The sequence below is a fragment of the Streptomyces sp. NPDC107517 genome (genome assembly GCF_055582645.1).
On sequence record NZ_JBVJPM010000028.1, the window covers coordinates 1 to 57,671 of the forward strand.

Here is a 57,671-nt window from a genome sequence, read left to right on the forward strand (position 1 = left end):
TGGACCGAAGCCCGCCGCTACATGGGACTCGACCTACTCGCCAAGACCCGCCTCCACCCGATCGAGTCAGAAACCGACGAGACCGACCTGCCCACGGAACTCACCGCATAGCCTCAAAACGAGATCACCGAGTGGCCGTCGATACACCACTCCAGCGGACGTGACCGGCGAACGGGATGGGTGCTGGGGCTGGTGGGGCAGATCAAAGGCGCGTGATGTGTAGTTGGCGGCCGATGGATCGGCGGCTGTGGCCGGCTTCCAGTAACGCGTGAACGGTGGCGTGTCCGGCCCAGACGCGGTTGGCGAACTGGTGACTGAACAAACGGCCTGACCTGCAGCAGGGTAGTGCGCCTCAGATGGAACGAATGTTGCGTGTCTCCGTCGGGCCCATGGCGTGGGGCCGACGATCCTGCTGACGCTCCGAGACTCCAACTCCCCTTGACTCCGCTGTGGGCACGGTTCCCTGCGGCTTGAGACTGCGGCTGGGGGTCGCCGCCGCGCGGCCTTTTGGGGTCGGCCGGCCGGAGGGGCGAGACGGGCGTGTCTGGGTGGAGCTGTGCGCCCTCTACGAGTGGTTCCGAGTCCTGGTGTGCTCAGGGGCCTGCTCATGCCCGGGGCAGTCCGGGTTTTCGCAGGGACCCGGGCCCCATACCGGTACGTAGATCCCGAGCGACTTGTGCCGTCCTTTGATGATTCTGTCCACGCGGTTTTTGCAGACCGGGCATTGCAGTGAGCCTTGCTGTCCGGCCTCGTGCTCTTTTTTACCCATCCTTTAACAATAGTCGTTCATCGGCGGATCGGCACTGGACGACATCGCCCTGGTGCGCTCACCGGAGGAACTGGCTGGTCTGGGCCGTCCACACTCGGGCTACCTGGAGCCGATCGTCCGCCACTTCTTCGGGCGCCGCTGAGGAAGTCGCGTCCGCGTTCGTCGAGCTCGGCGACAAATTGTCTTCACGGCGCCGAGGCCTCGGCTTCAGCGCTCTCCGGTGGTTGCTATGTGGGCTCGCGGATTGCCCGAGACCCCCTTACCGGTTCGGCTCCGGCTCGGCCGAACGGCGACGGGGGCGTTGAAGGGGTCGCAGGACTTGGAGCGGCCCGAGTACGGGGGAGGGGCACTGCGCACTTCGGCCGCTTCGCAGCGCCCGAAGTGCGCAGTGCCCCTCGCCTCTCCCTCATGCCAGGACCGGCGACACCCGTTTTACTGACCGGCACGGACCCGGGACCTTCGGCTGGCGCAATGTTCCAGGGCTCACACGCGGCCCGACGGGTCCGGACTGAGTTCCGCGTCCACATCTGATGCCGACGGTTTCCTGGCGGTGGCGAATCGGCTGTTGTGGCGACCCCACAGGAAGTAGATGGCCAGACCGGCGGCCATCCAGGCCAGGAACCGGGCCCAGGTGATGGTCGGAAGGCTGAGGATCAGCACCACACACAGAACGGTGCCCAGGATGGGGACGAGTGGTACCCAGGGGGTGCGGAAGCCTCGGGGCAAGGAGGGCTGGGTGCGTCGGAGCCGCAGGACGCCGAGGCAGACGATGATGAAAGAGAAGAGCATCCCGATGTTGCCCAGTTCGGCGAGGTCGTTGATGGGCAGCAGCGCGGTCATGAGCGCCACCGCGATACCGAGGGGCCAGACGATCCGGCGAGGGCTGCGGGTGATCGGGTGCACGTGCGCGAACCATTCCGGAAGCAGTCGGTCGCGGCTCATGGCCAGGAAGACCCGGGACTGCCCCAGCATCATGATCATGATGACGGTGGTCAGTCCGCAGATCGCACCCAGCCCGATGATCCGGGTCGCCCACTGGGCGCCCACGGCCTGCAGCGCACCGGTGATGGGTGCGGCGTTGTCGAGCTTGGTGTAGTGCTCCATCCCCGTGACGACCAGGGCGACTGCCACGTAGAGCAGGGCGCACACGGCGACCGTGGCGCTCAGCGCGCGGGGCATGGTGCGGCGTGGGTCGCGGGCCTCTTCCGCGCCGGACGCCATGATGTCGAAGCCGGAGTAGGCGCCGAAGATGATGGCCCCGCCCGTGAGCACACCCGCGGCACCGAAGGTGGCGTTCAGCCCCAGGCCCAGCTTGCTCAGGATCGGCTCCTGCCAGAATCCTCCGCTCGCGGCGGCGGACTTGGCTTCCGGAATGAACGGTGACCAGTTCGCGGCATGCAGGTGCTGCACTCCGATGACCAGGAACAGGGCCACGGCGGCCAGTTTCACAAGGGTCATGGCCATGTTGATCCGCGCGGTGGTGCGGATACCCGAGGACAGGATCGCGGTGAGGACGAGTATGACGACCACTGCGGGAACGTTCACGGCCGCGGTCGGCCCGGCGATGGCCGATGGCAGGTGCACTCCGAAGGTGCCCAGGAAGTCGGTGAAGTACTGGGACCAGCCGGTGGCCACCGCTCCGGCGCCCATGGTCATGTCCAGGATCAGGTCCCAGCCGATGATCCAGGCGACGAGTTCGCCGAGCGAGACGTAGGCATAGGTGTAGGCGCTGCCCGCGACCGGGACCGTACTGGCGAACTCGGTGTAGCACAGCGCGACCAGAAAGGTGGTCACGGCGCCGAGGACGTAGGACAGCACGATGCCCGGCCCGGCGAACCGGGCTGCGGCGGTGCCGGTGAGGACGAAGATTCCGGCTCCCACGGTGACGCCGATACCCATGAGCGTCATCTGGAGCGGTCCGAGTGCGCGGGTGAGCCGGGTGGTGTCGGTGCCGGCTTCGGCGATGGTGGCTTCGATCGTCTTTCTGCGCGTCATGGCGTCCCTGTGGGGGGTGAAGTGGTGCACGGTCGGCGGGCGTCAGGGGTGGAGCACGTCGAAGCGGTCGGCGAAGTCCTGGTAGTCGGCGGGCGTGTTGTACAGGTGGGCCGACAGGCGCAGGAACCCGCGGCCGCGCCAGGTGGTGACGGACGTGGCGCAGGCGTGCCGGTCGGCGATGGTGTGCTGCAGGGCGTGCGCGGCGGCCTGGTCGGCGGCGATGCCGTCGGGGAGGGGGACCAGCCGCATGGCGGGAGCTGGTTCAGGGGGAAGCCCGTCGAGGCGGACACCCCAGCGCTCGGCGACGTACTGCTGGGCGTAGTCGGCCAGAGTGGACATATGTGTCCGGGCGGCATCCCAGCCGTAGCGGTCCTCGATGAAGTCCAGCGCATGGGGGGTCGCCAGCCAGCCGGCCAGATCCAGTGTGCCTTGCTGGTCGAAGCGCTGAGGATAGTCGTCCGGGGCGCCCCAGGAGTCGATCGGTGGGAACAGCCGCTGCCGATCGGCAGGATCGGCCGGCTGGGCGACCACGGCTGCGGTACCGCGCGGGGCACATGGCCACTTGTGCAGGTTTCCGACCCAGTACGTGCCCTGAAGGCCGATCAGCGGCTCGGCGAGCATGCCTGGTGCGTGTGCGCCGTCGATCAGCAGCGCGACGCCGCGCTCGCGGCAGTCCTCGGCGATCTGTTGAACCGGCATCAGCCGGGCGGTGGCGGAGGTGATGTGGTCCACCACGACGAGGGCTGTTCGGTCGTGTGCGTCCACCGCCGCGCGGATCAGCGCCGCGCTCTGCTCGGCGTCCGCGGCCAGCGGGATGTGCACGGTGTCGACCTGGGCGCCGGCCCGTGCCGCATGTCGCTGCACCGCCATGTCGACGGCGCCGTAGGCGTGGTCGGTGACCACGATTCGTTCACCGGCGCGCAGCGGCAGGGAGGAGAGCACGGTCGTGACGCCCGCACTCGCGTTGGGGACCAGCGCCGTCGCCTCCCGGGGTGCGTGCAGCCAGTCGGCGATGGCGCACCGGGCCTGTGCCACGCGCGCCGGAAGGTGGCGGAACCACGCGACCGGATCGTGTTCGGCCTCATCGCGCAGTGTCTGCTGCAACGCCCCGGTCGCCGATGGCACCGCGCCGAAGGATCCGTGGTTCAGGTGTCGCACCGCTGGGTCGAGTGACCAGTCGTCCCGTGCGGGGAGGCCGTCCGGCCGGAGCACCGGATTCGGTGCAAGGGGACGGAGGTCGGCCTGAGGCATAGCAAGGCTCCCTCAAAGTTGTCCGATGAGTTCATGGGGTAGTGGGAAACTAGCAGCACGGATAGGCGCGATGGAACGGGTAGAGCACAGAGTCATACGATGACTTCGAGAGCGATAGGATCATGGCGCAGGGAAACGGGGGAGCGGATGACTGCCAAACAGGACGTAGTGGCCAAACTCCGGGCTCTGATCGCCTCCGGCGAGCTCACGCCCGGTCAGAAGCTGCCCGCGGAGCCCGCGCTCTGCGATCAGCTCGGAGCCTCCCGCGGCTCGCTGCGCGAGGCTGTCCGCGAACTCGAGGCGCTCGGCGTGCTCCAGGCCCGGCATGGATCCGGCACCTATGTCTCCCAATTGCGCCCGGCCGAGATGATGCGAGGCTTCTCGGCCACCGTGGACCTGATCCCGCTGGACGGCCTCCTCGAACTCGTCGAGATCCGCCGCGTCCTGGAGTCGCACGCCGCCGGGCAGGCCGCAGCCCGTGCCACTGCCGAACTCGACACCGAGCTGTCCGAGTTGCTCACGTCCATGGAGCGCGAGACCGACCACACCGCGCTGAGCCACCTGGACGCCCGTTTCCACCAGCGGATCTGCGACGCGGGCGGGAACGAGTCGCTGGCCGCTCTGGTCGATGTGTTCCGCTCACGCGGCAGTCACTACGACATCTACTCGATCGAGGAAGTCCGCCGGGGCAGCGACGCCGGCCACCGGGCGATCGCGGCGGCGATCACGGCACGCGACCCCATGGCCGCCGCGCTCGCCGCGGGGGCGCACATCACCCACACCGAGGAATGGCTACGCCGCTTCCGCCCCAGTCCGCACTGACCCCTCTCCGGAACGGCCGGCCCCCCAGCAGCCGCGGTGAGGTCCGGCCCGCCGTCCCGTGCGTCGGCGCTGCCGCGATTGCGCGTACCGGTCGGGCGCGCCGCGATCACGAGGAGATCTGGTCCGCCGCGCTGGAGCAGGGGCCGACGGCGCACGGCTGGGTGGGGGACCGGGCGTGGACCGCGGCGAGGATGGCCGCGCTGATCGGCCGGAAGGTCCGGGTGACGTCGGCGCACCTCGTGCAGTCCGTCAGGTGCTCAACTCATGGTGTGCGCACCCGAGTCGGGTAGTGGTCGGCGACCACCCGGCTCATCGCGCCGAGCGGATCAGCGGCGACCTGCGTGGCCGAGAAGTAGACGTTGCCGCGCACCTGTGGGTAGTGCGTGTCGAAGTCGAGGTGACGGGAGAGCTCGGCCTGGTCCTGCCACGCGGCGGGCTGTCCGGCGACACCGACCTTGTACAACGCCTCGCCTACGTAGAGCTGGACACGGGTGCCGGAGACGACGTTGGACCACCAGGGCACCAGCACGCCGTAGTCGGCGGCGGCGAACCCTATGTTCCAGTACACCTGCGGAACGATGTAGTCGATCCACTCCTCCTGAACCCACTTGCGGGTGTCGGCGTGCAGATCGTCGTAGGTCTGCACGCCGGCAGTGGTTGCCGAGCCCAGCGGGTCGGTGCCCGCGTTGCGCCACACGCCGAACGGGCTGATGCCGAACCGCGTCTGTGGCCGGATCCGCTTGATGCGCTCGGCCATCTCACGCACCAGCAGGTCGGTGTTGTTGCGGCGCCAGGCGTCGCGGTCGGGAAAGCCTGTGCCGTAGCGGGCGTATGCGTCGTCGTCCTGGAACGTCTGCCCGGCGACGGGATACGGGTAGAAGTAGTCGTCCCAGTGGACCGCGTCGATCGGGTAGCGGCGGACCGCGTCGAGCATGGCGTCCTCGACGAAGCGGCGCACCTCGGGCAAGCCCGGGTTGTAGTAGAGCTTGCCGCCGAACGGCACGATCCACTCCGGGTGGAGGCGGGCCGGGTGAGTGGGCGTCAGCGCGGTGACATCGGTCGTGAGCGAGACGCGGTAGGGGTTGAACCAGGCGTGCAGCTCCAGGCCGCGGCGGTGCGCCTCGTGCACGGCCGTCCCCAGCGGGTCCCAGCCCGGGTCGCGCCCCTGGACGCCGGTGAGGTACTTCGACCACGGCTCGTAGGGCGAGGGCCACAGGGCATCGGCGGTCGGCCGTACCTGGAACATCACGGCGTTCAGGCGCCGTTCGACCGCCACGTCCAGCAGGTCGCACAGCTCCTGCCGCTGCTCCTCGGGCGAAAGGCCCGGCGCCGAAGGCCAGTCGGTGTTGGCCACGGTGGCAATCCACATGCCACGCAGTTGCCTGTGCCCGGCGCCGTGGCCGCCGGCTACCGACGCGTGCTCCGTCCCGGCACCCGCAGCCGGTGTGTCCGCCGCCTGTGCGTTGGCCGGCAGTGTCACGGCAGCGAGCGTGCCCGCGGCCGCGGCGGTGAAGGTTCTACGCGAGATTCTCTCCATGTGTGCCTCCTGATCCTCCATCACGGTCCGCCGATAATGGGCCCGTTCACGCTTTGGCGGCAACCACAAAATGGTCTAGTCCACTGTCGGAATCCTGCGGTTCTCCGCCCAGTGAGGGCTTGGCTGCGCAGTCGCCGGATCAGCTCGGCGGCGACAGGGCTGTTGCCGGAGAAACTCATGAACTACGCCTGGTGGGAGTGCCGTTCGCCGCATATTCTCCGACGGGTCGCCCCCTCGACCCTGGTCTTTCCACTTACTTCGGAGTCCCCATGGTGATGCACGAGCACGAAGTCGATCGCCGCACCCTGTTCCGGGTCGGCCTCGGCACGGCAGTCGCCGCTGTCGTCGGCACGGAGGTGGCGTTCCCCGCCGCTGCCGGTGCGACCCCCTTGCCACAGTTCCCCTGGATCATCGACTGCGACACCTGGGGTGCGCGGCCGCCGGCCAGCCCGACCCAGATCACCGGCAACACCACCAACAAGATCATCCTGCATCACATGGATTTCCCCAACGTCACGGACTACTCCCGTGAGCACGCCATGCAGTTGGCGCGTGACTGCCAGGACCTGCACATGGACACGAACGGCTGGGCGGACACCGGCCAGCACTTCACCGTCAGCCGCGGTGGTTACGTCCTGGAGGGCCGCCACCGCAGCCTGGAGACCCTTGCCGCCGGCGAGCACCAAGTGACGGCCGCCCACTGTCCCGGGGAGAACGGCAACGCCATCGGGATCGAGAACGAGGGCACATACATAACCGAGACCCCGCCCGCGGCACTGCTGCACTCGCTGGTGAAGTTGTGCACCACGGTGTGCCAGCAGTTCCACCTGAACGCGTGGGACATCTTCGGTCACTGGGACTTCCGCCTGGGCACCGACTGCCCCGGCATCGCCTTCTACCGACTCTTCCCCCAGATCCGCAAGGGGGTACTGCATTCCATGGGCGTGTCGCCGGCCGCGGCACCGGCACGTCGCTGGCCGGACATCTGGCGGTTCGTCAACAGCCAGGTGGTACAGGTCGCCCAGTACCTGCTGGTGAACGCCGGCTACAGCGACCTTTCCATCGACGGCGTGTTCAGCACCGAGATGAACACCGTCGTCGCCGACTTCCAGACCAGCCACGGTCTCGCCGTCACCCCCGACGCCACATTCGACACGGCCACCTGGGAAGCACTCGCGCCCTCCCTGGACAAGGATGCCTCCGGGCTGCCTGTCGAGGCCGTGCAGTATCTGCTCACCATCAAGGGCTACGCCGACACCGTCAGCATCACCGGCACCTATGACCACAACACCATGAAGGCGGTCCAGGACATGCAGCGCCTGCACAGCCTCCACCCCGACGGCAAGGTCGACCTCAGCACGTGGTGTGCGCTGACCGGCGGCACCGTCCGTGAGTCTCTCAGCCGCTGAGCCATCTCCAGCCGACGGCCGACAACCGCACCCTCCATGAGCGGCCGCAAGGCCGCCCGCTCCAACCTTCGCTTCCACGGCCTCCACGGCTGTCACAGCGTCGACCTCGAAGCTGAGAGCGGGGCACCTGAAAACCCCGTGGGGAATTCCGCTCAGTCCGGTCCGGTGACCAGGGGAAACCCGTGGCCACCGGGCCGCGATGGTGTCCCGCCGAGTGGTGTGACAGCGATCTCCGCGTAGCCCCAGCCCCTGGTCATGGGGTGGCCACCGCGCAACTCTGTGGTGGCGCGTCGAGCCGATCGTCGCGGACAGCGTGCCCAGGCCCGCCGACCGCCAGGATCTGAGCTCCGCGCGGTATCGCCGCACGCTCGAGGAGCCGGCGGGCGGATTCGGGCGAGCGCAGGAAGTGCTGCCTCAGGTCCCCAGCGCCTTCGGAGAGCTCCACCATCGCGACAGGGCTGGTGAGTTCAAGAAGCTTCCGAGCCATCGGGCGTCGTCTGCGCAGAATCCAGCACCGCCCCACCTGATTGACGGGTGCCTCCAGAGCACCACACTCAGCCTCACACCAACCAGACCAACCCACCCGACAACCCATCGAAAAGCTCAGTAGGTGCACGCCAGCCGGATACGGGTGTTGGCCATCGGGTCCGGCCGCGCGCGCCGCCTCTACTTGGTTGTGTGGGTGGGGTAGACCTGAACGTCGGTGTAGGCGCCCTTGATGTCGCCCGCGCCCGCGGGCCAGTTCAGGGTCACGGTGTGAGTCTCGTTCGGGGGCGTCACCAGGATCTTGGTCGGGGACGCGAGGCTGTTGCCACTGGTGTCGATGGTGTACGCGAGATTGAAGACAGCCGCGTCGCCAGGCTTCAGGGTGGTGATACGCGGCTGGGCGGGGCCGCGCTCGATCGGGCTTGTGGTGTGGTCGGCGTCCTTGATGTCGACGCCCGCGAAGCCCGTCGCCGAGCAGGTGGTCGAACCCCGGTTGATCATGGTGATGTTGATCCTGCCGGAGCTCGCGTCGGGCGCGGCGTCCGTGGCGTCGATGGCCAGGTCCTCCGTCTTGCAGAACGTCACCTTGCCGCCGGTCTTCGCCGCGCCGTTCCCGGTTGCCACTGTCTCGGCGTCCTTCCCGGAGCCCGAGTTCGCATTGCCGGCCTGCGTACCACCGGAGCCCGAACTGTCCTCGGACGTCGCACCGTCCTCCGGCTTCGAGCCATCGTCCGAGGATGAAGAAGACGAAGAAGGCGAGGACGAGGAGCCCTTGGCGGACGAGCCTGTCGCGGAGCCGTCGCCGCCACAAGCGGTGAGCGACAGGGTCGCGGCGACGCCGACGGCAGCCAGAGCAGCGATGCGGGTGTACTTCACGGTGATCCCCCAGGTGGAGCGCGGTGCATGCGGTCGGAGATATTTGTATCTCGCACCGAGTCACAGGTGGTTGCCCGCGCCGTCTTCGTTCTGTCACAGGCGTATCGGCCTCACGGTCGCCAAGGCGTCACCGTGCGGCCCGAATTCGACTCCGTCCTGTCACTCTCCGAAAGGCGTGCACTGCCGAAACCGGGAACGTCCCGTGCAGAGTGGTGAATTCGACGCGCTGGGCAGCTCCGCGGGCTCCGTGTGGCGGGCTTGCACCGCCACGATGATGCGGGTCGATCCCCTGACCGGCAGTGGTCCCAGGTGATCTGGTCCCCTGATGACGGACGCTCGAAGCGCGCCGGAAATGCGGTGGAGCCGTCGGAGCATGAGTCCGTACCGTCCGTGGGATGACCTATCTGAGCCCCTTGGGATATCTGCTGGGCATCGAGGGCGCTGCTTTGCTGCGCGGCATCAGCGAGGGGAGGGCCGACCGGGCGTTCGTCGAGGCCCGGATCGCCGAGATCCGCGCCCTGCTGGATGTGCCTGCCCTCGCGCATGCCGAGGGAGTCACGGCGAGTCCGGGCACGATCAGCGCGGCCGACGTCTACCAGGATTGGGCGCCGCACTATGACGCACCCGGCAACCAGATGATCGACGTCGAGCAGCCCGTTGTCCGGCGCATCCTGGACAGCCTGCCCGTCGGCTCGGCGTTGGACGCGGCCTGCGGGACCGGCCGCCACACCGTCTACCTGCATGAACTCGGCCACGATGTGATTGGCGTCGACGCCTCGCCCGAAATGCTTGCCCAGGCCCGCAAGGGCCTGCCAGATGCCGACTTTCACGAGGCCGAGTTGCACCGGTTGCCGCTTCCCGACAACGCGGTCGACACCGTCGTCTGCGCGCTCGCCCTGACTCACGTCCCCGACCTGGACGCCGTGCTGGCCGAGTTCGCTCGTGTTCTGCGCCCGGGCGGGAACCTGGTGATCTCAGATGCCCACTTGCTGGTGTCTTACCTGCGGCCGACCCTGGCCCGCCGTCCCGGCCCGGACGGCCGCCCGACCCTCCTCGCCGAATACCACCGCCCGCTCAGCGCCTACCTCGCCGCAGCCCTCCCACTGGGCTTCCAGGTCCGGCACTGCGAGGAACCCCGCCGCCCACGCCACTCCCTCGACCCCCTCACCGCCCCGGAGCCACTCCCGACCTACATGTCCTGGGACCTGTTGCACTGGTGCTCGGAGGCGTCGGCCGCGGCCTTGGACGATTCCCCGATCGTGGTCATCTGGCACTTCCAACTCAACGGCACCGAGAAGGGGTGAGCTCCTTCGAAGCAGCGGCGATCTGCGAGGGCGACTTCGTCACGGTCCGCCGCCAGGATTCCGCTGATCACGGCGACATAGTCGCCGCGCTGCTGGACAGCGAGGCAACCATCAAACGCCTGCGTCGCAAAGCCGGCCAGGAGCCGGCCTCAAACCTGAGTGTCTCTTAGTAAGAGCCAGGAAATCCTTGCGCAATTGCCAGGCGGCACCCCTTGTTACCGCACTGAACTGGTGATCTACTCGGCATTCGCCGGGCGGCGGCGCGCACGCTGATCCGCGGATCCTTGAACCGTCGCGTGTGGCAAGGGAGCCCGACATGCGTCAACTCGCACCACCAATACCGAACATATCGCCCCAATCTGGAGTCGGTCTTGTTCGTATAGGGGCGGCCCTCACCGTCACCCAGACCGCGGCGTATGTGGCGCTCAACGCGGTGCTCTCCGTCATGCTGCCTGCGCAGATCGTCATGATGGTCGGCGAGGGCCGTAAGGAGAGCTGGCTCGGAGTGATCACCACCGTGGCGTCCGTGGCGGGCGCGGTCCTCGGCCCGCTCATCGGCCGGGCCTCGGACCGCACCCGGCACCGCCTCGGGCGCCGCGCGCCCTGGCTGATCGCGGGCGGCGCAGGCGCCTGCGTCGCGATGCCGTTCCTGGCTCTGGCGCCAGGGCCATACGCCCTCACCGCGGTGTGGACCGTGATTCAGGTGTCATACGTGGCGATGAGCCTGCCCACCGCGTCCGTCCTGCCGGAACGGGTGCCGCTGAAGCGACGCGGCATGCTCTCCGGAGTCACCGGACTCGCCACTACCGTCGCCGCCGCCATGGCCGGGTTCCTCGGCGCGGCCCTGCTGCCGCACCCGCTCGCCGGATTCACCTTCTTCGGCGTCCTTGTCCTGATCGGCGCCGTGCTTTTCCCCCTCATCGCCCCCGACCGGTCGAGTCCGCCCGAGGAGGACACCAGCTCGCGCGGCGTCGCCCCGCGTTCGATGTTCACGGCGTTCCGCGCCCACAACTTCCGCTGGATGTGGATCGGCCGCTTCCTGATGATGCTCAGCTACCAGTTGCTCCTGGTACGGATGCTGTACTTCGCGCAGGACCGGTTCGGTCAGAACGTCCACCAGGCCGCCGAGACCGTCGCCTCCGTGACCGCTGCCGCGGGCATCTTCACGGTCCTCGGCCTGGTGATCTCGGGACCGCTGTCCGACCGCTTCGGCCGGCGTCCCTTCGTCTACTTCGGTGGTGTCGTCGCAGGGCTAGGGCTGCTGCTCACGTCCCAGGTCACCAGCGCCACTCAGCTTTCGCTCGCCTGGGGCGTCGTGTCGCTGGCCTTCGGCACCTTCGTCGGCGTGGACAGTGCACTCGCCTCCGACGTGCTGCCCGAATCGTCGACCACGGGCCGGGACATGGGCTTGATCCAACTGGCTTCCACGCTGCCACAGACCCTCGCGCCTGCCGTGGGAACAGTGCTCCTCGCGCTCGGCGGAGCCGACTACACAGTGGTCCTCTGGGTGGCCGCGCTCGCCGCGTTCGCCTCGGTCGCCTGCACCACGGTGCTGCGGGGGGTGCGATGAACGACAGCGTCCCCGAACAGAGCAAGCGCGGCCCGTACGCCCGCGGCCGCAAGCGCCGTGAACAGATCGCCCAGGCCGTCCTTGAGCTGATCGACGAGGAAGGGCACACCGCCGTCACGACCGCACGCGTGGCCCGTCTCAGCGGCACCGCCGAGCCGACCGTCCTGTACCACTACCCGACCAAGGACCACCTCCTCGTGGCCGCCGCCGAGCGCGCCGACGACCTCGACGCGCAGGCATTCGATGTCGAGTCGAGCGAGATCGAGCTCGACCTGGACGCCCTGCGCTCCGGCGCAGCCGCGGCCGACGCCCGGACCCGCCTGATGCAACTGCTGCGCGGGCAGGCAGCCACCCCCGGCCACCCGGCCGCCGACTACTACGAGCAGCGCGCGCGGCGCCAGACGGCGATCTACACGCGCATGGTGAGGCGCCGGCAGGAGGCGGGCCTGGCCCACCCGGGCCTGGACCCCGAGGAGGCCGCCGTACAGATCCTCGCGCTCTGGGAGGGCCTGACCCTGCTCGCGCTGAGCCGCCCCGACCTGGACACCGGCCCGCTCCTCGCGGACGGCATCCGCCGCCTGACCGGCGAAAACTTCATGCAGGTACGGGCGTTGCTGGACGCGCCCACCGTGGGCCTGTAGCCCCGCACACGCACATGTACAACGGAAGGAATCCGATGCCCGACGCGTCCGACCACGACCCGATGTTCGACAAGCCGTACGTCGACATCGACGAGTGGCGTGACACCCCGGTCCGCCACCGCTATGTGCACGGCGGCTTCGAGGGCACGGACACTCGCTTCTCCGTCTACTTCCCGCCTGCTGACTGCTACGAGGGCCGGTTCTTCCAGCACGTGACCCCCGTACCGCAGAGCGAGCACCTCGCGCAGAGTGCGCAGGGCGCCGAGGACCGCATCGGTTTCGCGGCCGCCAGCGGCGCGTACTTCGTCGAGACGAACGGCGGCGGCCCGGCGTACGGCAGCCCCGGCAGCGAGGCGGACCCGACCGTTGCCGCCTACCGTGCCAACGCCGCCGCCGCCCGCCACTCCCGCGTCCTCGCCGTCGAGGTCTACGGCCGTGACCACCGCCCGTACGGCTACCTCTACGGCGGCAGCGGAGGCGGCTACCGGACGATCGCCGCGGCGGAGCACACCAGGGATGTGTGGGACGGATTCGTCCCGTACGTCATCGGCAGCCCGATGGCCATCCCGAACGTGTTCAGCGTCCGCATGCACGCCCAACGCGTGTTGCGCGACCGCCTCGACGGCATCGTCGACGCCCTGGAACCGGGCGGTAGCGGCGACCCGTACGCCATCCTGAACGCGGAGGAGCGGGAGGCCCTGGAGGAGGCGACCGGACTCGGCTTCCCGCCGCGCGCGTGGTTCGGCCACCGTACGATGGGCACGCAGGCGTTCTCAGTCGTCTACCCGGGTGTGGTGGCGATGGATCCCGGCTACTTCGAGGACTTCTGGACGAAGGACGGCTACCTGGGCGCCGATGCGGACGCATCCGTCCACCGCGACCGGGTTCGCCACGAGTCCACGGTGGCCGACGTACTCACTCGTGACAGCGCTACGGAAACCGCGCGCGGCGGCGTCGACAACTCCTTCGCCGGGCTCGGCGGCGCCGTCGTCCGGCTAGCGCAGCCCGTACCCACGGACACGTATGGAGCCGAACTTAGCGTCCTAGATGGTGAGTTGGAGGGCACCAGGTACGCGCTGGCCCACGTCCGCGGCGACCTGGCCGTGCTCGACCAGCTGGACGCGGGCGGGCTGCCCGACGGCCTGCGCGCGGGCGACCGGGTCCGTGTCGACAACAGCAACTTCCTCGCTGCGCAGACCTTCCACCGCCACCAGGTACCGGGCCGCGCGTACGGCGCGTACGACAGGTTCCGCGACGCCCACGGCGACCCGGTGACACCGCAGCGCCCGCAGCTCCTCGGCCCGCTCTTCGGCGCGGCCGCGGCCGGAGCGATCCAGACCGGGCGTGTCACGGGGAAGGTGATCGTGGTCTGCGGCCTGCTCGACCGCGAGGCGTTCCCCTGGCAGGGCGACTGGTTCCGTGAACGTGTCCGCGAGCATCTCGGTGTGGCCACCGACGACCACTTCCGCCTCTGGTACGTCGACAACGCCCTGCACGGCGACGAGGAACGCCAGGAACACCCCACCCGCACCGTTTCCTACCTCGGCGTCCTCCATCGGGCGCTACGCGACCTCGCCGCCTGGGTGGAGAACGGTCGTGTGCCCCCCGCCACCACGGCGTACGAGGTGCGCGGCGGCCAGGTCGAGGTGCCGGCCGGGGCGACGGATCGGCTCGGCGTGCAGCCCGTCGTACGGCTGAGCGCGGACGGCGGTGCGAGGGCCGACGTCCGGCCGGGCGCCGAGGTGCTGCTGCGTGTGGAAGCCGAGACGCCGCCCGGCGCGGGCCTGATCACCGAACTGGCCTGGGACTTCGACGGCAGCGGCGATTTCGGCCAGGCGGAGCTGGTGCAGAGTGCGGAACAGCTGACGCTGGAGCACCGCCACGCCGTCACGGAACCCGGCACACACTTCGTCACCGTACGGGTGTCATCCAGGCGCCCCGAGGAAGGCGGCGACGCACCGTACGCCCGGCTCGACAACCTCGCGCGGGTCCGTATCGTGGTCGACTCCTGAGGCCGGTTCAGCCCCGCAGCAGCTCCCGGGCCACCTCGACATCGGTGATCAGGACATTGACCGCCCTGAACACCGGCGAGACCTGGACTCTCGGTGACAGCCCGCTGGTGCTCGTCACCGCCCTGACCGGCTGGATACCGACAGGGGTGCGACCGTTCACGTACGAGAAGACGGATTCGAGCTCGTACGACCTGATCCACGCGCCGAACCTCAATCGTGACGGGACGTATGCCGCGCGCACCGACGGCCGGAAGATCCGTGCCTACACAGGAATCGACACCCGGATGATGTTCCATGACTTCTTCGCCAAACTGCGCGCGACGTACGGCACCGGCGGCCGTTGACCCTTGACGTGCTTGTGGGGGGCTCCATACGCTCATGTGTAGAACGTTGCACAAAATGAGCCTGTCAGGCCACCACGGCGTGACGGGCCCGAGAGCGTGGCCCGGCGTGTCCCGACGGACGGTCCGTAGCAGGCGTCAGAGGGTTGTGCCCCGCGCAGCCTTCTGCCCCGCCTGACCGCCCGTCTCCGAAGGAACACGATGACTGCCACGGAACCCGTCCAGCAGCCCCGTCTCTCCGGCCTGCGCGTCGACCACCTCGTCGAACCGCTCGCCCTCGACCGAACCTCACCGGGCTTCAGCTGGCAGATCACCGGGGCACCGGGCGGCATCAACGGCCTGCGGCAGACCCACTTCAGAATCGTGGTGACCTCGTGCGACGGCAGCACCGTGGCCGACACAGGCCACGTGCCGTCACACGAGTGCATCGCTGTGTCCGTGCCCGGCTTCGTGGGGACGCCAGGCGCGGACTACATCTGGCAACTCGAAGTCCGGACGACTGCGACGCTGTCCGAACCGCTCACGGCACGATCCACCTTCGGGATCGCCAGGACCGAGTGGAGCGCACCGTGGATCGAGCCGGAGCAGACCCCGGTCATGGCCGACGGCCCGGAGGAGATCGGCCCCGACATCTTCACGGCCGTCACGACACCACCGAGGGAGCGCCTGCACCCGCCCCGGCTGCTGAGGCACGTCTTCCACCTCGACCACGCCCCCGTACGGGCGCGGTTGCGCATCACCAGCCAGGGCGTGCACCAGCCGTACGTCAACGGGGAAGAGATCGGCCCCGACCTGCTCGCCCCCGGTTACGAGAGTTACCACCTGGGCACATCTGTCGTCACCCACGACATCACCGGGCTCCTGCGCGAAGGTGAGAACGCCCTGGGTGTCGTCCTCGCCGACGGCTGGTACGCGGGCCGCATCTCGATGCTGGGCCGCAGCGCACAGTACGGCGACATCCTGCGCGTCACCTGGGAGATCGAGGGACTCGGCCCGGAGGGCGAGACCTGGACCGTTCACCCGGACGCGACAGTGACCAGCCGGCGCGGCCCCATCGACTACGCGGACCTCTTCATCGGCGAACGCCACGACGCGCGCGCCGAAGTCCCGGGCTGGGCCTCCCCGGGCGGCGGGCGGGACGGGGGCTGGACCGCGTGCCGGACGCGGCCCGTCACGGAGCCGCTGCAGGCGTTTGTCGGCGAGCCGGTACGGCGCACCGAACTTCTGCCCGTGAGAGAAGTCCTCATCACCCCGGCCGGGGACACCGTCCTCGACTTCGGGCAGGTCATCGCCGGTCGGGTGCGTATGCGGGTATGCGGAACCGCCGGCACCGTCGTGCGCCTCGAACACGCCGAAGTGATCGACGCGGACGGCAATTTCATGCACAACATCATCGGTGTCAACAAGGACCAGACCGACGAGTACGTACTCAAGGGCGCCACCGACGGCGAGACCTGGGAGCCGCTCTTCACCTTCCACGGCTTCCGCTACGTCAAGGTGTCCGGCCACCCGGGACCGATCACCCCTGACGACTTCACCGCCGTCGTCATCGGCAGTGACATCGAGCGGACCGCCGCGTTCCGCTGCTCCGACGCACGCCTCACCCGCCTGTTCGAGAACGCAGTGTGGTCGCAGCGAGGCAACTTCCTCGCCGTGCCCACCGACTGCCCCCAGCGCGAACGGGCGGGCTGGACTGGTGACATCCAGATCTTCGCCCCCGCGGCGGCCACACTGATGAACGTCGCGGCGTTCATGGAGCGCTGGCTGCGCAACGTACGGGCGGACCAGGCGGCACATGAGGGTCGCGTGCCCAACATCGTGCCTATGCCGCCGGCGCTCGACCGGCCGACCGCGGAAGACGAGATCCCCAACTCCGGGGCGGCCGGCTGGGCAGACGTGATCACGGTCCTGCCGGTCGAGCTCCACCGGCGGACCGGCGACAGGCGCTTCCTCAGCGACAACATCGACGCCATGCGCACCTGGGTGGCGAACCAGCGTGCCGAAGCGCGGGCGGTGCAGCCGCCGCACGCCCGGCCGGACGACCTGGCCGACCACCGCGTCCTGTGGAACGGGCGCCGCAACTTCGGCGACTGGCTCGCCCCCTCCACGCTCTTCGACTCCGAGGACAACCTCCTCGAATCGATCCAACGGGCCTCACGGCTGACGGCGGAAGTCATCGGCCCGATGTTCCAGGCCCGCTCGCTGGATCTGCTGGCCGACGCCGAGGCGGCGCTCGCGCAGGAGCCGAGGGCCGACGCGCTGCGTGAGGAAGCCGAGCACGTCCGTGCCGCCTTCACCCGCCAGTACCTCGCGGCCGACGGCTCGCTCCCCGGTGACCTGCAGGGGGTCTACGTCCTGGCGCTCGCCTTCGACATGGTGCCCGAGGAGCGGCGCCCTCTGCTGGTGCAGCGGCTCGTGGCCCTCATCGAGAAGGCCGACACGCATCTCGACACGGGTTTCCTCTCGGTGGCCCATCTGCTCGACGTCCTGTGGAACCACGGTGAGCGCGACCTTGCCCTGGCCCTGTTGACCCAGAACACCGTCCCGTCCTGGCTCTACCAGGTCGAGCAGGGCGCCACGACCATCTGGGAGGGCTGGTCGGCGGTGCGACCGGATGGTTCGGTCGAGAAGACCTCCATGAACCACTACGCGTTCGGCTGCGTCGTCGACTGGATGATGCGCCGCGTCGCCGGACTCGACGTCGTACGGTCCGGATACCGAGGGCTGCGCGTCGAGCCCGACCTCAACGGCCCGCTCGACTGGGCGAGCGCGCACATCGACACCCCGCTCGGCCGCGCGGCCGTCGACTGGCGTAGCACCGGACGGGAGGCCCACGTCACCGTGGACGTGCCGGTCGGTGCCGAGTGCCGGTTCGAGGCGCCCACCGGCTGGCAGGTGCGGCATGGCGCCGACCTGCTGGCCGCGGGACGCCACGGCCTCACCCTTGTACGAACCGGCACGTCCGGCCTCACCGCACAGAAGTGACGCGGCGTATCACCACGAGTCCACCGACGACGGCGAACGCGGCGGCGGCGTACAGGAGTGTGTAGTCAAGGACCGCTACGCCCGCGGCATTGCGAAGGCGACCGAGTCGTTCGGCCGCCTCCACCACCAGGGCGTCCTGCGCGCCGACGCCGACGCAGCCGCCCTCGCTCGTACGCTCATCGCCCTGCTCGACGGGCTGCAGTTGCAGTGGCTGCTCGGCGGGACCCCCGTCGACATCCGCCACGAACTGCGCCGCTTCATCGACGTGTGGACGGTGTGACCACGGGGCCGCGCCACTCCGCTACTCCACCACGCTCAACCGCACAGCGACATACGGCCGCCCCGGCAGCGCCACCGTGAACGTGCCCTCCTGTGTTCCGGGCACCTCCTCGATCGTCATGTTCCAGGTGTCGATGACCTCGGCGCGCCAGCGCGTGCCCTCTGGTGCGAAGAAGGTGCGCTGCCGGGGCTGACTCACTCCGAAGTACGTGAGCCGCCAGCGGCCCACGACGCCGCCCGTCGGGAAGTCGAAGTCCGAGGGCAGTGGGTCGACTCCGGAGGCGTCGGGCGGGAGGTCATCCAGGACCGTCCGCAGGAAGGCGAGACGCGTCGTGCTGTCACCCTTCAGCGCACCGCCCTTCGACCACCACAGCACATCGCCATCGGGGTCGACGAAGCACTCGCCGTGCGTGACGTACGCGCCGCGCACCGCGCCCTCCCAGGCACGACGGACCATCTCCTGGGCCGTCAGGTTGCCCCAGCCCCACTCGATGTCGCCCTCGTAGCCCATCTCGTCGAGCGTGACCGGCTTGCCCCACTGCTCGCGCCACTGCGGGGTGCGCTCCGGCGGGCGCTGGATGCTGGAGTGGGTGACCCAGGCGGCGCTGTTGTCGTACAACTCCACGCAGTTGTGCACGCTCACCAGGTGCTCGTGCGGGTCGGCCGCGCGGATCAGGGCCGCGGACCGGTGCCAGTGCCCGGCGTCCTTCGACCACAGCAGGTCGTACTCGTTCGCCAGCGACCACCACACATTGGCGTGCGCGGCCAGACGCGCCACCACGTAGCGCAGATAGCGCTCGTCGGCGGCCTGGTCCATCGTGGAGAAGCCCCAGCGGTCGTACGGGTGGAACAGGATCAGGTCGGCCTCGATACCCAACTCACCGAGCTGTGTGATGCGTTGCTCCAGGTGCCGGAAGAACTCCGGTTCCGGTCGGGTGAAGTCCCAGCCGTCCTCCACCGAACCGGCGAAGGGGTAACGGGCCGGCTCCTTGGTGTTGTGGATGTACGACTTGGGGAAGACGCACATCCGGATCTTGTTGTACGGGCTGCCCGCGAGCGAGTCGAGCGTCTGCTGCTCCAGCTTCTCGCCCTGGTGCGTCCATGCGTACGCCGTCGTGCCGAGCGGCAGATGACGGGTGCCGTCGGCGTATCGGAAGTGGAAGCGGTCGTGGACGCGGACCGGGCCGTGACCACCGGGGAGCGCTGGGGTGCAGGTGAACGTGCCGGTGATCGCGTCGAGCGCTGCGGCGTTGCTCGTGGTACGGAAGGTCCACTCGCCCTCTTCGTCCGGCATCAGGCGGATCCGGTACGTACCGTCACCATCATAGAAGCCGCTCGCCGTCAACTCGCGTTCACCGCAACGGAATGCGGCGCTGACCGCGACATCCGTGAACGGATTGCCGGCCGAAGGGCCGGACAGCTCCACCTCGAAGATCCCCCATTGCGGGGCCGTTTCGGGGTGCGCCGCGTCCGCCGCTTCGGTGACGGCCGCCGTGCCGGCCGGGTAAGCAGGCAGCATGGCCAGCTCGGCGTACAGGCGCTCGCGCGCCGCCGGGTCGCGGCGCGTGGGCAGCGCCATGCCGGTGACCTGACGCAGAGTGCCGTGCAGGAACTGCGGGAAGACCCAGTCCTGTTCAAGGTCGGGCAGGTGCTTGCGGACGACGGCCGTAGCCTGCTCATTGCTCAGTACGTCACGCAGGACGGAATCGGGGCCGTAGGGCATCGCTTCTCCAGTAAGAGGAAGGGAATGGCAGGTCCCGGCACCGGGGGAGCGGTGCCGGGACCATAGGGTTGGCACGGGTCAGCGGACTACGACCCGTACCCGCCCCAGGTTCTGCACGCGCGCGAACGGTGTCTTCGCGTCACCGTCCCGCTGCACGGTCGCGCGCAGCACCGCGTAGTACGTGCCGGGCGCGGTGTACATGTGCGTGTGCTGCACCTCCACGCTCCGGCGGGCCGAGCCGAACGGGGCCTCGACGAAGGTGCCGTCACCCTCCACGTCCCACTCCGTGGCCACCAACGGGCCAGCGCCCGGAGGGACATCGATGGTGGCGCGGAAGACGACCCGGCGTCCCACCGCAGTCTCGATCCGGTCCGTGCTCTGCCGCACGACCGGCTGGATGCCGCGCCGCTCCGCCGCCGTGGCCGGGACCGTGACCTGCCCGGCCACCACGTCGTGCTGCGTCGACAGGGGCGGCACGACCCCGCGCTCCACCCACGCGGCGACATCGCGCAGCGCCTGCTGCAGCATCGGCACGAAGTCGACCAGCCGGCGCGCACGGTCGGGGGTGAGTTCGAGGTCGTCGTGGTGGTCGGCGTTGTCGTTGTACCAGAGCCGGAAGGTGTCGTCGTACGCGTCACCGAATGCCGCCCGCACCTGCGCGGCGTACCAGTCGCCGTCCCAGGGGAAGGCGTCGGAGTCGATCAGGTTGCACACGGCTATCGCTTTGGCAGTGGACTTGCCGTTCCAGGTGCCGCCGCCGCTGGCGCCCTGCGAGATGAGCGGGCCCACTTCGATGGAGCGCTGCGGGTGGATCGGCTTGCCTTCCGCATCGAGGAACTGGTCCCAGACATGGAAACCGGACCGCGACGGGATCTGGTGACGGTAGTAGGCGAGCAGGGCCAGGAACCAGCGGTTGTCCGTGCGCAGCTTGGCACCCGCCGCGATCTTGCCGACGACGTCCGCGTCGTTGCCACTCGTCGCGAGCGTGAACAAGCGGCGGGTCCCGTCCAGGGAACCCTTCAGCGTGCCGATCGACGTCATGCCGTCGGCGGGGTACAGCGTGAACTCGGTGCCGGTCAGATCTTTGTCCGGCACGGCCGTGTCGAGCGTGAACGACGCCGCGCCGTCGGCGACTTCGGTGATCCTGGCCGTGTGGTCGATGAGCGCCGAACGGAACAGGTCGCCGAGCCCCGACTTCTCCGTACCGAGATAGCCGTCCGCGTTCCAGAAGTCGTCGGCGTACGTCGGGTCCATGCCGCGGGCGATCGCCCCGATGCCGGTGAGGAACACCGGGTCCGCGAGCCCGAGCACGTACGCGTAGTTGTCCCAGGCCCGCAGCTGGATGCCCATGCCCGAGACCTCGCGCAGGACCGCCCGCTCGGTCGCGTTCAGCCCGGCGTACGGGTCGCCGCTGCCGCCGGGACGCACGGCCTCGGCGATCTTCTCGGCCTTCTCCCGCAGCACGAACCAGGCCATGCCGCGCACCAGGAAGTAGTTCGGTATCGCCGCGGGTCCACCCAGGATGAACGGCACTGCGCCGTCCCACACGCCGCTCGTGTTCTCCATGGCGCCGACGGTCTGGAAGGAGCCGCCGCTGCCGCCGTAGATATAGCCGTGGATTCGACGCGACGTGCCGTAGTACTCGGCCGCGACCTTCCTCGAGTACGCGGCGGCGGCGGCGTCGACGGCGAAACCGCCGCCGCTCTTGCACTGCACCGTGTACGCGCCCGAGGCGGCGCCGAACGCGACGTTCTTGTCCTCCGCGACCTCGTCGAACGACGGATACACCTTCTGGAAGAAGCGCCCACGCCACTGGTTCTTCGGCGGGAAGTAGAACGCGAACTTCTTCTCCGTGCCCTCGAAGTGACCCACCACCTTGCGGTGCGGGACCGGCGTCACGAGGTCCTCGGTGCTGTCGATGACCGGCTTGCTGTACGCCGGGTCCGGCTCGTACAAGGCGCTCGACCCGTCGGTGGCGGAGGCGGTCGCCGTCCCCAGCGTCGGCGTGCCGAGCAGTACGGCCGAACCAACGGCCGAGTTTCGCACGAAGCGGCGCCGGGACAGCGGGCGGGGAGTGCTCGATCTGGTCATGATTCCCTTCCTGACGCGGCGGTGAGCGCAAGGCGCTTGGCGCGGCGTTCGCGCTGGCGCTGCGGGTCCGCCACGGGGGCAGCCATCTGGAGCTTGCGGGTGTAGGGATGCTGGGGGTTCGTCGCCACGTCGTGTGCCTTGCCGATCTCGACGATGCCGCCGTGGTTGAGGACGGCGATGCGGTCGCTGACCTCGTGCACGACCCCCAGGTCGTGACTGATGAACAGATAGGCCACGCCGCGCTCCTGCTGGAGTTCCTTCAGCAGCGTGAGCACCTTGGCCTGGGTGGTGACGTCGAGGGCGCTGGTCGGCTCGTCGCAGATCACCACCGCCGGGTCCAGGGCCAGGGCGCGTGCGATCGCGATGCGCTGGCGCTGACCGCCGGAGAACTCGCGCGGGTAGCGGCGGCCCGAGTCGGCCGGAAGCCCGACCGCGTCGAGCAGTTCGCGTACCCGCGCGAGTCCACCCTGTTCGCCTGCCGCGATCAGCGGCTCGGCGAGGATCGACTCGACCGTCATCGACGGGTTGAGCGACGAGTACGGGTCCTGGAACACGACCTGCAGGTCATGGGCGAGCTTGCGCCTGCGGGCCCGCGGGATGTTGCTGACGGTCTCGCCGCGGAAGGTGACGGTGCCCTCCGTGACCGGCGCGAGGCCGAGGATCGCCCGGCCGATCGTCGTCTTGCCGGAGCCGGACTCGCCGACCAGGCTCAGCGTCTCGCCGGCGGCGAGGTCGAAGGAGACGTCGTCGATGACGGTGGTACCGCCGCGTCGGCCGCCGTAGCGGACGACCAGGTGCTCGACCCGGAGTATGGGGTCCTCAACCGTGGCCATCGGTCACACCTCCACAATCTCGACGCGGCGCGACGACGCGAGCAGTTCCTGCGTGTACGCCTGCTCGGGAGCGCCGAACAAGGCGTTCACATCGTTGAGTTCGACGATCCGGCCGTCCTTCATCACGCTGACCGTGTCGCAGATGTCGGCGACGACACCCAGGTTGTGGGTGACGAGGATCATGGCGAGGCCGCGTTCGTCGCGCAGTTCGCGCAGCAGCTCCAGAACCTCCGCCTGCACCGTCACGTCCAGCGCCGTCGTCGGCTCGTCGGCGACGATCAGCTCCGGGTCCGCGGCGACCGCACCGCAGATCAGCACGCGCTGCGCCATGCCGCCGGAGATTTCGTGCGGGTACTGGCGGAACACCTTCTCCGGGGCCTTGATGCCGACCCGGGCGAGCAGGGAGAGGAGTTCCTGCTGTGCCTCTTTGCGGGAGATCTCCTTCACCGCGCGCAGCCCGTGGACGAGCTGGGCTCCGATGGTGAAGCACGGGTCGAGGTTCGACATCGGTTCCTGTGGGATGTATGCGATGCGCCGGCCGCGTGCCGCCCGCATCCGGTCGTCGTCGGCGAGAAGATCCTCGCCGTCCAGGGCGACGCTGCCGCCGAGGATCACCGCCTCGCGGGGCAGGATGCCCAGCGTGGAGAACGCGATCTGCGACTTTCCGGAACCTGATTCTCCGACCAGGCCGCGGATCTCACCGCGCCGCACGTCGAGGTCGACGCCGTGCACGACCTCACGGACACCGCCCTCGCCGTCCGGGTAGCCGAGGCGCAGGCCCCGGATCGACAGCACGGCGTCGTCCGCCGCAGGGGCCGCGGGCTCGACCGGCGACGCCTCGCGCGCCGCGCGGACCGCCTCCTGACGCTCACGCGCCGTAAAGGACTTGGCGCTGCCGGACGACTGGAGCACGTCCCGCAGAGCGTTACCGAGCAGTACCAGCGCGAGGATCGTCAGGCTGATGAGCAGGGCCGGCCAGAGCACCGCCCACTTGTTGTTGTAGATGTCGCCGAAGGAGTCCTGCAGGACCCCGCCCCACGAGGGAGTGTCCGGGTCGCCGAGCCCGAGGAAGCTGACACCGGCCTCCAGGCCGATACCGCCGCCGAGCACGAACGAGCTGTAGATGATCACCGGCGCGCGGACCGCCCACAGCACATGCCGCCCCACGATGCGCAGGTCGGACAGGCCGACGACCTTGGCTGCGTCCACGTACAGCTCCCCCCGGACACTCACCACGACCGACCGGACGAGCCGGAAGTACGTGGGGGCGACGAGCAGGCCGAAAACTGCCATGGCCAGGACAATGTTCGGTCCCGTACGGGCGTAGAGCGCGATGAGCAGCACGATGCTGGGCAGCGACATCACGACGTCGGAGATCCAGTTCGAGACGGTCTCGAAGCGGCCCCGGTAGAAGCCGGCGGCGAGCCCGCTCGTGACGCCGAGGCTGACGGACACAGCCAGGATCACCACACAAGCGATCATCGTCTGGCGCGTGCCGAACAGGAGCCGCGACAGGATGTCCCGGCCCGACGCGTCGCCGCCCAGTGGATGGCCAGAAGTGAACGGCGCCGCGTCGACGCCGGCCAGGTCCGTGACGTTCGGCCCGGTCGGCGCCAGCCAGGACGCGGCGAGCCCGACGACCGTGACGAGCAGCAGGAAGAGCAGACAGCACGCGGCCAGGGGATTGCTCAGGAGGCGGCGCAGGACGGACACCTTGGCCGCGGAAGAGTCATGCGCGGTCATCGCATCCTCGCTTTGGGGTTGAGTGCCGAATTCACGAGATCTGCAAGGATGTTGACGACGAGGACGACCAGCATCGTCACGACGACCGCGCCCATCACCACCGGGACGTCGCCCTGCCGTGCCGACGTGGTGCCGAGGTCGCCGAGTCCGGGCAGCGCGAATACCGACTCGATGAAGATCGCGCCACCGATCAGCGCGGTCACCTGAAGATTCAGGGCGGCAAGGCCCGGGCCGCCGGCGTTGCGCAGCACGTGGCGGAACACGACCTTCGACTCGCTGATCCCGCGGGCCCGCAGCGTGCGGACGAAATCCTTGGACAGGGTGTCCATGACCGCTCCGCGGAACTGCGAGGCCGAACTCGCGACCGAGCCGATGAGCAGAGCGACCACCGGTAGAGTGATCGACTCCGCCCAGCCGGTCAGGCTCTGGTCGGGCGAGACGTAGCCGGTCGCCGGGAGCATGCGCACCGCGATGGCGAAGGCGAAGACCAGCACGATCCCGACGATGAACGGCGGCACAGCGTTCCCGAGCACCGCCAGAAACTGCACGACCTTGTCCACCCAGCCGCCGCGCACCGCCGCGGTGACGCCCAGGAGGACGCTCACCGCGGCGGTCAGGGCGAGGGCGATGAAGATCAGTGTGAGCGTCACCGGAACGCGGGTGGACAGCACGGAGTTGACCGACTGGCCCGTGAAGAACGACTCACCCAGGTTGCCGGTGACGACCCCCTTGAGCCAGTCGCCGTACTGCACGAACAGGGGTCTGTCCAGGCCGAGTTCAGCGGCCTTGGCTCGAACATTGGCCTCGCTGGCCTGGGTGCCGAGCACCCCTCGGGCGATGCCGAGCCCGTTGCCGTACATCAGTGTGAAGGTCACAAAACTGACCAGCAGCAGCACGGCGATCGACCGCACCAGCTTCTTGACCACAGAGACGAACATCTGCGGCTCCCATCCCTCAGTTGCTTCAGGTTCCTTGTCTGCCGAGCTGTCCGCGGCCTACTTGAAGTCCCACAGCATCGGGTTCAGACCGGACGCATCAGTGACCTTCGGGATGGAGACCTTGTCGGGGTTGTAGGCGTAGAACATGCTGGTCTGCGCCATCGGAACGAACCACGCCTGGTCGACGACGTACCGGTTCAACTCCTGTTGCAGCTGGGTCGACTCGTCACTGGTCGAGGTGAGGATCTTGCTCCAGAGAGCGGTGACCTTCTTGTCCTTCTGGTGCTCCACGTTCCAGATACCGTCGTCAAGGACGTAATCGGTGATGTCCTGCTGCGAGTCGCCGTAGTTGCCCAGCTGCCAGACGGGCACGGGGTACTTGCCGCTGAGCAGGTCGGTGATCGCGTTGGAGCCGGACAGGGTGACCTGCTTGACCTTGATGTTGATGAGGCCGAGCTGCTGCTTGATGACCGGCATCAGGGATTCCAGGTTCTGGCCCTGCATGTACGGGATCTCGAGCGTGAAGCCGGCCCCGTAACCCGCCTTCTTCATCAGCTTCTTCGCCGCGGCCACGTCGTACGCGTACGGGTCCTTCAGGTCGTCGATGTACGCGGACGAACCCGGCCGGAAGATCTGCGCGGTCGGCTTGGCGAGGCCCTTGTACAGGTTCTTCGACATGGCGTCCTTGTCGAAGACCATGTTCATCGCGCGACGCACGTCCAGGCTGCCGAGCGCGGGGACCTTCTTGCCGAGGTGGTCCGTGATCAGCAGACGTGCCACCTGGCTCTTCTTCGACCAGATCTTCAGGCCGGAGGACTTCGCCTGGTTGTAGGTGGCCTGGGTGATGAGGGAGCCGTCGACCTGCTTGGTCTTGAGGGCGTTGATCGCGGCGGTCTCATTGGAGAGAACCTTGATCGTGAGCTTCTTGTACGGGAAGGACTTCGAGTCCCAGAACTTGGCGTTCTTGACGAAGGAATACGTGGAGCCGTTCGTCGTGGACTTCGCGTCGAGCGTGTAGGGGCCCGAGCCGACCGGCGCCTTGTTGGTCTTGCCGGCGGCCAGGTACTTCGGGCTGCCGATCCGCAGACTGCACACGCGGTCGGCGAGCAGCGGATTGGGCTTCGACAGCTTGATCACCGCGGTCAGCGCATCGGTCGCGGAGACCTTGAAGTCGGCGATGCGCGAGGAGCCGCCGTTGTGGGTCTGCGCGTATTCGACGTTCTTCTTGAACGCGGCCGCGTCGAGTGCGGTGCCGTCGGAGAACTTCATTCCGGAGCGGAAGTGCAGGGTGACACCGGTGTTGTCCGGCTTGAACTCGAACGACTCGGCGGCCGAGGCGTGCGGCTTGCCGTCGGCGTCGCAGCGCAGTGCGGTGTCGTAGACCGCGGAGGCCGCCCAGCCCTGGTAGCCGGGCTGGCTGGTGGGGTCCCAGCCCTGGATGTCCTGGGACATGGCCAGGGTGAGTGTTCCCTTGTTCGTGCTGGTGGCCCCCGTGTTGTCGGCCGTGGCACCGGCGCCGGTGCAGGCGCTGAGCAGGGCCAGGGAAGTGGCGGAGGTCGACAAGGTCAGTGCCAGGCGGGCGGAACGAGTGGTGCGCCGCATCATGGACTACTCCTTCGGAGGAGAGCGATGGCGGTCCGGGCTGCGTCGGCCGGTGGGAGGTGAGACCCCCGCACTCAGGAGAAGGCGCGCATCTGCGGACTACAGGAAGAGAGGTACGAAGCGTGTGTGCAACGTTCTACGCCGGGAACGTACGGACGTCGTGCGGATCGCGTCAAGAGTCGTGGGTTGTCTTGGCCGGTAACGGTTCCGCAACGCGCCTGTTCCCCGGGCGTCAAACCCGGGGGGATTAGATGGCGTTCTGGGCGGTTAAGAGGTCCCTCTAGGCGCCGGGTGCCGCGCTGGTGGAGCGCGGGACGAGCCGGGGTGCGACGACGTAGTGCACAGGCTGAGTACGCCCGCTGATCCGCTCCAGGAGCAGCCGCGCGCTCATCTGGCCCGTCAGTTCGCCGGACTGGTCGACCGTGGTGAGCGAGATCCGGCCGATCGTGGAGAGGTAGATGTTGTCGTATCCGGCCACGGTGAGGTCGCCGGGAACGTGCAGCCCGCGCTCCTCCGCGGCACGCAGGACACCGAGCGCCGCGATGTCGGCGCCGGCGAAGATCGCCGTCGGAGGAGTGTCCCGGTCGAGCGCCTCGCATGCGGCCCGGTAGCCGCCCTCCTCCGAGTACGCCGTCTCGATGACGTCAGGTGTGCAGCTGTGCCGCTGCATGGAGGTGACGTAGCCCTCGCAGCGGGCGGTGTGGGACAGCACCGCCGGTGGTTTCAGGTCGGCCGAGGGGTGGCTGGTGTGTGCGATGCGCCGGTGGCCAAGGCCTACGAGATGGTCGATGACCAGACGGGCGCCGCCGCGGTCGTCATTCACCACGGTGTCGTAGTTCGTACCGCCGCCGTGCCGCGCGACGACCACCGTGGGCACGATCGCGGCGAGCCGTTCCAGCCAGGACGTCTTCACCACGGGGGCGATCACGACGAGCCCGTCGATCTGCCGGTCCACCAGGGCCTCCACGCTGCGCTCCTGGCGCTCGGCGGTGAGCCCGCCCGTGACGAGAATCTCCTGGTAGCGGCTGGGTCCCAGCTCGTCGGCGATCCCTTCGGCGATCTGCTGCTGAAAGGGCGAGGAGAGCTCGGTGAGCATCACGCCGATGGTGAACGAGCGGCCCCGCATGGCGCGGGCGCCGGCCTGCGGGCGGTAGCCGAGCTTGTCGATCGCTGCGGTCACCTTGGCCTGCATCTGCGGGCTGACCCCGTAGGCCTCGCGCAGCACCTTGGAGACCGCCGAGACCGAGACCTGGGCCTCGTTCGCCACGTCCTGAATGGTCACTCGTCGGGACGCCGACGTTGCGCTCATGCCGCCTCACAGCCCTGGGTCGGTGCCGTCGCCGCCGGTTCGAGACGTGCGGTTCGGGCTGCCGGTGATCGATGTTTCACGTTGCGATGCCTCCTGGACAGGGTGCCGGAGTCTTGACACCCGTTCAAACGCGTTCCTAGTCTCCCGAATGTAGAACGTTGCACACCGCACGCTACGGCCGGTTCGACCCGGTCACCAAGTCTTTCGACGACTCAGCTTTCGACACCCCAGGAGACTTGCATGGTCGTGGCAGCTGCCCCGCATGCCCCGCGTTTCGATCACCATGCGGCCGCGCCCGCAGTGCTCGGCGTCGGCACCGCCGCACCCCGTCTGAGCTGGTCGGTGCCGAGCGCCGACGCGGAATACGAGCAGACGGCGTACGAGATCGAGATCGGAAGGGGCGGCACGGCCGAGACCTACCGGGTGGACGGGCCGGATCAGATCCTGGTGCCCTGGCCGGCAGAGCCGCTGACCAGCCGCGAGTCCGCTGCCGTACGTGTTCGTGTCGCAGCCAAGGGCGGCACGGGTGAGGAGTGGAGCGAGTGGAGCGCACCGGCCGTCGTCGAGGCGGGACTGCTGGATGCCGCTGACTGGTCGGCTGCCTTCATCTCTCCGGTCGACATAGGCGGGCTGCACCAGAGCGCGCCGATCGTGTCCGGCACCCTTGACCTACCCGGCGACGTGGTGAGCGCCCGCCTGTACGCCACCGCCCACGGCCTGTACGAGGCGACGCTCAACGGCCACCGTGTCGGTGACCTGCACCTCACGCCTGGTTGGACCTCCTACCGGCACCGCCTCGCCTACCAGACGTATGACGTCACTGACCTGGTTCGCGCCGGCCGCAACGAGCTCGACGTGCTGATCGGTAACGGCTGGTACCGCGGCCGCATCGGCTTCCACGAGGCCCGCGCGTTCTACGGCGACCGGATCTCCGCACTCGCACAGCTGGAGGTCACCACCGCCGACGGCACCGTGCACACCCTCGCGTCCGACGGCACGTGGACGGCGCGCGAGAGCGCGATCGTCGCGGACGACCTCTACGACGGCCAGCGCACCGACCTGCGCCGACGCGGTCTCACGGGAGTGGCGGCCACCGAGGTCGTCGACACCGACGTCACCACCCTCGTCGCGCCGTCCGCGCTGCCCGTGCGGGTCACGGGCGTCCTCCCGGCCCAGCGCGTATGGACCTCTCGCTCCGGGCGGACCCTGGTCGATTTCGGGCAGGTCGCGGTCGGCTGGGTCCGGTTGCGCGTGCGTGGGCTGGCCCCCGGCGCCGAGGTCGTCGTCCGGCACGCCGAGGTCCTGGAGAACGGCGAGCTCGGCACCCGCCCGCTGCGTGCCGCGAAGGCCACCGACAGCTATCTCCTCGCGGGCCCGGACGAGGAGGTTCTCGAGCCTGCCCTCACCTTCCACGGCTTCCGTTACGCGGAGATCAAGGGCATCGAAAATCTGGCCGCCGGCGATGTCGAGGCGGTCGTCATAGGCTCCGACCTCACCCGCACCGGCTGGTTCGACTCCTCGCACGAGCTGCTCAACCGCCTCCACGAGAACGTCGTCTGGTCGATGCGCGGCAACTTCCTCGAGGTGCCCACAGACTGCCCGCAGCGCGACGAGCGCCTCGGCTGGACCGGCGACATTCAGGTTTTCGCGCCGACCGCGTCCTTCCTCTACGACTCGGCCGGTTTCCTTGACTCCTGGCTCGCGGACCTCGCGGCCGAACAAGGCGCAGACGGCTCGGTGCCGTTTGTGATCCCGGACGTGCTCCGGACGGCCGCGCCCACGGCCGCAGCCTGGGGCGACGCCGCGACCGTGGTGCCGTGGGTGCTGTACCAGCGGTACGCCGACCGCGGCATCCTCGAACGCCAACTGCCGAGCATGCGTCGTTGGGTCGACCGCCTCGCCGAGCGCGCGGGCGCCGACCGCCTGTGGACCGGCGACTTCCAGTTCGGCGACTGGCTCGATCCCACCGCGCCGCCGAACTTCCCGGCCAGCGCCAAGGCCGACCCGGACGTCGTCGCCACCGCGCATCTGGCCCGCTCCGCCGAGATCGTCGCCGAGACCTGCCGCATCCTCGGCCGTGCGGACGAAGCCGAGCACTACGGCGCACTGGCCGCCGACGTACGCGCGGCCTTCGCCCGCGCCTACGTCACCCCCGACGGCCGGATCCACTCCGACGCTCAGACGGTCTACGCCCTCGCCATCGAGTGGGCGCTGCTGCCGGACGCCGAGCAGCGCGCGGGGGCCGGACGGCGCCTCGCCGATCTGGTCCGCACCTCCGGCTTCCGCATCGCAACGGGCTTCGTGGGTACGCCGCTCGTCGCCGACGCCCTCACCTCCACCGGCCACGCCGACGTCGCCCACCGTCTGCTGTTCCAGACCGGCTGCCCGTCCTGGCTGTACCCGGTGACGATGGGCGCGACCACCATCTGGGAGCGCTGGGACAGCATGCTGCCGGACGGCTCCATCAACTCCGGCGACATGACCTCCTTCAACCACTACGCCCTCGGTGCCGTAGCCGACTGGCTGCACCGCAAGGTCGCGGGCCTCGCCCCGGCGGCCCCCGGCTACCGCGAGATCACCGTCGCGCCCGAGCCGCCCGCGGACCTCACCTCGGCGTCGGCCCGCCACCTCACCCCGTACGGGGAGGCGCGGGTGGCCTGGCAACGCGCGCACGGGAAACTGCAGTTGGAGGTGACCGTCCCCGTCGGCACGGCTGCCCACGTACAGCTGCCCGGTCTGCGCGAGAGCGTCACGCACGGAACGTACAGATGGGAGGTTTCCGACCCGGTCATGGCGGGTCGTCAACTTGTCACTGTGCGCGATGTCTTCGACGACGCCGAGGCATGGGCGGCCGTGGTCGAGGCGGGGATCGGCACCGGCGTCGCCCGCGGCGGCGAGGAGGAGATCGCCACGCTGTGCGCCACGCGCCTGGACGACGCCGCGGACCAGCTGTGGCACGGCGTCGCACAGCCCGAGTTCGGGCCCCCCGCCGCCAAGGAGTTCCAGCGGCAGGTCCGCGACATCCTGGCGCGCCGCGCTGCTCGCTGAACCGCTTGCACTTGCCTTCCCGCCCCGTAGAGAACGGATCGCCATGTCGACCAGCTCAACCACGCCCGGCCGCGCCCACCTCGACGCCACCCTCCCCGCCGCCACCCGCGCCGACCTCCTGCTGAGCGAGATGACCCTCGAGGAGAAGTGCGCTCAGCTGACTGCCGTATGGCCGTGGCGGCTCGTGGACGCACACGGAGCCGACGCCGACACCGCCGACGAGGTCCTCAAGGTGGCGCCCGGACACATCCCCGCACTCGCGGCCGACGACCCGGCCCGAGTCGCCCGCCTCACCGGCGCCATCCAGCGCCAACTGGTCACCCGCACTCGCCTCGGCATCCCGGCGCTCATCCACCAGGAGGCGCTGAGCGGCGTGATGACCGGTGGCCACATGGTGTTCCCCACTGCCATCGCTCTCGCCGGCACGTTCAGCCCCGAGCTCGTCAGCGACATGACGGACTTGATTCGCCGCCAGATGCGTCGCCTCGGCTACAGCCATGCGCTCTCCCCGGTCATGGACGTCGCCCTCGACCCCCGTTGGGGCCGCGTGCACGAGACGTACGGCGAGGACCCGTACCTGTGCGCCGCGTTCTCCGTCGCGTACACCCAGGGCCTGCAGGGCACCGACCCGGCGACCGGCGTCATCGCCACCGCCAAGCACTTCCTCGGCTACGGACTGGCCGCCGGCGGCGTCAACCTCTCCGCCTACGAAGGCGGCGACCGTCGCACCCGCGACCTGTTCGCCTACCCCTTCGAGGCCGCGATCCAACTCGCGGGCCTGCGCTCGGTGATGAACTCCTACGCCGATGTGGACGGCGTCCCCGTTGGTGCCTCCCGCGAGGTCCTCACCGGCCTGCTCCGCGACACCCTCGGCTTCGACGGCTTCGTCTCCTCGGACTACGAGACGACGAATCAGCTTGTCAACCGCCAGAAGGTCGCCGTCGATCCCGGCGAGGCGGCCAGGATCGCCATCACGGCGGGCCTCGATGTCGAGCTGCCCGTCCCGTACGCGTACGGGGAGACCCTTGCCGAGGAGGTCCGCTCGGGCCGGCTCGACGAGAGCGCCGTCGATGTCTGCGTGCTGCGCGTACTGCGGGCCAAGTTCGCCTCCGGCTTGTTCGAGAACCCGTACCCGCAGGAGCACATCGACGTTGCTGCCATCGCCGAGGAGGGCAAGGAAACCTCTGTCGAGCTGGCCCGCCGCTCGGTCGTCCTGGTCGAGAACGACGGCGTCCTGCCGCTGGCGCCCGGCACCGACCTGACCGTCGGCGTCATCGGCCCGCACGCGGACGCCGCCTGGCTGCAGTTCCCGACGTACGCCTACCCGGCGTGGCGCGACGCGGTCAAGGCCGTCGAGCTCGGCGAGGCGATGAACGCGGTCGGCGTGGAGACCCCGCAGACAGCCTGGAACCAGGCCATCTTCACCGACGCCGACCGGCACACCTTCGGCCGCGAGCGGTATGGTGCGCGCCCCTTGCACGAGACGCTCGCCGAGTTCGCCACCAGCGTCCTGACCGAGCAGGGCTCCACCCTGACCCGCCCGCTCGACGACGACGGCGCCGCCCTGGCCCGCGTCGTCGAGGTCGCCGACCGCTCGGACGTCGTCGTCCTGGCGCTCGGCGGGGCGAGTCTGTGGTTCAACGGCGAGCGCACCGAGGGCGAGGGCAGCGACACCGCCGACATCGCGCTGCCCGAGGCCCAGGTCCGGCTTGCCGAGGCGGTCGCCGCGAGCGGCAAGCCGTACGTCGTCGTCCTGCACCAGGGCCGGGCCTACACCCTGCCGGAGGCGGTGCGTGGCGCGAACGCGATCGTCGTGGCGCCCTACGCCGGCCCGTTCGGCCCGCAGGCGGTGGCCGATGTGCTGTTCGGCGAGGTCAATCCGAGCGGCAAGATGCCGTACAGCATTCCGCGCCACACCGGGCAGATCCCCGTCTACCACCACCAGCACTCGGGCACCGGCTACCGCAACCCGCTCCCGCCGGGCTCCGACGAGCTGTACCTGGACATGCCGGCCACGCCGCTCTACACCTTCGGACACGGCCTGAGCTACACCGACTTCACGCTGGCCGACCTGACCTCCGACACCGAGACGGATCTGCACGGCAGCGTGCGCATCGCGACGACCGTCACCAACACCGGGCAGAGGGACGGCGCGTCCGTCCTCCAGCTGTATGTACGGGTCAACACCTCCGGGGTCACCCGGCCCGCCCAGCAGCTGGCGGGCTTCGCCAGGGTCGACCTTGCGGCGGGCGAGTCGCGCCGGGTGACGTTCGAACTGGCTGCCACGCAGCTCGGATACACCAACATGGCGAGGGAGTTCGCCGTCGAGCCGGCGCGCGTCGACTTCTTCCTCGGCTTCGACGCCGACGACCGGGGCGTCGAGGGCGCCTTCGAACTCGTCGGCGACAAGCGAGTGTTGGCAGCCTGTGAGCGGGCGTTCCTGTCGGACGCCGAGGTGGCCGAGGTGGAGCAGCCGTGACGACGAACCTCCCCAACCCACTGGTTCCGGGCTTCAACCCCGACCCGAGCGTCGTCCTCGCCGACGGCACCTACTACCTGGTGACCTCGTCCTTCGAGTACCTTCCCGCCCTCCCGGTCTACCGCAGTACCGACTTCGTCTCCTGGGAGCACATCGGTGACGTGGCCACGCGGGCGGAGCAGGTCGTGCTCGCCGACGCGGCGTCGTCCGGTGGCGCCTGGGCCCCTACCATCCGGCATCACGACGGCCGTTTCCACGTGATCGTCACGGTGGTGGGCAGCCCGCGCGGCTGCGTCGTGTTCACTGCCGAGGATCCGGCCGGGCCGTGGAGCGACGGCGTCACGCTCGACGGTATCGAGGGCATCGACCCCGACCTGTCCTGGGACGAGTCGGGCGCCGCCTACGTGACATACAGCGGGCTGCACATCGTCGACCACCAGATCGTCGCGAACCGGGGCATTCTTCAGGCACGAGTGGACCTGGATGCGGGCAAGTGCCTTGAGGTACCTAGGGAGTTGTGGTCCGGCACCGGCCTGGTCGCTCCCGAGGCCCCGCACCTCTACCACCGCGACGGCCACTGGTACCTGCTGATCGCCGAAGGCGGCACCGAGTACGGGCACTCCGTCAGTGTCGCGCGCGGCCCGAGCATCGAGGGCCCCTTCGAGGGTGCCCCGCACAACCCGGTCCTGTCCGCCTCCGGCACGGACCGCGCCGTCCAGTGCACCGGCCACGGTGACCTGGTGCGTGGCCCGGACGGCACCGACCTGATGGTGCTCCTCGGCACCCGCCGCGTGGGCCGGACCTCGCCGCTGGGCCGGGAGACGTACGTGACGACCGTGGAGTGGACAGCAGACGGCTGGCCGGTTCCGGCGCCGGTGGGACTCGCGCCACGGCCCGAACACCGCGAGGAATATGTGCAGTTCGGCGCCCCACAGGAGCTCACCGACCCCGGATGGCTCGCTGTACGCCGCACCCCCGCCGAGACTGCCTCGCTCACCGAACGACCCGGTTTGCTCACCCTTCGGACGGCCGAGGGCGCGGGACTCGACACGCCGCACCCCGCCTTCGTCGGTCGGCGCCAGCGTCACTTGAACTCGTCCGTCGAGACCGTCGTCGAACCGGCGGACGGTGGCCGCGGCGGCCTCGCCCTGCGCCTCGACGAGGAGTTCGCGATCACCTTGACCGCCGAGCGGTCCCCGGATGCCCTGGACGGGAAGGGCCTGCTCATCACCGCGCGGGCGCGCGCACAGTCTCTGATCCAGTCCTGGACGGCCGACGTCGCGCGCGACCGGGTACGGCTGCGGATCACCACCGACGCCACCCAGCCGTCCGACCGCGCGCCCTGGCTGGCGCCGGGCGACCGCATCCGACTGAGCGCCATCGACCCGGAGACCGGCACCGAGACCGAACTCACCTGCCTCGACGGCCGATTGTGGTCGGTGGAGACGGCGGCCCCCTTCACCGGGCGGGTCACCGGCATGTACACGGAATGCGGCACGGTCCACTTCGCCGACTTCCGCTACCACGGCAAGGGAGACTCATGACCGGCGCCGCACTGCCGCCCCGCGTCCTGTTCGGCGCCGCCTACTACCACGAGTACCAGCCCCACGAACGCCTCAAGGACGACCTCGACCTGATGACACAGGCCCGCTTCTCGGTCATCAGGGTCGGCGAATCGGTCTGGTCCACCTGGGAGCCCGAGAACGGCCGCTTCGACCTCGACTGGCTCCAGCCCGTACTCGACGGTGCCCACGAGCGCGGCATCTCCGTAGTCCTCGGCACCCCGACCTACGCCGTCCCGCCGTGGCTGGCCCGCCAGTACCCGGAGATCGCGGGGGAGCGCCGCACCGGCGAGCGGATCGGCTGGGGAGCCCGGCAGGAGGTCGACTTCACGCACCCGGCGTTCCGTTTCCACGCCGAGCGGGTGATCCGGAAGATCGTCGGCCGGTACGCCTCCCACCCCGCGGTCATCGGCTTCCAGGTCGACAATGAACCCGGCAACGAACTCCTCCACAACAACGGAGTGTTTGAGCAGTTCGTCGACCATCTGCGGGCGGTGTACGGGGACGTGGAGAACCTGAACAAGGAGTGGGGCCTGGTCTACTGGTCGCACCGCCTGTCGACGTGGTCCGACCTGTGGCGGCCCGACGGCAACGCCCAGCCGCAGTACGACCTGGCCTGGCGGCGCTTCCAGGCTCGCCTCACCACCGAGTTCATCACCTGGCAGGCGGACATCGTCCGCGAGTACGCCCGCCCCGGGCAGTTCGTCACCACGTGCGTCGACTACGGGCGCCAGGCCGTGGAGGACGACGAGCTGACCGACGCCCTCGATGTCACGGCGGGCAACTGCTATTACTGGGCGCAGGACGAACTCGCCCTGCCCGGCGGCGCCAATCCGCGACCGGGCTGGCGCCGGACCGGCCCATGGGGGCTCTATCACCGCGCCGACCGCATGTACTCCTCGCGCCAGGAGCCGTTCCTGGTCACCGAGACCAACGCGACCAGCATCGGCGGCGCCTGCGACTCCCGGCCCCCGTATGACGGTCAACTGCGGCAAGTTGCATGGGCGTTGGTATCGCGTGGTGCTCAGATGGTCGAGTACTGGCACTGGCACTCACTGCACTTCGGCTCGGAGACCTACTGGGGCGGTGTGCTCCCGCACAACGGGCGCCCCGGACGGATCTACGGCGAAGTCGCCCGACTGGGCGCCGAGTTGGAGGCGACGGGCGAACTGGTAGCGGGCCTGATTCCGGACGCCGACGTCACGCTCGTCTATTCGCGGCCCACCAAGTGGTTCATGCAGCGCTTCCCGCACCTCGCGGGCCCGGACGGCGTCGCCGACCCGGCCGCGTACGACGGCCTGTTCGACCCGTTCCACCAAGGGGCCTTCGACGCCGGACTCCAGACGCGGATCGTGCACGCCGCGAAGCTGGCGGAGCAGTCGCCTGAGGCGGCGGCCCGCGAGAAGCCTGTTCTCGTCGTGCCCGGCCTCTACCTCGCTGACGATACGACCCTCGACTGGATGCGGGCCTACGCTGAAGCGGGCGGGCACCTGATCCTGGGCCCGCGCACCGGCTACGGCGACGAGGAGGGGCGCGCCCGCACGGACGTCATGCCAGCTCGCCTCGCCGCGGCGGCCGGGGTCCACTATGACGAGTTCAGCACCCTCGCGGACGATGTGACGGTGGTCTCCCGGGACCGTGGCCTCGTACTCGACGACACGGCCACGGCGACCCGCTCGGTCGACGGCCTGCACGCCGACGACTCCACGACCGTCCTGGCCGAGTACCGCCACCCGCACTTCGGCCGCTGGCCTGCCGCGACCACCCGCCGCGCGGGCTCCGGACGGATCACGTACGTCGGTACGGTCCCGGGCCCTTCCTTCGCCCAGGCCTTGCTGACCTGGGCCTGCCCGGACGGCAACGCCCCGTGGCGCGACCTGCCGCAGATGGTGACGGCGACCGGCGCCACCGCCCGGGACGGACGACGTCTGCGCTTCGTCCACAACTGGTCGGGGGAGCCGGTGAGTGTGCGGTTGCCGGTCACGCTCGCGGAGGCCGTCGGCTCAGCGACGTACCCGTCCGGGCATCAACTCGCCCTGAAACCCTGGGATGTACGTGTCTTCACCGAGGCTGCGGCCGCCGCGACCGCCTCACCGGTTCACCTGGGCGGCGACGCGTAACTGAGGTCGCTCCGGCGCGCTGCCGGCGAGGTCCATTACGTAGCGGCGGCTGGCAGCCGCCAGCCGAGGTAGTGGCTCAGGCCGGGGGCTTGGACTTGAGGCCGCTGCCGCACAGGGGTGCGACGGCGGTGGGAAGGCCATCGGGTCGGGGAGTGGTGGGGATCCGTCCGGCCTGGATGGCGGCCCAGCACACGGCGGAAGTTGGTTCGACGTACAGGCCCGCGCGGGCCAGGGAGGCGTGGGCGGCGTGCACGGCGTCGTCGGGGACGGTGACGATGGATCCGCCGGTGGCCCGGACGGCGGAGAGGATCTGCGCGCCGCGGGCGGGACGCGCGATGGCGATGCCCTCGGCCACAGTGCCGACCGCGGTGATATCGCTCGGTACAGGCAGGCCGTTGGCGAAGGCGGTGGCCAGCGGTGCACACCCGGCGGCCTGGACCGCGACGATCCGCGGTAGCCGGTCGACAAGGCCCAGGTCGAGCAGCTGGACGCAGCCGAGGTATGCACCGAGTACGAGGGTGCCGTTGCCGACGGGCAGGACCAGGGTGTCGGGCAGCCGGCCACCGAGCTGTTCCCACAGCTCCAGGGTGTAGGTCTTGGTGCCGTGCAGGAAGAAGGGGTGGTAGACGTGGCTGGCGTAGAAGACGCCGGGCTCGTCGGCGACCCGGGCCGCGGCCTGGGCGGTGTCCTCGCGGGTGCCCGGGATCTGGTGCACGGTGGCGCCGTAGGCGCGCAGTTGGGCGACCTTGCCCGCTGAGGTGGCCTCGGGGACGTAGACGTCGCATGTGATACCGGCCCGCGCGGCATAGGCGGCAACAGCGGTTCCCGCGTTGCCGCTGCTGTCGGTCATGAGGCGGGACACGCCGAGGCGGGCCGCGAGGGCGGCCAGCATGACCGCGCCACGGTCCTTGAAGGATCCCGTCGGCATCAGGTGGTCGATCTTGAGCTGGACGTCGGGTCGGCCGGGCGCCGTGACCAGAGGCGTCATGCCCTCGCCCATGGTGATGTCGCGCGGCTCGCCGATCGGCAGGGCTTCCGCGTACCGCCACAGGCTGGGGCGGCGGGAAGTGAGGTCGGCGGCCTTGGGCATGCCCGGTGTGAAGCCGGCGAGATCGAGGACGCCGTGGCAGTTCGCGCACCGCCAGGCCAGGTCGCCCAGCGGGTGGGTGTGGCCGCAGGCGGCACACTGCAGCGTCATGGTGTCCAGTGCGGGGTGATCGGTGTGCGTCATGAGGTGGCTCCGGTAGCGAGTGCGGCGGCGTGCATGATGGCGTCGGCGACGAAGAGGTCCTGCAGGGCGATGCCGGAGCTGTCGAACACGGTCATGTCCTGCTCGCTGCGGCGCCCCTCCGCCTGCCTGGTCAGGACATCGCCCAGGGCGGTGACGGTGAGGGAGCCGTCGTCGATGAGGTCGGCTACGTGCTGCAGTTCCCCGATGCGCACCGATTGTGAGGGAAGGTCACAGAACAGGCGCGCATCCTTGAGGAGTTGCGGCGGCAGTTCCTGCTTGCCCTGTGCGTCGGAGCCCATGCTGGCGATGTGGGTACCGGGACGTACCCACCCTCCGTCGAACAGGGGCGCCTTAGCGGTGGTGGCGGTGACGATGATGTCGGCCGCTCGGCATGCCTGTTCGGCATCGGTGAGCTGGCCGGTGAGTCCTCGCTCGGCCAGCTGGGCCAGGAACTGTTCGCCGCGTTCGCGAGAGCGAGCGACGACATTGATGGTGCTGATGGGGCGTACTCGGGCCACCGCCGCGCATTCGTACAGAGCCTGATTCCCTGTGCCGAAGACGGCCAGGATGGTGGCGTCGGCGCGCGCCAGGACGCTGGCGGCGACCGCGTCGGCCGCGGCGGTGCGGTAGGCGTTGACGATGCCGGCCTCGACGACCGCGCCGATGCGGCCGTGCTCCTGGTCGAAGAGCAGGACCAGGGAGTTGTGGCGGGGCATGTCCTTGTCGGCGTTGCACGGCCAGTAGCTGCCGATCTTCACTCCGGCATGCCGGGCCGATGCGGCGGACTTCACGGTGAATCGGTTCTCGACCTGCGAGCCGTGCCCGAGCACGGCGGGGAAGACCTCGGTGTCAGAGCCGGCGGCAGCGATCAACGCCTCTCGTACGGCCGTGAAGGCCAGCTCTTCGGTGATGAGGGCGGCGGATCGCTCCTCGGGCAGAAAGTGCATGATGGTGACGCTCCTCGCTTCGTGGCGGTGGTTCTCGCTGCCGTGCTAATCGGGCACGTCGTCGCCGCGGTGCTGGGGGTCGGCCGGTGGTGTCTTGCGGCACTCGTTGAGATCCGCGTAGACCGCAGAACGGGACACGCCGAGCCGCTCGGCGACCCGCGGCACCGCGTTGCGCACGGTGAAGACACCTCGCCCGTCGAGGACCTTGAGCAGGACCAGCCGCTCCAGCCGAGTCAGACTGCTTACGGGCTTGCCGCGGGACATCTCCTCGGTCCGGATCAGGGCGTCGACCACGTCGTCGAAGTCGTTGCTGAACGTGGTGGCCGTCTCCTGTACGGGGGCGGTGCCTGCCAGTGCCGTCAGCAGGTCGCCGGCCTGCCGCAGAGCCGTGACGTCGACATTGATGCACAGGGCCCCGAACACATGGCCCGAACCATCGCGCAGCGGCATGGTCGAGGACTTGACGATCCGGCCGTCCGGGGTGCGTGTCACGTAGTTGATGTCGTTTGCCGCCGCGTCCCCATCGGCGAGCACGGCCAGACCGATCTCACTCAGGGCGCCGCCGACCTTCCGGCCGGTCACGGCGCCGGAGACCGCCACGACTGACTGCTCACCGCGCCGGTAGTCGTGCAGGACAACCTCGCACGTCGGTCCGAACGTCGCGGCCAGTCCATCGGTGACCGGCAGCAACGCCGCCAGAATCGCATCCGCACTGCTGATCGCATCCGCACCACTGTCGGTCATCACACCATTCCTCATCTCTCCGTTTCCCGCCCGAGGCCCAACTATAGTAAACGTCCAGCCTATGGACGGAAAGTCCAGACGGGGTGTGGGGTGCGAAGGCGCTCCCGCGCCCCCTGAGCGCCACCCGCGACCCGACCCGCGCCGGGCCGCACACCCCACCGGGAGCAACGACAATCAGCTCGACCGGAACGACATCGAGGCCGCCACCGAACGGGTCGCCGGCCGCGTCCGCCCCGTCACTCTCGCTCCGGCCGACGCCGCGAGCGTGCCGGGGTCGGGCGAGCTGTGGTTCGCATTGGAGTTCATGCAGCACACCGGCTCGTTCAAGGCCCGTGGCGCGCAGAACTTCCTTCAGGCCCACCGCGACGCCGGCACTCTCCCCGAGGTGGGGGTGACCATCGCCTCCGGCGGCAACGCCGGACTCGCCTGCGCGTGGGCCGCGCGACAGCAGGGCGTCACCGCGACCGTCTACCTGCCCACCACGGCCCTGCCGTGAAGGTGGCGAAGCTGCGCGCGTACGGTGCCGACGTCCGCCTCGTCGGCACCGAGTACGCCGAGGCGCTCACCGCCTGCCAGGAGTTCGCCGACACCACCGGTGCCCTCACCTCCCACGCCTACGACCACCCCCTCATCGCCGCCGGGTCAGGCACTCTCCTGGATGAGATCCGCGACCGGCTGCCCGGTCTGGACACGGTCGTGGTCGCCGTCGGCCGCGGCGGGCTATTCGCCGGTGTCGCCACCGCCGCCCGGCAGCACGGCACACGTGTCGTCGCCGTCGAGCCGGAGAACTGCAGGGCACTGAACGCCGCCCTGGAGGCCGGTCACCCGGTCGACGTCTCCGTGGCCTCCGTCGCCGCCGACCCCCTGGGCGCCCGCCGCGCCTCCGCGATGGCACTGCACGCGGCGCAGCAGGACAACGTACGCTCCGTCCTCGTACCGGACAGCGAGATCGTCCGCGCCCGCCACATGCTGTGGGATCACCGCCGACTCGCCGTAGAACACGCGGCCACCACCGCCCTGGCTGCCCTCACCGGCGCTGAGACCCCCTACCGGCCCGCCTCCGGAGAGAAAGTCGCCGTCGTACTCTGCGGCGCCAACACGGACCCGAGCGACCTGGTCCGCTGACGGTGGTGGGCGTAGGCCGACTGGTACCTGCTGTCGCCGAGGGCGGCACAGAATACGGATGCGCCGTGAGCAACGCGCGGGCCCAGCATCGAGGACCCGTTCGAAGGCGAGGATGACGCCCACGGGGAGCCTGCGATGATCACTGTCCTGCTAGCTACCTCGTCATCGATGGGAACACGTACAGCCACTAGATGTATTGAGCATGAGCGTTGTTGACGCGTGGGTGCTGCTGCTCAGCGCCTCGTCTCGTACCTGGTCAGGACCACGCCGCCGGGAAACGTCCGTGTCTCCACCAGGTTCAGGTTCACCCAGTTGTCCAGAGCGGTGAAGAACGGCGTGCCGCTGCCCACCAGGACCGGATGGGCGGCGATCGCGTACTCGTCGATCAACCCGGCGCGCATGGCCGCCCCGGCGAGCGTTGCGCCGCCGATGTTCATCGGGCCGCCTTCCTCGGCCTTGAGCCGGGTGATCTCGGCGATCGAGTCGCCGGTGACCAGGCGGGTGTTCCAGTCGACCTTGTCGATCGTCGATGAGAACACCACCTTCGGCGTGTCCCGCCAGTTCCGCGCGAACTCGATCTCCGCCGGGGTGGCGTTGGGCTGCTGGTCGCCGGTCGGCCAGTAGGAGCTCATCGTCTCCCACAGCTTGCGCCCATACAGCGACAGGCCACTCGCCCGCTCGTGGTCGAGCCACCACTGGAACAGCTCGTCGCTCGGCGGTCCGCTCCAGCCGATGTCGTCGCCGGCCGCGGCGATGTAGCCGTCCAGGGTCAGGTTCATGCCGTAGATCAGTTTCCGCATGGCCCAGCCTTCCGTCCGTGGGTGTCCGGCGTATAGACCAGCGCGGCGCGGGAAACTCATCGGTGCGCGATCTGGGCTCGCCAGTATCTCCCGCCTGCACCAGGCGCTGAACTCATGTCTTGGTCCTGGGCGTCACGCGCGGGGCGAGGCGGGGAGAGTGAACGGCGGCCGACGCTTATGTCCCGTCGACGAGTCTGTGGAGCCGGTCCCAAGTCGAACGGCGGCTGCGCTCGTCGGCCCGCAGGATCCGACCAGCGAGCCACGAACTGCCCTGGGGCGTTACTCGCACCAGCCGGTGGCGGCCACTACCTCCCGCGCGATGTCCACGACAGGCCGCCTGTCGGTCACCACCCGCACGGTGTCGGCGGGCGCCTGCTCGTCCAGGAGCCGCGCTGTACGCGCGCTGGCCTCGAGCCCCTGTTCCAGTTCCGAGCCGAGCTCCCGGCCCGCCAGCCGTTCGCGGACGGTGGTGTCTGAGACGGTGAGCAGAACTCGTATGAGCCGCACGTCTGCCCCCATGGCGCACTCGAACATGCCCGCCGTCCCAGGCAGCACACTCACGGTGTTCGTATAGCTCAGACGCCGATATCCGCACTGGGCGAAGTTTGCCCAGATGGCCGTCGGACAGCGCTCAACAAGCTCCGAACCGTGAGGGTCGCCCTCCGGCGCCGGATAGACCTGGCCCATGAAGTCGCCCTCGATACGGCTTGTCGGCGCCGAGGAGACGGCCGACGGCGTGACCGCCCGCTTCAGCGACGGCACCACAGCCGTCGGGGACGTGCTCATAGGTGCCGACGGCGTTCGCTCCACCGTCCGCGGCAGCATCGACCCCGCCGCCCTCACCTCAAAGTACGCGGGGCTCATCAGCTTCGGCGCGCTGATCCCGCGACCGGGCATACCAACCACCGGCGGCAAGATGAACATGCCCTTCGGCAAGTAGGCGTCGCTTTCGGCTACCAGGTCTTTGACGCCGTTCGTAAGGCAGTCCAGTGATCAAGCGGTCAGCGCGTATCCCGCCGGACGGGAGTAGGCCCTGACTGCTTGATCATTTAGGGGTGGGGTCGTCGCAATAGCCGGGGCGGGCAAGTAGAACAGAGTTGAAGTAGTAACCCTGTTCTTCGTCCGGTTCGTCGTCGGCCTCGAACGGTCGCCAGAAGCTGAGCAGCAGGTCGGCTGCGACGAAGGAGACGGGGTCGTCGTCGGCGGGTTCGATGGCGAAGACCTCGGCCATGTGGCGCACGACCTCGCGGGCCGGCAGGCCGAAAACGTCGATGCCGCGAAACCTCACGACGTCCGAGGGGTCTGAAGGGCGCCCCAACTCAATGGATTCCAGACGGTTGTGCATGCACCCGATGCTGATCATCAGGCCGCTCGGCCGGAAGATGTGCTGCCCAGCCTGGTCGGCCGTGGATACCTCCGTCACGTCACGCAGCGAGTCCAGCGCCATGTCCGCGTCCTCGCGTGACATACCGATCCTCAGGGCACCGATACCTATGGGCGGGACGAGCTCGAAGTTCATGCGCGCATGTTGGCATGACGCTTCCAAACGCCTCTGGGCGGGACTCAGCGAGGCCCGAGTCCGGTCCGCCCGTCGAGGAGTTCGCGGGCGATGTCCAGATGGCCGGCGTGACGTGCGGTTTCCTCGATCACGTGTAGAACGATCCAGCGCAGGTCGGTGACTTCGTCCTCCAGCGGGCCGGGGTGACGGCCTCGCGGGGGTGCCGACAGTGGGGTGCGGGCGATCACGGTATCGGAGCGCCAACACTGGTTTTCGTAGAAGGCGAAAACGACCTCAGGCGGTCGGGGCGTCGTCAGCGGGGCATGGTCGTCTGGCCAGTCCAACGGTTCGACGGCCCCGGTGGCGACCTCCTGGAACCAGTGCCGCTCCGCGTGCCCCAGATGTTCTATGAGCCCGAGAGGCGTCCAGCCGGACGGCAGGACCGGCGTGGTCAAGGCTTGCGTGTCTAGGCCGTCGACAATGGCCAGCACACTGGTTCGTTGCGCCGCGAGGAACGCCGACAGTGCCTTCTTCTCTTCGTCGTCTGTGTTCATGCGCGCATGGTGCCAGCAGCCACTGACAGGCAGTGGAGTGCGTGCGCCCGTGGCAAGGTCGCGGGCGGGAGGCGGCCCGCGTCCGTCCTGGCCGGGGTGAAGGGCGGGTGCGTCGTGTCTCGTGGGTCTTCGGCGAAGTTCCGCTCGCGGAGCCGGACGGGGAGGCACCAGGGGCTGTTGCGAAAGGTGATCTTGGCTGGGTGGATCTGTGTGCGGTGGGCTGGCGTTGCCGGCTCAGCCGCGGTTGACGGTCAGGAGTCCGGTCTGCTGGGTGATGTTCGAGTTGAGGCAGCCGGGGAGGCTGCGGCTGGGGGCGTACGGGATGCGTTCGCAGATGGCCCCCGTGGCGTAGCCGGTGGTGACTGTTCCGGTGGAGGGGTCTTGATGACCCGTCGGGATGGATTTCAGGAAACGAAGGTTCTCTGAATGCCGTCGAGGTTGCCCCCGATCCAAGGCCGGAGCACGTGAAGCCCTGAGCTTCACGGAGTGCTACGCGCCACCTCGCCGTAGCTGTACGAGATCAGGGTCTCGAGTCCCGCGGGTTCAGCGAAACTGAGGGTTCTTCGTCGGGAACGGGTTCTTCGTCGGGAACCGGCGGGTGTTGAGGATTTCTGGCGAGCTTCGACCTGTGTGTTCCGGGTGAACTCAAGGTGCTGCCCCATCGGTTGGGGGTATTGAGCCGCGCATCGCGCTGGACCTCTTCCCAGTAGCGGGTGGCGGCTGTGACGATCGCTTGAAAGTCGGGCAGCGGCATGACTGCGACGTGGGGCGTGCGTGTTCCCACGGGCGGTTCGGCGGGCTCGCCGATCACGATCGCGTTCGCGCCGTGGACATACCCGCGGACCAGGCAATGGTCGAGGGACTCGGCGGCCCCCAGCAACGACGGATCGTTTAGGGCGGCATCGGAGCGCAATACGGACAGCGTCGCGGCCGGGCCAGCGTCGGGCTGGGCCAGGCGCGGGTCCTCAAGTCTGGCCATGTTCTGCAGTGTCAGCATCATCGAGCCGAGGATGCAGGGCTCTGAATCGCCCATGATGATCGAGTTCACGCACGCCTACGCGGACATCACTCACGAGCGCCCGCAGCACACCGAACTCGCGGCACCGGTGCACCGGGGCGAGCACCTCGCCCACGCCGAGCGGCACCTGAACACCCTCGTGCGTGACCTCATCGCCGAAGCCGCGCAGGGCGGGGACATCCGCGACGACGTCGCCCCCTGCCATCGCGACCTACTGCCTGCACGTCCTGGGTGCCGCCGGCGGCCTGCCCTCCAAGGCTGCCGTTCACCGGCTGGTCGCGGTCACGCTGGCCGGGTTGCGCCCCTCGCTGCCGGCGGCCGATGTCGCCGGTGTCACCCGGCCTCCTCAACACGTCGCCGCGACGGGCGGCTCATCGTCCACCCCGATGCACGGCCCCTGGCGTCACGCCGCCCACCAGCGTCCACCGACCGATTCATGAGCCGAATCCAGACGCGATCCTGACCGCAGACACACCCCCTCTGGGGGACTTCGTCTGGCTGCTGGCTCGCCCATCAGGACTTCAAGATCATCCCGTTTGCCCTTTGGCGGGTATCACCCCGCCAGGTCCTCGGCCGCTGACTCGATGCACCCAATGCGGGTGATACCCCGCCTGGGTATGCTGTGGTAGTCGCAGGCGGCACGCCAAACGGTGAGGAACAGAACGGAACAGAACGTGGGCAGCAGCGGACATACAGGCAGGCGGGGCATCGCCCGGCTGCTGGCGGTGTGCGCGGTGCTCTTCGGCCTGTTCTTCATGCACGGCGCCCCGGCCACGGCCGCGGAGGGCTGCCACAGCGCCATGCCCGTGATGGCGGCCTCGCCGATGACCGGCGGCCACGACGCCGCCGCGCTCCGCGCGACTCATGTGCCCGCCGCGCACGATCCCGGCCCCGCTGCCCGGGCCGCCAACGCCTCTGCGATGTCCGGGGAACTGTGCGTGTCGACCTCGGCCCACGAGCGAACCCACCTGCCCGCGCCCGGCTTGCTCGGCGTGGCAGGCGCCGCAGTGCTCGCCCCGTGGATGCCGGCCCGCCTGCGGGTGGCAGCCGGCGGGATGGGGCGGCGCGGGCCACCGGCCTGCGGGCGAGATCTCCTGCTTCAGGTGTGTATCGCGCGGACGTGACAGGCGCGCACCGGATCCAGGCCCAGGCCGGAGCCGGCATCGCGTCCTGCTCGATTCCGCGCACCACCGGTGTGGTGCGCCCCCGTTATCTTTTCCGCGGTCCTGCAAGAGGGCCGCTGGCCTCCGGGCCCGGCATGGCTGTTCCCCCCTGTCGAGGGCATGACCTGGGGGGTGGTGCCACCGGGCCCGAGAGGCGCCGTTGGAGACGCTGATGAGAGGTCCGGCTACCGCCCCGCCGAGCGCAATGCCCGGCACCTGGTGGGCGGCAGGTCTGCATAACGTGGATGCGCGCACGACGCCAACGCCCCGGCCAGCACCGCACCAACCCGTTCGGGAGGACGGCGTGAACGACAGTGACGAGATAGGCGTCTTCCTCGGCCTGGACGTCGGCAAGAGCGCCCACCACGGGCACGGACTCACCCCGGCCGGCAAGAAGGTCTTCGACAAGCAACTTCCCAACACCGAACCGAAGTTGCGGCAGGTCTTCGACAAGCTCCGCGACAAGTTCGGCACCGTCCTGGTCATCGTGGACCAGCCCGCCTCGATCGGCGCCCTGCCCCTGACAGTCGCCAGGGACACCGGCTGCAAGGTTGCCTATCTGCCCGGCCTGTCGATGCGGCGGATCGCCGACCTCTACCCCGGCGAGGCCAAGACCGACGCCCGCGACGCGGCTGTGATCGCGGACGCCGCCCGCACCATGCCGCACACCCTGCGCTCGCTCGAACTCACCGACGAGATCACCGCCGCGCTCACCGTCCTTGTCGGCTTCGACCAAGATCTCGCGGCCGAGGCCACCCGCACCAGCAACCGGATCCGCGGCCTGCTCACCCAGTTCCACCCCAGCCTGGAACGCGTCCTCGGGCCGCGCCTGGACCACCAGGCCGTCACCTGGCTGCTCGAACGCTACGGATCCCCAGCCGCGCTGCGAAAGGCCGGACGCCGCAGGCTCGTTGAGGCCATCCGCCCCAAGGCGCCCCGCATGGCCACGCGCCTGATCGACGACGTCTTCGACGCGCTCGACGAGCAGACCGTCGTCGTTCCCGGCACGGGCACCCTCGACATCGTGATCCCGTCCCTGGCCCGCTCGCTCGGCGCCGTCCACGAACAACGCCACGCGGCAGAAGCTCAGATCAGCGCCCTGCTGGAGGCACACCCTCTTCACGCGGTCCTGACCTCGATGCCGGGGATTGCGGTCAGGACCGCCGCCACACTGCTGGTCACCATCGGCGACGGCACCAGCTTCCCCACCGCCGCCCATCTCGCCTCCTACGCCGGACTCGCCCCGACCACCAAGTCGTCCGGAACCTCGATCCACGGCGAACACGCACCCCGCGGCGGCAACCGCCAGCTCAAACGCGCGATGTTCCTGTCCGCGTTCGCCGCCCTGCACGACCCCGCCTCCCGCACCTACTACGACAAATGCCGAGCCAGAGGAAAGACCCACACCCAAGCCCTCCTCCGCCTCGCCCGACAACGCATCAACGTGCTCTTCGCGATGCTCCGCGACGGCACCTTCTACGAACCCCGGACCCCACGCCTCGCTTGACGAAAGACATAGAGGCACCCCCCGGAAAGACTCACCTCGATGGCCACCTCTTCCCGTTTCACCGCCCGCCGCCGCAGTCTTGCAGCGGCCGGCGCCGCAGCGGCTCTCGCGCTGCTCCTGGCCGCCTGCGGCTCCTCCAGTGACTCTTCGTCCATGCCCGGCATGGACCACGGCACCAAGTCCTCCGCCTCCTCCTCGCCCAGCGCGTCGCAAGCCATGGGTGACATGCCCGGCATGGACCACATGGCCTCCGGCAACGGCCTGTCCGACACCCAGGACGGCTACCGCCTCACCTCCAAGGACACGACCCTGCCGGCCGGCAGGAAGGCCACCTACCGGTTCACGGTCACGGGCCCGGACGGCAAGCCGGTCACCGGTTTCGCCCTCGACCAGACCAAGAGGATGCACTTCTACGCCATCCGCTCCGACCTGACCGGCTTCCAGCACATCCACCCCACCATGACCGCCAACGGCACCTGGACCGCTGGCCTGGCCTCCCTCCCCCCGGGATCCTGGCGCCTGTTCGCCTCCTTCACCCCCGATGCCGGGCCCGGCAAGGGCAAGGACTTCGTGCTCTCGCGCACCCTCACCGTGCCCGGCACCGCGACCAAGACCCCGCTGCCCACCGCCGCCACCAGCACCCGGGTCGCCGGGTACACCGTCACCGTCAAGGGCGAGCCCATGGCCGGCATGGCCCACCCGCTGACCGTCTCCATAGCCAAGGACGGCAAGCCCGTCACCGACCTGCAGCCCTACCTGGGCACCTACGCTCACCTGACCGCCTTCCATGAAGGCGACGCCGCGTTCGCCCACCTCCACCCGACGACCAAGGTGACCGGCGACCAAGGCGGCCCCGACCTCGCCTTCCACGCCGAGCTGCCCACCTCCGGCAATTGGCGGCTGTTCCTGCAGTTCCGGACCGGCGGCACGCTCCACACCGCCGCCCTGACCCTGCCCGTCGGCTGACCCCGAGCGGGGCGCCCCCCTGCGGCGGCGCCCCGCACCCGGCCTCACAGACCCGCCTCGCCTCCCCGCAAGAGGCGCGTCAGCAGGGCGTACGCCGTATCGTGCGAGGAAGGCTGGTCAGATGCACGCCGTACTGCACGCACTGTCGATCACCGGTTCCATGACCTGGGAGATCACCTGGGCCCTGATCCTGGGCTTCGCACTGTCCGCCGTCGTCCAGGCCGTGGTCCGCAAATCCACCGTCGTCTCCCTGCTCGGCGACGACCGGCCCCGCACCCTCGCCGTCGCCGCGGGCCTGGGCGCGGCGTCCTCGTCCTGCTCCTACGCGGCGGTGGCGCTGGCCCGCTCGCTGTTCCGCAAGGGCGCGAACTTCACTGCCGCGATGGCCTTCGAGATCGCCTCCACCAACCTCGTCATCGAGCTCGGCGTCATCCTCGCGCTGCTGATGGGGTGGCAGTTCACCGCCGCCGAATTCGTCGGCGGCCCCATCATGATCATCCTGCTGGCCGTCCTGTTCCGGCTGTTCCTGCGCGACAGGCTGCTGCGCCCGGCGCGCGAGCAGGCGGAACGAGGGCTTGCCGGGTCGATGGAGGGCCACGCCGCGATGGACATGTCCGTCCGGCGCCAAGGCTCCTTCACCCGCCGGCTCCTGTCCCGCGAAGGCTTCACCGCCACCAGCCACGTATTCGTCATGGAATGGGCGGCGATCCTGCGCGACCTCGTCGTCGGCCTGCTCATCGCCGGCGCCATCGCCGCCTGGGTCCCGGACGCGTTCTGGCGCACCTTCTTCTTCGACGGCCACCCGCTCGCCGCCAAGCTGTGGGGGCCCATCATCGGCCCCCTGGTGGCGATGGCCTCGTTCGTGTGCTCCATCGGCAACGTGCCGTTGGCGGTGGTGCTGTGGAAGGGCGGCATCAGCTTCGGCGGCGTGGTGGCGTTCATCTTCGCCGACCTGCTGATCCTGCCGATCCTCAACATCTACCGGAAGTACTACGGCGCCAAGATGGCCGCCTTCATCCTCGGCACCTTCTACCTCGCGATGGTCATCGCCGGATACATCGTGGAATTCTCCTTCGGCGGCCTCGGCCTGATCCCCGACCAGGCCGACGCGAAGGTCCCCATGGAAGGCATCAGCTGGAACTACACCACCTGGCTCAACATCGCCTTCCTCCTCCTGGCCGCTGTACTCCTGGTGCGGTTCTGGCGGACCGGCGGCATGGCCATGCTCCGCATGATGGGCGGCTCACCCGACGCCGGCCACGACCACGCCGGCCGCATGCACCACGGACACCACTGGAGCGTGGCCCTCCACCCGTGAGTGGAGGGCCAGTTCTGCCCACAGGCCGATCCGTGCACCACCGTCGACATGCTGGAGTAGTGCGGTGACTGCCACCCTGCCGCGCGTCCTGCCCAGCCCGGACGGCAAACCGATCCCACCGACCGGCACCGCCGACGTCTTCCGGGCCTTCGCCCTCGACCTGGCTGCAGGCCGGCGGCCCTGGACGGCCGAGACAGCTCAGTTCCTCGCCGAGCGGTTCGACCAGCTCGCCGCCGACTGGGACACCACACGCGCCACCGGCCGCGACGACCCCCTGCGCGACGCCCTCACCCGCGGCGGACCACTGCCCGCGACCCCATGCCTCGAACTCGGCTCCGGCACCGGCCTGTTCACTCCCCAGCTGAGCACCGTCTTCCCGCAGGTGATCAGCATGGACCTGTCACTGTGCATGCTGCAGCAAGCACACGGCCGCTCACCAGTGCGCGTCCAGGCCGACGCAAGCACACTGCCTCTGCCCGATTCCTCCGTCGCCGTCATCGCCGCGATCGACATGCTGCTGTTCCCCACCGAGACCGCCCGCGTCCTGGCGCACGACGGAGTACTGCTGTGGATCAACCAACTCGGCAGCGACGGCCCGCTGTACCTGCCCGCCACTGCCGTCGCAGCCCTGCCCGGAACCTGGCAGGCGACCGAGTCCGAAGCCGGCTGGGGCAGCTGGGCTGTCCTACGCCGCACCTGCTGACACGCCTCCGCCCCGGCAGCGGGCCTACCGAATGGCAGACCTCCTGTTAGGGGTGTTCGGGTGTGAGGCCGGTGCCGGTCCGTGTGGGCGAGTGAGCCTCGCAGCACAGCCGGGCGTCGAGTGCGGCTGTCAGCCCTCCGCCGTCGGGATGCCTCATCCCTCCGGCACAGCGCAGCCCACAACAGCCGTCACGACCCTACGTAACCCACACAGCCACAAGTGGCTGACGAGCGCGTGTGGTTGCGGTAGGGAAAGCTACGGCCGGGCCGCGGCTGGGGTCGCTTCGGCGGCGGGGGTGTCGCGCAGGCCGAGGCGCAGGTGCTCGACGTGGAAGAGAGCCTGTTCCAGCAGCTCGGCGACGTGGTTGTCGTGGAGGGCGTAGACGATGGAGCGGCCCCGGCGCTCTCCGGTGACGAGTCCGAGATTGCGCAGCAGGCGCAGCTGGTGGGAGCAGGCGGAGGCTTCCATGCCCACGGCCTCGGCGAGGTCGCCGACCGCGCAGGGGCCTTCCTGGAGGCGGGCCAGGATGTACAGGCGCGAAGGGGTGGCCAGGGCCTGGAGGGTGGCGGCCACGTCGGTGGCTCCCGCCGCGTCCAGGCGCTCGCGAGCGGTGGCGTGGTTCTTGTCGTCGGCTCCATGACCCATGGCGCCCATCCTAGCGGTCACACCTGAAGACCTGTTCAGATGTTCCTGTACGGTGGATGATGTGTCGCCGTCTTCCGCCCTGAAGGGTTGTTTTGTTATGCCTTCCGACCTGATGCAGCGGCCTGAACGGGCAGTTCCGGCTCCGCCGCGTACGGCGCCACGGCGGCGTACGCGGGTGTTCGCCCTGGCCGAGGCGCGCTGGGCCGCCGCGGCGCTGCTGTTCCTGATCGCGCTGCCGCTCCAGTTGTCCGGCGCACCCGCCTGGGCCTGGGGTTCGCTGTACGCCGCCGCCTACGTCACCGGCGGGTGGGAGCCGGCCTGGGCGGGGCTGACCGCGCTGCGGGAGAAGACCCTGGATGTGGACTTGCTGATGATCGTGGCCGCGATCGGTGCGGCCGCGATCGGGCAGGTGATGGACGGCGCGCTGCTGATCGTCATCTTTGCCACCTCCGGGGCGCTGGAGGCCCTGGCCACCGCCCGTACCCAGGACGCGGTGCGCGGTCTGCTCGACCTTGCGCCGACCGTCGCCACCCGCCTGACCGACGACGGGAGCGAGTCGACGGTCCCGACACAGGATCTTGTGGTCGGGGACACCATCCTGGTCCGCCCCGGTGAGCGGGTCGGCGCGGACGGCCGCGTCCTGGACGGGGCCGGCGAGGTGGACCAGGCCACCATCACCGGTGAGCCGCTGCCGGTCGCGAAGGAGGCTGGGGACGAGGTCTTCGCCGGCACCCTGAACGGGACCGGTGCCCTGCGGGTCAAGGTCGAGCGGGATGCCTCGGACTTGGTGATCGCCCGGATCGTGGCCATGGTCGAGGAGGCCTCCGAGACCAAGGCGCCCACCCAGCTGTTCATCGAGAAGGTCGAGCAGCGCTACAGCCTGGGCATGGTCTTCGCGACCCTGGCGGTCTTCCTGGTCCCCCTCGCGTCCGGCGCGGATCTGACCGCCTCGCTGCTGCGGGCGATGACCTTCATGATCGTGGCCTCGCCGTGCGCGGTGGTCCTGGCGACGATGTCGCCGCTGCTGTCGGCCATCGCCAACGCCGGACGCCACGGCGTCCTGGTGAAGTCCGCCGTGGTGATGGAGCGTCTCGGGCAGGTCGACGCGGTCGCCCTGGACAAGACCGGCACCCTGACCGAGGGCACCCCCCGCATCACCGACCTCCGCCCATTGCCCGGCTCCGGGCTCGCCGAGGACGCCCTCCTGGCGCTGGCGGCCGCGGCCGAGCACCCCAGCGAACACCCCCTGGCCCGCGCCGTCGTCGACGCCGCCCGCACCCGCGGTCTGGCCATCCCCGACATGCGCGACTTCACCTCCACGCCCGGCGTCGGTGTCACCGCCACCGTCGACGGCCACACGGTCACGGTCGGCGCACCCGCCCGCCTCCTCGACGGCGACGACGGCACCGCGGCGGTTCGCGCCGCCGAGGCCGCGGCCGACCTGGAGGACGGCGGCCGCACCGCTGTCCTGGTCCTGCGCGACAGCACCCCGGTCGGGGTGCTGGGCATCGCCGACCGGCTGCGTCCCGACGCCGCCGCGACCGTCGCCAACCTGACCGACCTGACCGGCAGCGCTCCGATCCTGGTCACGGGTGACAACCCCCGCGCCGCCGCCCGCCTGGCCGCAGAGGTCGGCATCACCGGCGACGAAGTCAACGCCGGACTCCTGCCCCAGGACAAGGTCGAAGCCGTACGGCGCCTGGAGGCCCGCGGCCGCAAGACGCTGGTGATCGGCGACGGCGTCAACGACGCCCCGGCCCTGGCCGCCGCCCACACCGGCATCGCCATGGGCCGTGCCGGCTCCGACCTCGCACTGGAGACCGCCGACGCCGTCATCGTCCGCGATGACCTCGCCACCGTCCCCAAGGTCATCGCCCTCTCGCGGGCGGCCAGACGCCTGGTGGTGCAGAACCTGATCATCGCCGGGGTGTTCATCTCCGGCCTCGTCATCTGGGACCTGGCGGGCAACCTGCCGCTACCGCTGGGTGTTCTCGGCCATGAGGGATCGACCGTCATCGTCGGCCTCAACGGGCTGCGTCTGCTGCGTGACGCCGCCTGGAACCGCGCCGCACAGGACATCCGGTGAGCCGCCGTGCCAAGAAGGCCGCCCCCGCGTCGGGGGCGGCCCGACCGACCGTCACCGTCTGCCGCGGCTGCTGCTGCGGCACCGCGGCCAAGGTGCCGCGCATGGACCACGAAGCCCAACTCACCGACCTGCGCACCCAGCTGGCCGGAGTAGCGATGGTCCGGCGCACCGACTGCCTGGATGCGTGCGAGCGCGCCAACGTCATCGTCATTCAGCCCTCAGCCGAAGGCCGCAGGGCCGGCGGACGCCCGGTCTGGCTCGGACAGGTCAACGACCCTGGCGCCGCAGCCGACATCACCGCCTGGGTCCGCAACGGCGGTCCTGGCCTCGCCGAGCCGCCCGGCATCCTCGACCTCTACACGTTCAGCCCGTCACGGCGCGTCCGCCACGAACTCGAAGATTGAGCGGCCCTGCGAGGGTGCTGGGGCAACGGGCGGCACGCTCCTCCCTGCCGGTATTCCGGAAATCGTCGCGTAGACCCGGGGGAGACCCTGACCATCGAGCCAGCACAATGCCGAAGTACGGTGAGGGTTCAGCTCGTTCGAGGTCCAGGACTCCGCGAACCCGCGCGCTTCGGTGTGGGATGTCCAGTCCCATCCGGAGTGGGGGGACGTGCGGGGGCGGCCGTGGCGGGCGCGGCGCGTGCTGCTGGCGGACCGGGTGGCGGAGCTGGACGGGCGCCGATCCAGGCCGTGCCGGTGACCGAGGATCCCGGCGACGGCCCGAGCGTGGATCACGGTGCTACCGAACACTTGCCAGTGCTCCACGCTTCAGGGTGGAGGTGTAGGAAATCCTGCCCGTAGCGGCCCGGAGGGGCGCGGCGGCATGGCCAGGATCACCTTGCCCGACAACGGAGTTGTCGGGCCTACCGCCGGACGGGCGGAAAGTCAGGCCTGGAGGCCTTGTAAGACCGACCCGCACCGGTCGGCAGAGGCCTGTGAAACAGGAACCCAAGGTGGTACTGCGTAGCGGAACGGACCGGAATCCCCTGCCCTCGGGCAGGGGAGGGCGTCAATCGGCAGCCGATCTGTTCCGTTGGTGCTGCTGCCAGTGGAGGCGGCAAGCGATCGTCTCTACCACGGCCTACGATCGAGGCGACATCACTCCATGGACTCCAGAATGCGGTCGAGCGTCTGACGCCCCATTCTGCTCATCGTCGGATTGCTCTCGACGTAGTACCAGACAACACCCATCGCCTGTTCAAATGCCCATGCCTTGCCGCGCTCCCACTCCAGATCGTCACAGTCCAGTGTCCGCCGGAGCACTACCCGCGGGCCTGGCTCCAGCAGGTGCCAGGCACTGACCAGATCCAGCGCGCGGTCGGCCGGGCCGAAGCCTCCGGTGTCGAGTACACCGCTCAGCCGGTCTCCCGCGACCAGTACATTGCCGGGAATCAAGTCACCATGGCTCATCACGTCGGCACCCGAACGTGGCAACTCCCGAAAATAGCTCCACACCTGGCGCAGACGGGGCACGTCGAGCAGCCCTTTACTCTCCTCGAAGCACTTCGCCATCCAATCGTCGTGGTGAGCGAGAACGCCGCCACGACTTTCGCCGCTGAAAAGCCGCCCCTGCGTCTCGGCGTCCCGCAGGGCGGAGATGAAGACCGCAAGGTCCTCGGCAAAAGCGTCCGACCCACTCGGGTCGGCATCAAAGGCGACCGTTCCCGGCAGCCATGTCTGGACCGACCACGGCATGGGGTAACCCGCTCCAGGTCTTCCCAAGGCGACGGGTTCCGGGGCGGGGAACCGAGATACTTGTGCCAGCTCCGCGCTCGCCTGGGCTTCCTGTTCCAGGACCGCCAGCACCTCAGCAGCATCAGCCAGACGCAGTGGGAAACGCGCAGAGAGGTCGTTCCCGATCCGGAAGATGGCATGGACCGTCCCGGTCGACGACACGAGTGGGAGCGCCTTGCCGCTCCACTGCGGGAACTGCTCCTGGATCAAGGTCGCAACGATTTCGGTGGTCACGTCCACTTGGTCATCGTGCATGGTCAATATCGCAGGGCCTTCCACTAGTCCAATTCGAAACGCAGGAAGCAGACCGGATCAACTGAGACGACAGCCAGTATTCAGACGCCAGGGTCCAGATCAACTGAGATTTGCGGACAGCCAGGTGTCTCAACCGTTCTGGTAGCCCCAGGTCGCAGCCGCGGCTTCGGGCCTCATCACTCGAGACGGGGTTGTGTCCTTGGAAATTGAACCGCACAACAGCCAGGCTCCGCAGCGCACTTCCCCCCGAGGGCGAGTCCTTCCCGGGGACCATCGGGCCGGATGTGGCCACCTCCGAGGAAGCCTGGCCGGTCCTGCCCGCCCATGGACAGGGCGCCCCGAACGTGGTGATGGTCGTCCTCGACGACGTGGGCTTCGCGCAGCTCGGCAGTTTCGGTGGACTCGGCGGCCGGGTCGAGACCCCCGCGATCGACGTGCTGGCCACCGATGGGCTGCGATACAGCAACTTCCATGCGGCGGCGATGTGTTCAGGAGACGCTCGCGCGCCAGATCGAGCTGGGGCTCGTGCCGCTCGGTACTGTCCTGCCCGATCGCAACCCCGGCGTTCGCGCATGGGCGGACCTGACCGGCGACGAACGCCTTGTACACACGGCAGATAGCACTACGCGACCGGCTGGGCGATGGCGGGCAACACCCCCAACCGCCTCCACAAGTCCTTCTGCCACGAAGGCGGCACCCGGGTGCCGCTGGTCGTGCACTGGCCGGCGGCAATCACGGACCGAGGCGGTGTCCGGACCCAGTTCCACAGCGCCACCGACATCGCGGCGACCGTCCTCGACGTGGCAGGCACGCTCATGCCCAACGTCGTGGACGGACACCCGTAACTCCGTTTCGACGGCTGACGCCGCCACAGCGACACCGCACGCTCCCGTGCGCTGGCACTGGGAGGGAGAGCCGGTCTGACCCGCTTCCGCTGGGTTCAATTCGGCTATTGCCGGTCGGCTGGGGTGGTGGGCTGTGCCTGTGCGATCAGGAGGGCGACGTCGTCGTGGTCGTCGGGGTGTCGCAGTGCGTTCAGGAGCCATTGCCCGGTGGATTCAAGCGGATGCTGTTCTTCGAGGATCTCAAGCAGTGTGTCGAGGCGCTCGTCGATGGGGTGGTGGCGGGTTTCGACGAGGCCGTCGGTGTAGAGGACGAGGCGGTCGCCCTGGGTGAGGGCGAATGACGTGGTGCGGAAGTGGTCTTCGCCGACGCCGAGGGGGACGCCGGTGGGCAGGCTCAGCAGTTGTGGATGATGCCCGTTGGGGATGAGGACGGGGGGCATGTGCCCGGCGTTGGCGATGCGGCACTCGTGCCGGTGGGGGTCGTAGACGAGGTACAGGCACGTGGCGATGTAGTGCTCGAGACCGCGTGTGATCTTGTCGAGATGCCGGAGCACCTCGTCGGGGGCGAGGTCGAGGTCGGCGTAGGCGCACGTGGCGGTGCGCAGGCGTCCCATGGTCGCGGCAGCGTCGATGCCGTTGCCCATCACGTCGCCGACCACGAGTGCGGTGCGATCGCCGGCCAGGGGTATGACGTCGTACCAGTCGCCGCCGACCTCGCTGGACGCTTGAGCGGGCTGGTAGCAGGCGTCGACCTCCAGTCCGGTCAGTCGGGGAGGGAGGCCTGGCAGCAGGCTGCGCTGGAGGC

46 protein-coding genes and 2 pseudogenes (1 of these 48 running past the window's edge) are annotated in these 57,671 nt (G+C 69.3%); 26 read left to right on the top strand and 22 right to left on the bottom strand.

All coding sequences use genetic code 11. From position 1 onward, the window contains the following. Positions 1 to 1,252: 1,252 nt before the first annotated feature. Positions 1,253 to 2,764, bottom strand: a complete 1,512-nt coding sequence (locus tag ACZ67T_RS38040) for an amino acid permease (protein WP_469990519.1) — start codon at positions 2,762 to 2,764, stop codon at positions 1,253 to 1,255. Between the two features lie 42 nt (positions 2,765 to 2,806). Beyond that, complete coding sequence (locus ACZ67T_RS38045; RefSeq protein ID WP_469990520.1) at positions 2,807 to 4,015, bottom strand: aminotransferase class V-fold PLP-dependent enzyme; 1,209 nt, start codon at positions 4,013 to 4,015, stop codon at positions 2,807 to 2,809. A gap of 147 nt (positions 4,016 to 4,162) precedes the next feature. Between ACZ67T_RS38045 and ACZ67T_RS38050 the strand changes: the two genes are divergently transcribed. Continuing rightward, on the top strand, positions 4,163 to 4,837 hold the full coding sequence (locus tag ACZ67T_RS38050; RefSeq protein WP_469990522.1) for a FadR/GntR family transcriptional regulator: 675 nt from the start codon (positions 4,163 to 4,165) through the stop codon (positions 4,835 to 4,837). A 262-nt stretch (positions 4,838 to 5,099) separates the two neighbouring features. Here the strand turns inward: ACZ67T_RS38050 and ACZ67T_RS38055 are convergent, their stop codons facing one another. Then, the gene (locus ACZ67T_RS38055) at positions 5,100 to 6,374 is read right to left on the bottom strand and encodes a glycoside hydrolase family 10-like protein (protein WP_469990524.1); all 1,275 of its coding nucleotides are present in this window, start codon (positions 6,372 to 6,374) and stop codon (positions 5,100 to 5,102) included. Between the two features lie 275 nt (positions 6,375 to 6,649). Between ACZ67T_RS38055 and ACZ67T_RS38060 the strand changes: the two genes are divergently transcribed. Beyond that, positions 6,650 to 7,783, top strand: coding sequence for a peptidoglycan recognition protein family protein (locus ACZ67T_RS38060; RefSeq protein WP_469990526.1), 1,134 nt, complete (start codon positions 6,650 to 6,652; stop codon positions 7,781 to 7,783). A 666-nt stretch (positions 7,784 to 8,449) separates the two neighbouring features. On the opposite strand, the gene ACZ67T_RS38065 is transcribed toward ACZ67T_RS38060, so the two are convergent. Then, positions 8,450 to 9,145 carry a DUF4232 domain-containing protein gene (locus tag ACZ67T_RS38065; RefSeq protein ID WP_469990528.1) on the bottom strand — a complete coding sequence of 232 codons (696 nt, stop codon included), beginning with the start codon at positions 9,143 to 9,145 and terminating at the stop codon, positions 8,450 to 8,452. Between the two features lie 395 nt (positions 9,146 to 9,540). Between ACZ67T_RS38065 and ACZ67T_RS38070 the strand changes: the two genes are divergently transcribed. The 8 genes and pseudogenes from ACZ67T_RS38070 (at position 9,541) to ACZ67T_RS38105 (ending at position 18,278) form a co-directional block, all read left to right on the top strand. After that, positions 9,541 to 10,449, top strand: a complete 909-nt coding sequence (locus ACZ67T_RS38070) for a class I SAM-dependent methyltransferase (protein ID WP_469990530.1) — start codon at positions 9,541 to 9,543, stop codon at positions 10,447 to 10,449. 14 nt (positions 10,450 to 10,463) lie between these two features. Next, positions 10,464 to 10,586 (top strand): annotated as a pseudogene (locus tag ACZ67T_RS38075) (LexA family protein); the annotation flags it as partial. A gap of 179 nt (positions 10,587 to 10,765) precedes the next feature. Beyond that, a complete protein-coding gene (locus ACZ67T_RS38080; protein ID WP_469990531.1) occupies positions 10,766 to 12,019 on the top strand; it encodes an MFS transporter in 1,254 nt (417 codons plus the stop codon). Beyond that, the gene (locus ACZ67T_RS38085; RefSeq protein ID WP_469990533.1) at positions 12,016 to 12,660 is read left to right on the top strand and encodes a TetR/AcrR family transcriptional regulator; all 645 of its coding nucleotides are present in this window, start codon (positions 12,016 to 12,018) and stop codon (positions 12,658 to 12,660) included. The genes ACZ67T_RS38080 and ACZ67T_RS38085 overlap by 4 nt, the downstream gene beginning before the upstream one ends. Positions 12,661 to 12,695: 35 nt before the next feature. Beyond that, on the top strand, positions 12,696 to 14,672 hold the full coding sequence (locus ACZ67T_RS38090) for a Tat pathway signal sequence domain protein (protein WP_469990535.1): 1,977 nt from the start codon (positions 12,696 to 12,698) through the stop codon (positions 14,670 to 14,672). A gap of 44 nt (positions 14,673 to 14,716) precedes the next feature. After that, entirely contained in the window at positions 14,717 to 15,016 is a 300-nt protein-coding gene (locus tag ACZ67T_RS38095; protein WP_469990537.1) for a hypothetical protein, read from the top strand. A 198-nt stretch (positions 15,017 to 15,214) separates the two neighbouring features. Further along, the gene (locus tag ACZ67T_RS38100; protein WP_469990539.1) at positions 15,215 to 17,998 is read left to right on the top strand and encodes a family 78 glycoside hydrolase catalytic domain; all 2,784 of its coding nucleotides are present in this window, start codon (positions 15,215 to 15,217) and stop codon (positions 17,996 to 17,998) included. Next, complete coding sequence (locus tag ACZ67T_RS38105; RefSeq protein WP_469990541.1) at positions 17,958 to 18,278, top strand: TetR family transcriptional regulator C-terminal domain-containing protein; 321 nt, start codon at positions 17,958 to 17,960, stop codon at positions 18,276 to 18,278. The genes ACZ67T_RS38100 and ACZ67T_RS38105 overlap by 41 nt, the downstream gene beginning before the upstream one ends. Positions 18,279 to 18,299: 21 nt before the next feature. Here ACZ67T_RS38105 and ACZ67T_RS38110 read toward each other — a convergent pair whose 3' ends face one another. From ACZ67T_RS38110 to ACZ67T_RS38140, 7 genes are all read right to left on the bottom strand, one after another. Further along, positions 18,300 to 20,000: a DUF5605 domain-containing protein gene (locus tag ACZ67T_RS38110; protein WP_469990542.1), complete on the bottom strand. Its 1,701-nt coding sequence runs from the start codon at positions 19,998 to 20,000 to the stop codon at positions 18,300 to 18,302. 78 nt (positions 20,001 to 20,078) lie between these two features. Next, on the bottom strand, positions 20,079 to 22,091 hold the full coding sequence (locus tag ACZ67T_RS38115; RefSeq protein ID WP_469990544.1) for a Tat pathway signal sequence domain protein: 2,013 nt from the start codon (positions 22,089 to 22,091) through the stop codon (positions 20,079 to 20,081). Next, the gene (locus ACZ67T_RS38120; protein ID WP_469990546.1) at positions 22,088 to 22,924 is read right to left on the bottom strand and encodes an ATP-binding cassette domain-containing protein; all 837 of its coding nucleotides are present in this window, start codon (positions 22,922 to 22,924) and stop codon (positions 22,088 to 22,090) included. The genes ACZ67T_RS38115 and ACZ67T_RS38120 overlap by 4 nt, the downstream gene beginning before the upstream one ends. 3 nt (positions 22,925 to 22,927) lie before the next feature. Continuing rightward, positions 22,928 to 24,667: a dipeptide/oligopeptide/nickel ABC transporter permease/ATP-binding protein gene (locus ACZ67T_RS38125; RefSeq protein WP_469990548.1), complete on the bottom strand. Its 1,740-nt coding sequence runs from the start codon at positions 24,665 to 24,667 to the stop codon at positions 22,928 to 22,930. After that, a complete protein-coding gene (locus ACZ67T_RS38130) occupies positions 24,664 to 25,605 on the bottom strand; it encodes an ABC transporter permease (RefSeq protein WP_469990550.1) in 942 nt (313 codons plus the stop codon). The genes ACZ67T_RS38125 and ACZ67T_RS38130 overlap by 4 nt, the downstream gene beginning before the upstream one ends. Before the next feature lie 57 nt (positions 25,606 to 25,662). Further along, positions 25,663 to 27,210, bottom strand: a complete 1,548-nt coding sequence (locus ACZ67T_RS38135) for an ABC transporter substrate-binding protein (RefSeq protein ID WP_469990551.1) — start codon at positions 27,208 to 27,210, stop codon at positions 25,663 to 25,665. Between the two features lie 277 nt (positions 27,211 to 27,487). Beyond that, positions 27,488 to 28,474, bottom strand: coding sequence for a LacI family DNA-binding transcriptional regulator (locus ACZ67T_RS38140; protein WP_469990553.1), 987 nt, complete (start codon positions 28,472 to 28,474; stop codon positions 27,488 to 27,490). Between the two features lie 282 nt (positions 28,475 to 28,756). Between ACZ67T_RS38140 and ACZ67T_RS38145 the strand changes: the two genes are divergently transcribed. From ACZ67T_RS38145 to ACZ67T_RS38160, 4 genes are read left to right on the top strand one after another with little or no spacing between them, the layout of a single operon-like run. Next, positions 28,757 to 31,564: a family 78 glycoside hydrolase catalytic domain gene (locus ACZ67T_RS38145; RefSeq protein ID WP_469990555.1), complete on the top strand. Its 2,808-nt coding sequence runs from the start codon at positions 28,757 to 28,759 to the stop codon at positions 31,562 to 31,564. A gap of 43 nt (positions 31,565 to 31,607) precedes the next feature. Next, positions 31,608 to 34,043, top strand: a complete 2,436-nt coding sequence (locus ACZ67T_RS38150; protein WP_469990556.1) for a glycoside hydrolase family 3 N-terminal domain-containing protein — start codon at positions 31,608 to 31,610, stop codon at positions 34,041 to 34,043. Continuing rightward, positions 34,040 to 35,587 carry a glycoside hydrolase family 43 protein gene (locus ACZ67T_RS38155; protein WP_469990558.1) on the top strand — a complete coding sequence of 516 codons (1,548 nt, stop codon included), beginning with the start codon at positions 34,040 to 34,042 and terminating at the stop codon, positions 35,585 to 35,587. Before ACZ67T_RS38150 ends, ACZ67T_RS38155 begins: the two co-directional genes overlap by 4 nt. Beyond that, positions 35,584 to 37,725, top strand: coding sequence for a beta-galactosidase (locus tag ACZ67T_RS38160; protein ID WP_469990560.1), 2,142 nt, complete (start codon positions 35,584 to 35,586; stop codon positions 37,723 to 37,725). The genes ACZ67T_RS38155 and ACZ67T_RS38160 overlap by 4 nt, the downstream gene beginning before the upstream one ends. Positions 37,726 to 37,801: 76 nt before the next feature. On the opposite strand, the gene ACZ67T_RS38165 is transcribed toward ACZ67T_RS38160, so the two are convergent. Genes ACZ67T_RS38165 through ACZ67T_RS38175 form a run of 3 tightly spaced genes read right to left on the bottom strand, consistent with a single transcriptional unit; the run spans position 37,802 to position 40,647 of the window. After that, positions 37,802 to 38,956: a threonine synthase gene (locus ACZ67T_RS38165; RefSeq protein ID WP_469990561.1), complete on the bottom strand. Its 1,155-nt coding sequence runs from the start codon at positions 38,954 to 38,956 to the stop codon at positions 37,802 to 37,804. Beyond that, positions 38,953 to 39,903, bottom strand: coding sequence for an ornithine cyclodeaminase family protein (locus ACZ67T_RS38170; protein ID WP_469990563.1), 951 nt, complete (start codon positions 39,901 to 39,903; stop codon positions 38,953 to 38,955). Before ACZ67T_RS38170 ends, ACZ67T_RS38165 begins: the two co-directional genes overlap by 4 nt. A 45-nt stretch (positions 39,904 to 39,948) precedes the next feature. After that, positions 39,949 to 40,647 carry a helix-turn-helix transcriptional regulator gene (locus ACZ67T_RS38175; RefSeq protein WP_469990565.1) on the bottom strand — a complete coding sequence of 233 codons (699 nt, stop codon included), beginning with the start codon at positions 40,645 to 40,647 and terminating at the stop codon, positions 39,949 to 39,951. A gap of 61 nt (positions 40,648 to 40,708) precedes the next feature. Here ACZ67T_RS38175 and ACZ67T_RS38180 point away from each other — a divergent pair. Next, positions 40,709 to 41,772 (top strand): annotated as a pseudogene (locus ACZ67T_RS38180) (threonine/serine dehydratase). Positions 41,773 to 42,005: 233 nt separating this feature from the next. On the opposite strand, the gene ACZ67T_RS38185 reads toward ACZ67T_RS38180, so the two are convergent. Together ACZ67T_RS38185 and ACZ67T_RS38190 are read right to left on the bottom strand one after the other, a co-directional pair. Further along, on the bottom strand, positions 42,006 to 42,572 hold the full coding sequence (locus ACZ67T_RS38185) for a dihydrofolate reductase family protein (protein ID WP_469990567.1): 567 nt from the start codon (positions 42,570 to 42,572) through the stop codon (positions 42,006 to 42,008). Between the two features lie 279 nt (positions 42,573 to 42,851). Continuing rightward, positions 42,852 to 43,358: a hypothetical protein gene (locus tag ACZ67T_RS38190; protein ID WP_469990569.1), complete on the bottom strand. Its 507-nt coding sequence runs from the start codon at positions 43,356 to 43,358 to the stop codon at positions 42,852 to 42,854. Between ACZ67T_RS38190 and ACZ67T_RS38195 the strand changes: the two genes are divergently transcribed. Then, on the top strand, positions 43,258 to 43,512 hold the full coding sequence (locus ACZ67T_RS38195; protein WP_469990652.1) for a hypothetical protein: 255 nt from the start codon (positions 43,258 to 43,260) through the stop codon (positions 43,510 to 43,512). The two genes, ACZ67T_RS38190 and ACZ67T_RS38195, sit on opposite strands and share 101 nt — an antisense overlap. A 105-nt stretch (positions 43,513 to 43,617) precedes the next feature. Here ACZ67T_RS38195 and ACZ67T_RS38200 read toward each other — a convergent pair whose 3' ends face one another. The 3 genes from ACZ67T_RS38200 to ACZ67T_RS38210 all read right to left on the bottom strand — a co-directional run bounded on the left by ACZ67T_RS38200 (position 43,618) and on the right by ACZ67T_RS38210 (position 45,672). Beyond that, the gene (locus ACZ67T_RS38200; protein WP_469990571.1) at positions 43,618 to 44,091 is read right to left on the bottom strand and encodes a hypothetical protein; all 474 of its coding nucleotides are present in this window, start codon (positions 44,089 to 44,091) and stop codon (positions 43,618 to 43,620) included. Positions 44,092 to 44,135: 44 nt separating this feature from the next. Further along, the gene (locus ACZ67T_RS38205; protein ID WP_469990573.1) at positions 44,136 to 44,624 is read right to left on the bottom strand and encodes a DinB family protein; all 489 of its coding nucleotides are present in this window, start codon (positions 44,622 to 44,624) and stop codon (positions 44,136 to 44,138) included. Positions 44,625 to 45,144: 520 nt separating this feature from the next. After that, the gene (locus ACZ67T_RS38210; RefSeq protein ID WP_469990574.1) at positions 45,145 to 45,672 is read right to left on the bottom strand and encodes a hypothetical protein; all 528 of its coding nucleotides are present in this window, start codon (positions 45,670 to 45,672) and stop codon (positions 45,145 to 45,147) included. Between the two features lie 113 nt (positions 45,673 to 45,785). On the opposite strand from ACZ67T_RS38210, the gene ACZ67T_RS38215 reads away from it, so the two are divergent. From ACZ67T_RS38215 to ACZ67T_RS38240, 6 genes are all read left to right on the top strand, one after another. Next, on the top strand, positions 45,786 to 46,082 hold the full coding sequence (locus ACZ67T_RS38215; RefSeq protein ID WP_469990576.1) for a hypothetical protein: 297 nt from the start codon (positions 45,786 to 45,788) through the stop codon (positions 46,080 to 46,082). Between the two features lie 234 nt (positions 46,083 to 46,316). Further along, positions 46,317 to 46,766, top strand: coding sequence for a hypothetical protein (locus tag ACZ67T_RS38220; protein ID WP_469990578.1), 450 nt, complete (start codon positions 46,317 to 46,319; stop codon positions 46,764 to 46,766). A gap of 343 nt (positions 46,767 to 47,109) precedes the next feature. Continuing rightward, a complete protein-coding gene (locus tag ACZ67T_RS38225) occupies positions 47,110 to 48,312 on the top strand; it encodes an IS110 family RNA-guided transposase (protein WP_469990579.1) in 1,203 nt (400 codons plus the stop codon). A gap of 39 nt (positions 48,313 to 48,351) precedes the next feature. Further along, positions 48,352 to 49,278 (top strand): hypothetical protein, encoded by a 927-nt coding sequence (locus tag ACZ67T_RS38230; protein ID WP_469990581.1) that lies wholly within the window; start codon positions 48,352 to 48,354, stop codon positions 49,276 to 49,278. Between the two features lie 121 nt (positions 49,279 to 49,399). Then, a complete protein-coding gene (locus ACZ67T_RS38235; protein WP_469990583.1) occupies positions 49,400 to 50,596 on the top strand; it encodes a permease in 1,197 nt (398 codons plus the stop codon). A gap of 64 nt (positions 50,597 to 50,660) precedes the next feature. Beyond that, a complete protein-coding gene (locus ACZ67T_RS38240; RefSeq protein WP_469990584.1) occupies positions 50,661 to 51,299 on the top strand; it encodes a class I SAM-dependent methyltransferase in 639 nt (212 codons plus the stop codon). A 255-nt stretch (positions 51,300 to 51,554) separates the two neighbouring features. On the opposite strand, the gene ACZ67T_RS38245 is transcribed toward ACZ67T_RS38240, so the two are convergent. Beyond that, a complete protein-coding gene (locus ACZ67T_RS38245; RefSeq protein WP_469990586.1) occupies positions 51,555 to 51,944 on the bottom strand; it encodes an ArsR/SmtB family transcription factor in 390 nt (129 codons plus the stop codon). A 97-nt stretch (positions 51,945 to 52,041) separates the two neighbouring features. Between ACZ67T_RS38245 and ACZ67T_RS38250 the strand changes: the two genes are divergently transcribed. Then, the gene (locus ACZ67T_RS38250) at positions 52,042 to 54,030 is read left to right on the top strand and encodes a heavy metal translocating P-type ATPase (RefSeq protein ID WP_469990588.1); all 1,989 of its coding nucleotides are present in this window, start codon (positions 52,042 to 52,044) and stop codon (positions 54,028 to 54,030) included. Further along, the gene (locus tag ACZ67T_RS38255) at positions 54,027 to 54,434 is read left to right on the top strand and encodes a (2Fe-2S) ferredoxin domain-containing protein (protein ID WP_469990590.1); all 408 of its coding nucleotides are present in this window, start codon (positions 54,027 to 54,029) and stop codon (positions 54,432 to 54,434) included. The genes ACZ67T_RS38250 and ACZ67T_RS38255 overlap by 4 nt, the downstream gene beginning before the upstream one ends. Positions 54,435 to 55,130: 696 nt before the next feature. Here the strand turns inward: ACZ67T_RS38255 and ACZ67T_RS38260 are convergent. Next, positions 55,131 to 56,021 (bottom strand): aminoglycoside phosphotransferase family protein, encoded by an 891-nt coding sequence (locus ACZ67T_RS38260; protein WP_469990591.1) that lies wholly within the window; start codon positions 56,019 to 56,021, stop codon positions 55,131 to 55,133. Positions 56,022 to 56,371: 350 nt separating this feature from the next. Here ACZ67T_RS38260 and ACZ67T_RS38265 point away from each other — a divergent pair, with 350 nt between their 5' ends. After that, entirely contained in the window at positions 56,372 to 56,641 is a 270-nt protein-coding gene (locus ACZ67T_RS38265) for a hypothetical protein (RefSeq protein ID WP_469990648.1), read from the top strand. A 21-nt stretch (positions 56,642 to 56,662) separates the two neighbouring features. Then, complete coding sequence (locus ACZ67T_RS38270) at positions 56,663 to 56,866, top strand: sulfatase/phosphatase domain-containing protein (RefSeq protein ID WP_469990593.1); 204 nt, start codon at positions 56,663 to 56,665, stop codon at positions 56,864 to 56,866. A gap of 104 nt (positions 56,867 to 56,970) precedes the next feature. Here the strand turns inward: ACZ67T_RS38270 and ACZ67T_RS38275 are convergent, their stop codons facing one another. After that, on the bottom strand, positions 56,971 to 57,671 hold the end of the coding sequence (locus ACZ67T_RS38275) for a SpoIIE family protein phosphatase (protein WP_469990594.1). 1,390 nt of this gene lie beyond the right edge of the window; the window shows 701 of its 2,091 coding nt (coding positions 1,391-2,091); its start codon lies beyond the right edge, outside the window — the gene reads right to left on this strand; its stop codon occupies positions 56,971 to 56,973.

Bases quoted from the DNA above. Each gene is read 5' to 3' on its own strand.
- ACZ67T_RS38040 (WP_469990519.1), bottom strand. From the start codon at position 2,764: ATGACGCGCAGAAAGACGATCGAAGCCACCATCGCCGAAGCCGGCACC.
- ACZ67T_RS38045 (WP_469990520.1), bottom strand. From the start codon at position 4,015: ATGCCTCAGGCCGACCTCCGTCCCCTTGCACCGAATCCGGTGCTCCGG.
- ACZ67T_RS38050 (WP_469990522.1), top strand. From the start codon at position 4,163: ATGACTGCCAAACAGGACGTAGTGGCCAAACTCCGGGCTCTGATCGCC.
- ACZ67T_RS38055 (WP_469990524.1), bottom strand. From the start codon at position 6,374: ATGGAGAGAATCTCGCGTAGAACCTTCACCGCCGCGGCCGCGGGCACG.
- ACZ67T_RS38060 (WP_469990526.1), top strand. From the start codon at position 6,650: ATGCACGAGCACGAAGTCGATCGCCGCACCCTGTTCCGGGTCGGCCTC.
- ACZ67T_RS38070 (WP_469990530.1), top strand. From the start codon at position 9,541: ATGACCTATCTGAGCCCCTTGGGATATCTGCTGGGCATCGAGGGCGCT.
- ACZ67T_RS38080 (WP_469990531.1), top strand. From the start codon at position 10,766: ATGCGTCAACTCGCACCACCAATACCGAACATATCGCCCCAATCTGGA.
- ACZ67T_RS38085 (WP_469990533.1), top strand. From the start codon at position 12,016: ATGAACGACAGCGTCCCCGAACAGAGCAAGCGCGGCCCGTACGCCCGC.
- ACZ67T_RS38090 (WP_469990535.1), top strand. From the start codon at position 12,696: ATGCCCGACGCGTCCGACCACGACCCGATGTTCGACAAGCCGTACGTC.
- ACZ67T_RS38100 (WP_469990539.1), top strand. From the start codon at position 15,215: ATGACTGCCACGGAACCCGTCCAGCAGCCCCGTCTCTCCGGCCTGCGC.
- ACZ67T_RS38110 (WP_469990542.1), bottom strand. From the start codon at position 20,000: ATGCCCTACGGCCCCGATTCCGTCCTGCGTGACGTACTGAGCAATGAG.
- ACZ67T_RS38115 (WP_469990544.1), bottom strand. From the start codon at position 22,091: ATGACCAGATCGAGCACTCCCCGCCCGCTGTCCCGGCGCCGCTTCGTG.
- ACZ67T_RS38120 (WP_469990546.1), bottom strand. From the start codon at position 22,924: ATGGCCACGGTTGAGGACCCCATACTCCGGGTCGAGCACCTGGTCGTC.
- ACZ67T_RS38125 (WP_469990548.1), bottom strand. From the start codon at position 24,667: ATGACCGCGCATGACTCTTCCGCGGCCAAGGTGTCCGTCCTGCGCCGC.
- ACZ67T_RS38130 (WP_469990550.1), bottom strand. From the start codon at position 25,605: ATGTTCGTCTCTGTGGTCAAGAAGCTGGTGCGGTCGATCGCCGTGCTG.
- ACZ67T_RS38135 (WP_469990551.1), bottom strand. From the start codon at position 27,210: ATGATGCGGCGCACCACTCGTTCCGCCCGCCTGGCACTGACCTTGTCG.
- ACZ67T_RS38145 (WP_469990555.1), top strand. From the start codon at position 28,757: ATGGTCGTGGCAGCTGCCCCGCATGCCCCGCGTTTCGATCACCATGCG.
- ACZ67T_RS38150 (WP_469990556.1), top strand. From the start codon at position 31,608: ATGTCGACCAGCTCAACCACGCCCGGCCGCGCCCACCTCGACGCCACC.
- ACZ67T_RS38160 (WP_469990560.1), top strand. From the start codon at position 35,584: ATGACCGGCGCCGCACTGCCGCCCCGCGTCCTGTTCGGCGCCGCCTAC.
- ACZ67T_RS38165 (WP_469990561.1), bottom strand. From the start codon at position 38,956: ATGACGCACACCGATCACCCCGCACTGGACACCATGACGCTGCAGTGT.
- ACZ67T_RS38170 (WP_469990563.1), bottom strand. From the start codon at position 39,903: ATGCACTTTCTGCCCGAGGAGCGATCCGCCGCCCTCATCACCGAAGAG.
- ACZ67T_RS38175 (WP_469990565.1), bottom strand. From the start codon at position 40,647: ATGACCGACAGTGGTGCGGATGCGATCAGCAGTGCGGATGCGATTCTG.
- ACZ67T_RS38185 (WP_469990567.1), bottom strand. From the start codon at position 42,572: ATGCGGAAACTGATCTACGGCATGAACCTGACCCTGGACGGCTACATC.
- ACZ67T_RS38195 (WP_469990652.1), top strand. From the start codon at position 43,258: ATGAAGTCGCCCTCGATACGGCTTGTCGGCGCCGAGGAGACGGCCGAC.
- ACZ67T_RS38190 (WP_469990569.1), bottom strand. From the start codon at position 43,358: ATGAGCACGTCCCCGACGGCTGTGGTGCCGTCGCTGAAGCGGGCGGTC.
- ACZ67T_RS38200 (WP_469990571.1), bottom strand. From the start codon at position 44,091: ATGAACTTCGAGCTCGTCCCGCCCATAGGTATCGGTGCCCTGAGGATC.
- ACZ67T_RS38205 (WP_469990573.1), bottom strand. From the start codon at position 44,624: ATGAACACAGACGACGAAGAGAAGAAGGCACTGTCGGCGTTCCTCGCG.
- ACZ67T_RS38230 (WP_469990581.1), top strand. From the start codon at position 48,352: ATGGCCACCTCTTCCCGTTTCACCGCCCGCCGCCGCAGTCTTGCAGCG.
- ACZ67T_RS38235 (WP_469990583.1), top strand. From the start codon at position 49,400: ATGCACGCCGTACTGCACGCACTGTCGATCACCGGTTCCATGACCTGG.
- ACZ67T_RS38245 (WP_469990586.1), bottom strand. From the start codon at position 51,944: ATGGGTCATGGAGCCGACGACAAGAACCACGCCACCGCTCGCGAGCGC.
- ACZ67T_RS38250 (WP_469990588.1), top strand. From the start codon at position 52,042: ATGCCTTCCGACCTGATGCAGCGGCCTGAACGGGCAGTTCCGGCTCCG.
- ACZ67T_RS38260 (WP_469990591.1), bottom strand. From the start codon at position 56,021: ATGCACGATGACCAAGTGGACGTGACCACCGAAATCGTTGCGACCTTG.
- ACZ67T_RS38265 (WP_469990648.1), top strand. From the start codon at position 56,372: ATGGTCGTCCTCGACGACGTGGGCTTCGCGCAGCTCGGCAGTTTCGGT.
- ACZ67T_RS38270 (WP_469990593.1), top strand. From the start codon at position 56,663: ATGGCGGGCAACACCCCCAACCGCCTCCACAAGTCCTTCTGCCACGAA.